49 protein-coding genes (2 of these 49 cut by a window edge) are annotated in these 57,671 nt (G+C 60.3%); 36 read left to right on the top strand and 13 right to left on the bottom strand.

Going from position 1 to position 57,671, the window contains the following annotated elements:
* A protein-coding gene (locus NA647_RS07840) for a phytoene/squalene synthase family protein (protein WP_256057171.1) crosses the window boundary here: on the top strand, positions 1–119 show its end. The gene continues 808 nt to the left of window position 1, outside the view; the window shows 119 of its 927 coding nt (coding positions 809–927); its start codon lies beyond the left edge, outside the window; its stop codon occupies positions 117–119.
* Here the strand turns inward: NA647_RS07840 and NA647_RS07835 are convergent.
* Both NA647_RS07835 and NA647_RS07830 read right to left on the bottom strand, forming a co-directional pair.
* A complete protein-coding gene (locus tag NA647_RS07835) occupies positions 79–600 on the bottom strand; it encodes a sterol desaturase family protein (RefSeq protein WP_256057170.1) in 522 nt (173 codons plus the stop codon). The two genes, NA647_RS07840 and NA647_RS07835, sit on opposite strands and share 41 nt — an antisense overlap.
* 88 nt (positions 601–688) lie before the next feature.
* Entirely contained in the window at positions 689–1,732 is a 1,044-nt protein-coding gene (locus tag NA647_RS07830; RefSeq protein ID WP_256057169.1) for an NAD(P)H-dependent flavin oxidoreductase, read from the bottom strand.
* A 142-nt stretch (positions 1,733–1,874) separates the two neighbouring features.
* On the opposite strand from NA647_RS07830, the gene NA647_RS07825 reads away from it, so the two are divergent.
* Positions 1,875–2,720, top strand: a complete 846-nt coding sequence (locus NA647_RS07825; RefSeq protein ID WP_256057168.1) for a 23S rRNA (adenine(2030)-N(6))-methyltransferase RlmJ — start codon at positions 1,875–1,877, stop codon at positions 2,718–2,720.
* A gap of 171 nt (positions 2,721–2,891) precedes the next feature.
* Here the strand turns inward: NA647_RS07825 and NA647_RS07820 are convergent, their stop codons facing one another.
* Both NA647_RS07820 and NA647_RS07815 read right to left on the bottom strand, forming a co-directional pair.
* Complete coding sequence (locus NA647_RS07820; protein WP_256057167.1) at positions 2,892–3,866, bottom strand: serine/threonine protein kinase; 975 nt, start codon at positions 3,864–3,866, stop codon at positions 2,892–2,894.
* A gap of 85 nt (positions 3,867–3,951) precedes the next feature.
* On the bottom strand, positions 3,952–4,659 hold the full coding sequence (locus NA647_RS07815) for a ComF family protein (RefSeq protein ID WP_256057166.1): 708 nt from the start codon (positions 4,657–4,659) through the stop codon (positions 3,952–3,954).
* Between the two features lie 93 nt (positions 4,660–4,752).
* Between NA647_RS07815 and bioB the strand changes: the two genes are divergently transcribed.
* The 9 genes from bioB (at position 4,753) to NA647_RS07770 (ending at position 15,298) form a co-directional block, all read left to right on the top strand.
* The gene (gene bioB / locus NA647_RS07810) at positions 4,753–5,808 is read left to right on the top strand and encodes a biotin synthase BioB (protein WP_256057165.1); all 1,056 of its coding nucleotides are present in this window, start codon (positions 4,753–4,755) and stop codon (positions 5,806–5,808) included.
* An 84-nt stretch (positions 5,809–5,892) separates the two neighbouring features.
* Positions 5,893–7,074: an 8-amino-7-oxononanoate synthase gene (bioF, locus tag NA647_RS07805; RefSeq protein ID WP_256057164.1), complete on the top strand. Its 1,182-nt coding sequence runs from the start codon at positions 5,893–5,895 to the stop codon at positions 7,072–7,074.
* Positions 7,067–7,789 (top strand): alpha/beta fold hydrolase, encoded by a 723-nt coding sequence (locus tag NA647_RS07800; protein WP_256057163.1) that lies wholly within the window; start codon positions 7,067–7,069, stop codon positions 7,787–7,789. Before bioF ends, NA647_RS07800 begins: the two co-directional genes overlap by 8 nt.
* Positions 7,786–8,607, top strand: a complete 822-nt coding sequence (gene bioC / locus NA647_RS07795; RefSeq protein ID WP_256057162.1) for a malonyl-ACP O-methyltransferase BioC — start codon at positions 7,786–7,788, stop codon at positions 8,605–8,607. Before NA647_RS07800 ends, bioC begins: the two co-directional genes overlap by 4 nt.
* Position 8,608: 1 nt before the next feature.
* Positions 8,609–9,298, top strand: coding sequence for a dethiobiotin synthase (gene bioD, locus NA647_RS07790; protein ID WP_256057161.1), 690 nt, complete (start codon positions 8,609–8,611; stop codon positions 9,296–9,298).
* Between the two features lie 90 nt (positions 9,299–9,388).
* Positions 9,389–9,643 carry a hypothetical protein gene (locus tag NA647_RS07785; protein WP_256057160.1) on the top strand — a complete coding sequence of 85 codons (255 nt, stop codon included), beginning with the start codon at positions 9,389–9,391 and terminating at the stop codon, positions 9,641–9,643.
* Positions 9,644–9,966: 323 nt separating this feature from the next.
* On the top strand, positions 9,967–11,772 hold the full coding sequence (locus tag NA647_RS07780; RefSeq protein ID WP_256057159.1) for a phenylacyl-CoA dehydrogenase: 1,806 nt from the start codon (positions 9,967–9,969) through the stop codon (positions 11,770–11,772).
* A gap of 285 nt (positions 11,773–12,057) precedes the next feature.
* Positions 12,058–13,362, top strand: a complete 1,305-nt coding sequence (locus tag NA647_RS07775) for a GGDEF domain-containing protein (RefSeq protein ID WP_256057158.1) — start codon at positions 12,058–12,060, stop codon at positions 13,360–13,362.
* A 157-nt stretch (positions 13,363–13,519) separates the two neighbouring features.
* Complete coding sequence (locus NA647_RS07770) at positions 13,520–15,298, top strand: acyl-CoA dehydrogenase C-terminal domain-containing protein (protein WP_256057156.1); 1,779 nt, start codon at positions 13,520–13,522, stop codon at positions 15,296–15,298.
* Between the two features lie 405 nt (positions 15,299–15,703).
* Here NA647_RS07770 and msrA read toward each other — a convergent pair whose 3' ends face one another.
* Complete coding sequence (msrA, locus tag NA647_RS07765) at positions 15,704–16,351, bottom strand: peptide-methionine (S)-S-oxide reductase MsrA (RefSeq protein ID WP_256057155.1); 648 nt, start codon at positions 16,349–16,351, stop codon at positions 15,704–15,706.
* Between the two features lie 96 nt (positions 16,352–16,447).
* On the bottom strand, positions 16,448–19,117 hold the full coding sequence (locus tag NA647_RS07760) for a putative bifunctional diguanylate cyclase/phosphodiesterase (protein ID WP_256057154.1): 2,670 nt from the start codon (positions 19,115–19,117) through the stop codon (positions 16,448–16,450).
* A 106-nt stretch (positions 19,118–19,223) separates the two neighbouring features.
* Between NA647_RS07760 and NA647_RS07755 the strand changes: the two genes are divergently transcribed.
* The gene (locus tag NA647_RS07755; protein WP_256057153.1) at positions 19,224–19,751 is read left to right on the top strand and encodes a hypothetical protein; all 528 of its coding nucleotides are present in this window, start codon (positions 19,224–19,226) and stop codon (positions 19,749–19,751) included.
* A gap of 131 nt (positions 19,752–19,882) precedes the next feature.
* On the opposite strand, the gene aceF is transcribed toward NA647_RS07755, so the two are convergent.
* Both aceF and aceE read right to left on the bottom strand, forming a co-directional pair.
* Entirely contained in the window at positions 19,883–21,880 is a 1,998-nt protein-coding gene (gene aceF / locus NA647_RS07750) for a dihydrolipoyllysine-residue acetyltransferase (RefSeq protein WP_256057151.1), read from the bottom strand.
* A gap of 27 nt (positions 21,881–21,907) precedes the next feature.
* Positions 21,908–24,553 (bottom strand): pyruvate dehydrogenase (acetyl-transferring), homodimeric type, encoded by a 2,646-nt coding sequence (gene aceE, locus NA647_RS07745; RefSeq protein ID WP_256057150.1) that lies wholly within the window; start codon positions 24,551–24,553, stop codon positions 21,908–21,910.
* A 276-nt stretch (positions 24,554–24,829) separates the two neighbouring features.
* On the opposite strand from aceE, the gene glnE reads away from it, so the two are divergent.
* The 21 genes from glnE to NA647_RS07640 all read left to right on the top strand — a co-directional run bounded on the left by glnE (position 24,830) and on the right by NA647_RS07640 (position 48,041).
* Complete coding sequence (glnE, locus tag NA647_RS07740; protein ID WP_256057149.1) at positions 24,830–27,775, top strand: bifunctional [glutamate--ammonia ligase]-adenylyl-L-tyrosine phosphorylase/[glutamate--ammonia-ligase] adenylyltransferase; 2,946 nt, start codon at positions 24,830–24,832, stop codon at positions 27,773–27,775.
* Between the two features lie 45 nt (positions 27,776–27,820).
* Entirely contained in the window at positions 27,821–28,744 is a 924-nt protein-coding gene (gene ilvE, locus NA647_RS07735; RefSeq protein ID WP_256057148.1) for a branched-chain-amino-acid transaminase, read from the top strand.
* Between the two features lie 81 nt (positions 28,745–28,825).
* Positions 28,826–29,860, top strand: coding sequence for a lipopolysaccharide heptosyltransferase II (waaF, locus tag NA647_RS07730; protein ID WP_256057147.1), 1,035 nt, complete (start codon positions 28,826–28,828; stop codon positions 29,858–29,860).
* Positions 29,861–30,862: a lipopolysaccharide heptosyltransferase I gene (gene waaC, locus NA647_RS07725; RefSeq protein WP_256057146.1), complete on the top strand. Its 1,002-nt coding sequence runs from the start codon at positions 29,861–29,863 to the stop codon at positions 30,860–30,862.
* On the top strand, positions 30,862–31,983 hold the full coding sequence (locus NA647_RS07720) for a glycosyltransferase family 4 protein (protein WP_256057145.1): 1,122 nt from the start codon (positions 30,862–30,864) through the stop codon (positions 31,981–31,983). Before waaC ends, NA647_RS07720 begins: the two co-directional genes overlap by 1 nt.
* Positions 31,980–32,792, top strand: coding sequence for a lipopolysaccharide core heptose(I) kinase RfaP (gene rfaP, locus NA647_RS07715; RefSeq protein ID WP_256057144.1), 813 nt, complete (start codon positions 31,980–31,982; stop codon positions 32,790–32,792). Before NA647_RS07720 ends, rfaP begins: the two co-directional genes overlap by 4 nt.
* On the top strand, positions 32,789–33,526 hold the full coding sequence (locus NA647_RS07710; RefSeq protein WP_256057143.1) for a lipopolysaccharide kinase InaA family protein: 738 nt from the start codon (positions 32,789–32,791) through the stop codon (positions 33,524–33,526). Before rfaP ends, NA647_RS07710 begins: the two co-directional genes overlap by 4 nt.
* Entirely contained in the window at positions 33,523–34,278 is a 756-nt protein-coding gene (locus tag NA647_RS07705) for a lipopolysaccharide kinase InaA family protein (RefSeq protein ID WP_256057142.1), read from the top strand. The genes NA647_RS07710 and NA647_RS07705 overlap by 4 nt, the downstream gene beginning before the upstream one ends.
* Entirely contained in the window at positions 34,275–35,714 is a 1,440-nt protein-coding gene (locus NA647_RS07700; RefSeq protein WP_256057141.1) for a lipopolysaccharide kinase InaA family protein, read from the top strand. Before NA647_RS07705 ends, NA647_RS07700 begins: the two co-directional genes overlap by 4 nt.
* A gap of 100 nt (positions 35,715–35,814) precedes the next feature.
* Complete coding sequence (locus NA647_RS07695; RefSeq protein ID WP_256057140.1) at positions 35,815–37,569, top strand: carbamoyltransferase family protein; 1,755 nt, start codon at positions 35,815–35,817, stop codon at positions 37,567–37,569.
* A 48-nt stretch (positions 37,570–37,617) separates the two neighbouring features.
* Positions 37,618–38,715 carry a hypothetical protein gene (locus NA647_RS07690; RefSeq protein ID WP_103456093.1) on the top strand — a complete coding sequence of 366 codons (1,098 nt, stop codon included), beginning with the start codon at positions 37,618–37,620 and terminating at the stop codon, positions 38,713–38,715.
* A 9-nt stretch (positions 38,716–38,724) separates the two neighbouring features.
* Positions 38,725–39,723, top strand: coding sequence for a UDP-N-acetylglucosamine 4,6-dehydratase (inverting) (gene pseB, locus NA647_RS07685; protein WP_256057298.1), 999 nt, complete (start codon positions 38,725–38,727; stop codon positions 39,721–39,723).
* 3 nt (positions 39,724–39,726) lie between these two features.
* Complete coding sequence (gene pseC, locus NA647_RS07680; RefSeq protein WP_256057139.1) at positions 39,727–40,887, top strand: UDP-4-amino-4,6-dideoxy-N-acetyl-beta-L-altrosamine transaminase; 1,161 nt, start codon at positions 39,727–39,729, stop codon at positions 40,885–40,887.
* Positions 40,884–41,582, top strand: a complete 699-nt coding sequence (gene pseF, locus NA647_RS07675; RefSeq protein WP_103456096.1) for a pseudaminic acid cytidylyltransferase — start codon at positions 40,884–40,886, stop codon at positions 41,580–41,582. The genes pseC and pseF overlap by 4 nt, the downstream gene beginning before the upstream one ends.
* A gap of 2 nt (positions 41,583–41,584) precedes the next feature.
* Entirely contained in the window at positions 41,585–42,700 is a 1,116-nt protein-coding gene (gene pseG, locus NA647_RS07670) for a UDP-2,4-diacetamido-2,4,6-trideoxy-beta-L-altropyranose hydrolase (protein WP_103456097.1), read from the top strand.
* Position 42,701: 1 nt separating this feature from the next.
* A complete protein-coding gene (pseH, locus tag NA647_RS07665) occupies positions 42,702–43,217 on the top strand; it encodes a UDP-4-amino-4,6-dideoxy-N-acetyl-beta-L-altrosamine N-acetyltransferase (RefSeq protein ID WP_336604946.1) in 516 nt (171 codons plus the stop codon).
* A gap of 11 nt (positions 43,218–43,228) precedes the next feature.
* Positions 43,229–44,302, top strand: a complete 1,074-nt coding sequence (gene pseI, locus NA647_RS07660; protein WP_256057138.1) for a pseudaminic acid synthase — start codon at positions 43,229–43,231, stop codon at positions 44,300–44,302.
* Positions 44,303–44,321: 19 nt separating this feature from the next.
* A complete protein-coding gene (locus NA647_RS07655) occupies positions 44,322–45,074 on the top strand; it encodes a hypothetical protein (protein WP_256057137.1) in 753 nt (250 codons plus the stop codon).
* 6 nt (positions 45,075–45,080) lie between these two features.
* Positions 45,081–46,052 (top strand): glycosyltransferase family protein, encoded by a 972-nt coding sequence (locus tag NA647_RS07650; RefSeq protein WP_256057136.1) that lies wholly within the window; start codon positions 45,081–45,083, stop codon positions 46,050–46,052.
* Position 46,053: 1 nt separating this feature from the next.
* The gene (locus tag NA647_RS07645) at positions 46,054–46,857 is read left to right on the top strand and encodes a polysaccharide pyruvyl transferase family protein (RefSeq protein ID WP_256057135.1); all 804 of its coding nucleotides are present in this window, start codon (positions 46,054–46,056) and stop codon (positions 46,855–46,857) included.
* A gap of 8 nt (positions 46,858–46,865) precedes the next feature.
* Entirely contained in the window at positions 46,866–48,041 is a 1,176-nt protein-coding gene (locus tag NA647_RS07640; protein WP_256057134.1) for a hypothetical protein, read from the top strand.
* On the opposite strand, the gene NA647_RS07635 is transcribed toward NA647_RS07640, so the two are convergent.
* A complete protein-coding gene (locus tag NA647_RS07635; RefSeq protein ID WP_256057133.1) occupies positions 48,017–48,625 on the bottom strand; it encodes a phosphotransferase in 609 nt (202 codons plus the stop codon). The two genes, NA647_RS07640 and NA647_RS07635, sit on opposite strands and share 25 nt — an antisense overlap.
* Positions 48,626–48,658: 33 nt before the next feature.
* Between NA647_RS07635 and msbA the strand changes: the two genes are divergently transcribed.
* Together msbA and hldE are read left to right on the top strand one after the other, a co-directional pair.
* Positions 48,659–50,464 carry a lipid A export permease/ATP-binding protein MsbA gene (msbA, locus tag NA647_RS07630; RefSeq protein WP_256057132.1) on the top strand — a complete coding sequence of 602 codons (1,806 nt, stop codon included), beginning with the start codon at positions 48,659–48,661 and terminating at the stop codon, positions 50,462–50,464.
* Between the two features lie 185 nt (positions 50,465–50,649).
* Positions 50,650–52,071, top strand: coding sequence for a bifunctional D-glycero-beta-D-manno-heptose-7-phosphate kinase/D-glycero-beta-D-manno-heptose 1-phosphate adenylyltransferase HldE (gene hldE / locus NA647_RS07625; protein WP_256057131.1), 1,422 nt, complete (start codon positions 50,650–50,652; stop codon positions 52,069–52,071).
* 172 nt (positions 52,072–52,243) lie between these two features.
* On the opposite strand, the gene NA647_RS07620 is transcribed toward hldE, so the two are convergent.
* From NA647_RS07620 to NA647_RS07610, 3 genes are read right to left on the bottom strand one after another with little or no spacing between them, the layout of a single operon-like run.
* The gene (locus NA647_RS07620) at positions 52,244–53,131 is read right to left on the bottom strand and encodes a metal ABC transporter ATPase (protein ID WP_256057130.1); all 888 of its coding nucleotides are present in this window, start codon (positions 53,129–53,131) and stop codon (positions 52,244–52,246) included.
* 37 nt (positions 53,132–53,168) lie between these two features.
* Positions 53,169–53,981: an aldo/keto reductase gene (locus tag NA647_RS07615; RefSeq protein ID WP_272889602.1), complete on the bottom strand. Its 813-nt coding sequence runs from the start codon at positions 53,979–53,981 to the stop codon at positions 53,169–53,171.
* A complete protein-coding gene (locus NA647_RS07610) occupies positions 53,981–55,153 on the bottom strand; it encodes an NAD(P)/FAD-dependent oxidoreductase (protein ID WP_256057129.1) in 1,173 nt (390 codons plus the stop codon). The genes NA647_RS07615 and NA647_RS07610 overlap by 1 nt, the downstream gene beginning before the upstream one ends.
* Positions 55,154–55,419: 266 nt before the next feature.
* Here NA647_RS07610 and waaA point away from each other — a divergent pair, with 266 nt between their 5' ends.
* Complete coding sequence (gene waaA / locus NA647_RS07605; RefSeq protein ID WP_256057128.1) at positions 55,420–56,685, top strand: lipid IV(A) 3-deoxy-D-manno-octulosonic acid transferase; 1,266 nt, start codon at positions 55,420–55,422, stop codon at positions 56,683–56,685.
* Positions 56,686–56,727: 42 nt separating this feature from the next.
* Here the strand turns inward: waaA and NA647_RS07600 are convergent, their stop codons facing one another.
* Positions 56,728–57,671, bottom strand: the 3' portion of a protein-coding gene (locus NA647_RS07600; protein ID WP_256057127.1) for a TolC family outer membrane protein. It continues 496 nt past the right edge of the window; 944 of the gene's 1,440 nt are visible here — the last part of the coding sequence; its start codon lies off the right edge, out of view; the stop codon is at positions 56,728–56,730.

The raw sequence follows: 57,671 nt of genomic DNA, 5'->3' as shown, positions 1-57,671 counted from the left end.
TCTCGACAAGCGGCGCGCAGAAGTTGCAGTTTCTGCTGGGCGGAGGCGTGCTGGCGCTGGCCTCACGGCGAATGCCGGTCAGGCCGCGTCCTGCTTTTCTGTGGACGCGTCCACGCTAGTCTTGCGCAACGGCCCATCGTGCAGCTCGCGCAATTGCTGTTTAAGAACGGCAAGCGGGGGCGCATAGAGAAAACCGAAGGATACGCAGCGCTCCTTGCCTTCTACCGCATGATGCAGACGATGAGCCTGATAAAGCCGCTTGAGATAACCATTACGCGGCACATAGCGTAACGGCCAGCGGTGGTGGACCAGACCGTCATGGGCGACGAAGTAGAGCAAGCCGTACGCCGTCATACCGGCGCCGACCCATTCCAGCGGGCCGTATCCGGCGGTGCCAAGAGCGATCAGCATGATCGCGACGCCGGCAAAGACCATCGCGTATAGGTCGTTTTTCTCAAACCATCCGTTGCGGGGCTCATGGTGCGATTTGTGCCAGCCCCAGCCCCACCCATGCATCACGTATTTATGCGCCCACCAGGCGAACAGCTCCATGCCGATAAGCGTGGCGAGAAATACCAAGGTGTTGATCAGCACGGTCATGTTCGATCCGATCGCTCTGAAGGTCGCACCAGTTTACGCGCTGCGCGGCGTCCATTGGTGAGGCGCCGACACCTGACATTGGTCTGCCTTAACTCCGCCAACCTACGCTCAAGGCTTCGGTCAGTTGCGCCGCCGGGACGGCGCGGCAACCGCTGACGTTCTGCCCGGCCCAGAGCGGTGAAAAATCATTGGCCCCCAGGCTTTCGGCTTTGGCCCGCAGCGCACTGATTGCATTACCCGCCAGCGGAAACGCCGGAACCTCATCGGGCCGAGGCCCCAGCTCGCGGATGACTCGATTGACCATGCCGCGTGCCGGTCGTCCGGTGAACAGCGTCGTCAGCACTGTGTGCTGCGCGGCGGGACTCTGCAATGCCTGACGGTGCAAGGGGCTGGCGCGGCTTTCGTTGCACAGTAGATAGGCGGTGCCGACCTGCACCCCCGCCGCGCCGAGTGTTTGCGCGGCCGCGACACCGCGCCTATCGGCGATCCCACCGGCGGCGATCACCGGTATGTCCAGTGCGCCCGCCAGCTGTGGCAACAGGGCGAAGGTGCCTATCTGGCCGTCGATATCTTCGCTGAGAAAGATGCCGCGATGACCGCCGGCTTCGACGCCCTGGGCGATCACCGCATCGACACCCTGCTCCTGCAGCCAGCGACCTTCTTCAAGGGTCGTGGCGCTGGACAGAATCTTCGCGCCGGTGGCCCGCACGCGCTGCAGTAACTCGGGAGCAGGCAGCCCGAAATGGAAGCTAACAACAGGCGGGCGGTGCCGCTCGATCACCTCGGCCATCGCTGCGTCGAACGGTTGGCGTGTGGCGCCGTTGGGAATGCTTGCCGGGTCGATTTGCAGCTCTTCGAGAAACGGTGCCAGATATTTCAGCCAAGCTTCGTTGCGTGCGGGATCGGCTGTCGGCGTCTGATGACAGAAGAAGTTAACGTTGTAGGGCTTTCGCGTGAGCGCGGCCATGGCTGTCAGCTCGGCATCCAGAGTCTCGGCGTTGAGCATGCCGGCAGGAATTGAGCCGAGCCCGCCGGCCTCGGACACCGCCTCGGCGAGCTGATGGTTCTGCGAACCGGCCATCGGCGCCTGGATGACTGGCAGCGTGATCTGGAAGAGGTCGCGTATGTCCATTGGAAGGTCCTATGCGCTGGCTGGCGGGGTAGTCACTGTAGCAGCCACCTGTCGCCGTTTTACATCTTCAGCCATGGCGTGCCGCGCCCCCTGCGAAACAAGTCGCTGCGCAGTTAGACTGTGCGCTCTTCAGGAGTGCCCGATGAACTACCGCCACGCTTTTCACGCCGGCAATCATGCCGACGTCTTCAAACACCTCGTATTGTCTCGATTGTTCGCCTTGCTGGCGCGCAAGGACGCGCCATTCGCCTATCTCGACAGCCACGCCGGCGTCGGTCTGTATGACCTGGCCGGCGACCAGGCCAGTCGTACCGGAGAATGGCTGCAGGGCATCGCGCGGCTGTGGCAGGCCGAGGATGTCCCGGCAATGGCGAAGCCTTATCTGGATGTGATTCGGGCGCTCAACCCAGACGGCACCTTGCGTTACTACCCCGGCTCGCCGGAACTGGCGCGACAGCTGACGCGCCCGCAGGATCGCCTGCAGCTCAACGAGAAACACCCCGAAGACGGCCGTCTGCTGAAAGACAACATGGCCGGCGACCGCCGCGTGGCGGTGCACCTGGGCGAAGGCTGGCATGTGCCTCGCGCGTTGATGCCGACCGCGGAAAAGCGCGTCGTGTTACTGGTCGATCCGCCATTCGAGAAGGCCGATGAGCTGAGTCGCTGTGTCCAAGCACTGTCCGAAGCGCTCGGGCGCATGCGTCAGACCATTGGTGTGATCTGGTATCCGATCAAGGATGAACGCCAGCTCAGGCGCTTCTATCAGGATATGTCGCGTAGCGGTGCGCCAAAGCTGCTTCGCGCCGAACTGTTCGTTCACCCCACCGATGAAGCGTTGCGGCTCAATGGCTCGGGCCTGGCCATCAGCAATCCGCCGTGGGGCCTGGAAGAAGAGTTGCGTGAACTGTTGCCCTGGTTGACCAAGCTGCTCGGACAAAGCGAGGGCGGCTGGCGGCTGGACTGGTTGATCGAAGAAAAGCAGCTATAAGCTTCAAGCCTGAAGCTGGAAGCTGGAAGCCGAGCATCCTGATTCGCTTACAGCTTGTAGGGCGGGTTGCAACCCGCCGAACGGAGCTAGCATCCCGCACGCCCGGCGGGTTTCACCCGCCCTACTAATCTTCCAGCTTCCAGCTTCCAGCTTCCAGCTTCCAGCTTCCAGCTAAAAAAGCTTCAGCGGCTCTTCCTGCAGCGCGGACATCTGCTCGCGCAGGATCAGCACCTGATCGCCCCAGTAACGCTCGGTGCCAAACCAGGGGAAGCTCATCGGAAAGGCGGGATCGTCCCAGCGGCGTGCCAGCCAGGCGCTGTAGTGCAGCAAGCGCAGAGCACGAAGGGCTTCGATCAGGGGGAGTTCGCGCGGGACGAAGCCGTGGAATTCGCTGTACCCATCGACCAATTCGGACAGTTGCCCGAGCCGCTCGTGACGCTCACCGGCAAGCATCATCCAGATATCCTGAACCGACGGACCCATGCGGCAATCGTCCAGATCGACCAGATGGAAAGCGTCGTCACGGGCGAGGATGTTGCCAGGATGGCAGTCGCCGTGCAGGCGGATCGGCTGGAATTCGGTGCGGTTGAAGACGTCATCGACGCGCTTCAACAGATCGCGTGCCACCGACTCGTAAGCCGGCAGCAGGCTTCTCGGTACGAAGCCACCATCGAGCAAGGTCGCCAGCGATTCGTGACCGAAGTGCTGGGCATTCAACGTTTCGCGGTGTTCGAAGGGCCGGCTGGCACTGACCGCGTGCATGCGGCCGAGTAATTGGCCCAGGCGATAGAGCTGGTCGAGATTGCCCGGCTCCGGTGCGCGTCCTCCGCGACGGGGAAAGAGCGCGAAGCGAAAACCGGCATGCTCGAACAGTGTTTCGCCGTTGCGCTCCAATGGCGCCACCACCGGAATCTCGCGGTCAGCCAGTTCAATGGAAAACTGATGCTCTTCGAGGATCGCCTCGTTGCTCCAGCGGCCCGGGCGGTAAAACTTCGCGACCACGGGCACCTCGTCTTCGATGCCCACCTGGTAGACCCGGTTTTCATAGCTGTTCAACGCCAACACGCGCGCATCGCTGATAAAGCCCGCACTTTCCACCGCATCGAGCACAAGGTCAGGCGTGAGTGTGTCGAAGGGATGGCTCATGGTCGGCTCCGCGAATGGGCCGGTCAGTGTATTGCACTGGGGGGTTTACACAACCGCGCGCAGCGGCTGATGAACGTCTCTAGATTCAATCGCCGGGTTTCGGTGTGCGTGCCAGACAATACACATCGACTCGTACAGCGCCGGCGCGTTTCAACAGACGAGCCAGTGCTTCGGCAGTGGCGCCGGTAGTCAGTACGTCGTCGACGATTGCGATGTGACGCCCGGCGAGTCTCTCTTGGTCAGCCAGGCGAAACGCTTGTCGCAAATTTCGGCGCCGGCTCGCAGCGTCGAGTTGTTGTTGCGATTGAGTGTCCTGAACCCGTTGCAGCAGTTGCATATCGACCGGGACCGCCAGTACCGGGCTCAGCCAGTCGGCGATCATTTTCGCCTGATTGAAACCTCGCTTTCGCAGCCGCTTGCGCGCCAGCGGGACCGGCAGAAGCACGTCGGGATGCGGCAGACCTTCGGCGTAGGCGTGTTGCAGATGGCGAGTCAGCTGCTCCGCCAGCAATCTCCCCAGCGGCCAGCGTGACTGGTGCTTGAAGCGGGTGATCAGGCTGTCTACGGGAAAGGCGAAGCGCCAGGGTACTGCGACGTGATCGAAGGTGGGCGGGCGTTTGAGGCAGTCGCCACAGATCAGGCCTGACGTCGGTAGCGGCAGCGCGCAGATCGAGCACTGCCCGTCGAGCCAAGGTAAATCGGCTTCGCAGGGTGCGCACAGCGATTGGTCGGCTTCGCAGCGTTCATCGCAAAGTTGGCAGTAGTGCTCAGATTTTAACCAGTCGTAAACCATGAATCCTTTCCAGGTTGACAGCCACATCGCCTTGGCTAACCATTTCGCATCCGTGCCAGGCCGCCGAGCCGCTATTAATTACAAGGAATGCCCATGAGCGCCACCGCCGCTTCCGTTACCCGTCACGACTGGAGCCTCGCCGAAGTCAAGGCGCTCTTTGAACAACCGTTCAACGACCTGATCTTCCAGGCTCAGGGCGTGCATCGCCAGCACTTCGATGCCAACCGCGTCCAGGTTTCGACATTGTTGTCGATCAAAACTGGCGCCTGCCCAGAAGACTGTAAGTACTGCCCGCAGTCGGGCCACTACAACACCGGCCTTGATAAAGAAAAACTGATGGAAGTGCAAAAGGTGCTGGATGCCGCGGCTGAGGCCAAAGCTATCGGTTCGACGCGCTTCTGCATGGGCGCGGCCTGGAAGCATCCATCCGCCAAGGACATGCCCTACGTATTGAAAATGGTCGAGGGCGTGAAAGCCCTGGGATTGGAAACTTGCATGACCCTCGGCAAGCTCGATCAGGAGCAGACCAAAGCACTGGCAGCGGCGGGCCTGGACTATTACAACCACAACCTCGACACCTCGCCTGAGTTCTACGGCAACATCATCACCACCCGCACCTACGCCGACCGTCTGGAGACGCTGAGCTACGTGCGCGAGTCGGGGATGAAGATTTGCTCGGGTGGCATCCTCGGCATGGGTGAATCGCTGGACGACCGCGCTGGCCTGCTGATCCAACTGGCCAACCTGCCGGAGCATCCTGAATCGGTACCGATCAACATGCTGGTCAAAGTGAAAGGCACGCCGCTAGCGGAGGAGCAGGACGTCGATCCCTTCGACTTCATCCGTATGCTCGCCGTGGCGCGGATCATGATGCCCATGTCCCATGTGCGCCTGTCGGCCGGTCGCGAGCAGATGAACGAGCAGATGCAGGCCCTGGCCTTCTTGGCCGGCGCTAACTCGATTTTCTACGGCGAAAAGCTGCTGACCACCGGCAACCCGCAGGCCGACAAGGACATGCTGCTGTTCAAGCGCCTGGGCATCCAGCCCGAAGCGCGTGAGGAGCACGATGACGAAGTGCATCAGGCCGCCATCGAGCAGGCGCTGGTCGAGCAGCGCGATTCGAAGCTGTTCTATAACGCGGTCGTATAAACACGGAGCTGGAAGCCTTAAGCCGGAAGCGTGAAGCGATTCGGCGCCGCTTCCAGCTTCAGGCCTCCAGCTTCGAGCTTATTCATGTCCTTTGACCTGCAATGCCGCCTCGCGGCCCGCCGTGCCGAGCATCTCTACCGCCAACGACCCTTGCTGGAAACACCGCAACAGCCAGAAGTGACGGTCGATGGTGAGCGGCTGCTGGCTTTCTGTTCCAACGACTATCTTGGGCTCGCGAGCCATCCCGAGGTGATCGCCGCGATGCAGCAGGGCGCGGCGAAATGGGGCGTCGGCGGTGGCGCCTCGCATCTGGTGATCGGTCACAGCACGCCGCATCACGAGTTGGAAGAGGCGCTGGCGGAATTCACCGGACGGCCGCGTGCGCTGCTGTTCTCCACCGGCTATATGGCCAACCTTGCGGCGGTCACGGCGCTGGTGGGGCAGGGCGATACGGTGCTGGAGGATCGCCTCAACCATGCTTCTCTACTCGATGCCGGCCTGCTCAGTGGTGCGCGTTTTTCCCGTTACTTGCACAACGACGGTGAGAGCCTGGGCAAGCGGCTGGAGAAAGCCAGCGGCAATACGCTGGTGGTCACCGATGGGGTGTTCAGCATGGACGGCGATCTGGCTGATCTGCCGGCGCTGTGCGCCGAAGCCAAGCACCACGACGCCTGGGTGTTGGTCGATGACGCCCACGGCTTCGGCCCGCTGGGTGATAGCGGCGGCGGCATTGTCGAGCATTTCGGATTAGGCATCGATGACGTGCAGGTGTTGGTAGGCACCCTGGGCAAGGCCTTTGGTACTGCCGGTGCCTTCGTCGCCGGTAGCGAGGCGCTGATCGAAACGCTGATCCAATTCGCTCGGCCCTACATCTATACGACTAGCCAGCCACCGGCCGTCGCCTGTGCAACGCTCAGGAGTCTCGAATTGCTGCGCCGTGAAGGCTGGCGCCGTGAGCACCTGAACCGGCTGATCGCCCGCTTCCGCCAGGGTGCTGCCGACATCGGGCTGACTCTGATGGACAGCCCGACGCCGATCCAGCCGATTCTGGTCGGCAGCAGCGAGCGGGCCCTGGCATTGTCCGCTGCGCTCAAGGCGAGCGGCATTCTGGTCGGCGCGATCAGGCCGCCCACGGTGCCGGTCGGCAGTGCGCGGCTGCGCGTGACCTTCAGTGCGTTGCACAGCGAGGCGCAGGTGGAACGACTGCTGAATATCCTGGCCGAATGCTGGAATCGATTGGCCGAGGAGCCTGAAGCGGATGCGTGATCAGCTGATTTTGCTGCCCGGATGGGCGTTCGGCCCGGCTGCGTTGCAGCCTTTGTACGAGGCACTGACCGAGCTCGCACCGGATCTCGAGGTGATCATCGAACCCTTGCCCGAGCTGGTTGACACCAATGCCTGGCTCGATGAGCTCGACCGGCGTGTGCCACACGACAGCTGGCTGGCCGGCTGGTCGCTGGGCGGCATGCTCGCCGCTCAGCTGGCGGCGCGACGCCTGGATACCTGCCACGGGTTGATCACCATCGCCAGTAACCCCTGCTTCCGCGCCCGCCCACAATGGCCGGAAGGTATGGAACCGGCGATCTTCGATGCCTTTCACGAAGCGTTCCGGCTCGATCCAGATGAAACCCTCAAACGCTTCCGTTCGCTGTGCAGCCGTGGTGGTTATGATCCGCGAACGCTGGCGCGCCAGCTGCTGGTCAGCCAGTCGGAGTCTGCGCCGGCCGTGCTGGACGCCGGCCTGCAGTTACTGGCGGAGCTGGACGGACGCGAGGCCCTGCATGGTTATTTTGGTCGTCAGCTACATCTGTTCGCCGATGGTGACGCACTGGTTCCAGCGGCCTCCTGCGATGCGCTACGGCGCTGGATGCCCGGAATAGAGACCAAAATGATTCCAGGCGCGAGCCATGCGCTGGCTCTGGAGCGGGCTGATGATGTCGCGGCGGAGATGGTGGCATTTATCAGAGGCAGCGCTGTATGAGTGAATGGGTTGCGGTGACGCCTGCCAATGCCGCATCCGGCCTGCCGGATAAACGCCAGGTCGCCGCATCGTTCTCCCGTGCCGCCGCCAGCTATGACGCCGTAGCCGAGCTGCAGCGCACCGTTGGCAGCGCGTTGATAGAACGGTTGCCGACTGATCTGCAACCCTCGCGCTGGCTCGATCTGGGCGCTGGCACCGGTTACTTTTCGAGGGTTCTGGCGAGCCGCTTTTCTACAAGCGAAGGTGTCGCTCTGGATATCGCCGAAGGCATGCTGCGCCATGCCAGGCCTCAAGGCGGCGCGGCTGCGTTCATTGCCGGCGATGCCGAATGCCTGCCGTTGCGGGACGCATCGGTCGATCTAGTCTTTTCCAGTCTGGCGCTGCAATGGTGTGAAGATTTTTCCGCCGTACTGAGCGAGGCGCAAAGGGTGCTGCGTCCGGGTGGCGTCCTGGCCTTTACCAGCCTGTGCAGTGGCACCTTGCGGGAACTGCGCGACAGCTGGCGGGTGGTGGACGGTTTTGCCCACGTCAATCGCTTTCGTTCCCTTGAGGTTTACCAGCGGCTCTGCGCCGCCGGTGGGTTGCGGCTGGAGCGGCTCGATGTGGAGCCCCAGGTGCTGCACTTCGCCGAGCTGCGTCAGCTGACCCATGAGCTCAAGGCGCTCGGTGCGCACAATCTGAACCCCGGTCGTCCCGGCGGCCTTACCGGCCGTGCGCGCGTTCGCGCACTGATCGATGCCTATGAGCAGTTCCGCACACCGAGCGGGCTGCCGGCGACCTATCAGGTGGTATACGGCGTGTTGCGCAAGGATTTCTGAGATGACCGCGGCTTTTTTCGTCACCGGTACCGATACCGAAGTCGGCAAGACCACCATCGCCGCCGCGCTGCTGCATGCGGCGCGGCTGGCGGGGCTCAGCACGGCTGCGGCGAAGCCGGTGGCGTCGGGGTGCGAAATGTCTGTTGATGGATTGCGCAACAGCGACGCGCTGGCATTGCTCGGCGAATGCACGCTGCCGCTGCGCTACGACGAGGTCAATCCGTTCGCCTTCGAGCCGGCCATTGCACCGCATCTGGCCGCGCGCGAAGCCGCTGTAGAATTAAGCGTGGCGGCGCTCGCGGAGCCGGTTCGGCAGATATTGGCGTTGCAGGCACAATTCTCGCTGGTGGAAGGCGCCGGCGGTTGGCGCGTGCCGCTGGCCGGTCGCGAAAGCCTTTCCGATCTCGCCGTGAGGCTGGAGCTGCCAGTAATTCTGGTAGTCGGGGTTCGCCTGGGCTGCATCAATCACGCTTTGCTCACGGCCGAGGCCATTGAGCGCGACGGGTTACGGTTGGCGGGCTGGGTTGCCAACATCGTCGATCCGGCAACGTCGCGGCTGAAGGAAAACCTCGGCACCCTGACCGAGCGGTTGTCGGCGCCTTGCCTCGGGCGGGTGCCGCACCTACCCAAGGCGTGTCCCGCCGAGGTTGCGCGCTACCTGGATATCGGTCCGCTCATCCTGACTTGTTGATGCTTCAGGTCCGCTTATAACGATGCGTTACTGGCGGCTGAGCTTCAGCTCTGCTTCAATGATGGCGAACTGACTACCTGGAAGTCGCACATGCAGATCTCCAATCTCCTCTCTTCCGGTCTGGCCGCTTTCCAGGCCGGCCAGCAGCGCGTCGATGATGCCGGCGCTGCGATCGCCGCCGATACGTTGCCGGTTGCCGAAAACTCTCAAGCGGTGGCCGATACCGTCGAGCTGACCGAGCAGCTGATCCAAATGAAGGTTGGCGAGCACGCAGCGAAAGCCGGCGCACGGATGTTGCAGAGCGCTGATGAAGTGCTTGGCACTTTAATCAATACCAAGGCCTGACTCCCTCCGGTCGGTCTGTCCGAAATCCTTCCTTCCTCGGTTGTTGCTGTTTCGCTGCGAGCCGCGTTGCTGTGCGCATGGCGTTTCTTGTCGCCTGTTCGAACTGCGTAAGCAGCGGCACAGCCCTACGGCCATCTCATTTCTAGACTCTTATTAGAGAGGCGCTCCCGACCAATGGCGTCCTGGCCCCTGCTTGACATCGCGCAGGGCGAAACGTATGTTTCAAACGCCTGTTTGACCTGCCGTGTAGGCGGTCACAATCCAAATCCAAGAGTGGCCGGTCGGTCACCTGAATCAAAGAACCCACCGCTGAGGTTTACGCTATGCCTGATTACAAGGCCCCCTTGCGCGATATCCGTTTCGTACGTGACGAACTGCTCGGCTACGAAGCGCACTATCAGAGCCTTCCGGGTTGTGAAGATGCCACCCCGGACATGGTCAACGCCATTCTCGACGAAGGCGCCAAGTTCTGTGAGCAGGTCATCGCCCCGCTGAATCGCGTCGGTGACCTGGAAGGCTGTACCTGGAGCGAGTCGGGCGTAAAAACGCCGACCGGCTTCAAGGAGGCCTACCAGCAGTTCGTAGAAGGCGGCTGGCCGAGCCTGGCCCATGATGTCGAGCATGGCGGTCAGGGTCTGCCGGAATCGCTGGGCCTTGCCATCAGCGAAATGATCGGTGAAGCCAACTGGTCCTGGGGCATGTACCCGGGCCTCTCCCATGGCGCGATGAATACGCTGCATGCACACGGCACGCCCGAGCAGCAGCAGGCTTACCTGACCAAGCTGGTATCTGGCGAGTGGACCGGCACCATGTGCCTGACCGAGCCGCATTGCGGCACTGACCTAGGCATGCTGCGCACCAAGGCTGAGCCTCAGGCCGATGGCAGCTATAAGGTTTCCGGTACCAAGATTTTCATCTCCGCCGGTGAACACGACATGGCGGATAACATCGTCCATATCGTTCTGGCTCGCCTACCCGATGCACCGGCCGGAACAAAAGGGATCTCCCTGTTCATCGTGCCGAAGTTCCTGCCGAACGCCGAAGGTGGCGTGGGTGAGCGCAATGGCGTTTCTTGCGGCTCCCTGGAACACAAGATGGGCATTCACGGTAACGCCACCTGTGTGATGAACTTCGACGGCGCCACTGGCTTCCTGATCGGCCCACCGAACAAGGGCCTGAACTGCATGTTCACCTTCATGAACACGGCGCGCCTGGGAACCGCACTGCAGGGTCTGGCACATGCCGAAATCGGCTTCCAGGGCGGAATCAAGTATGCGCGTGAGCGTCTGCAGATGCGTTCGCTGACCGGTCCGAAGGCACCCGAAAAGGCGGCTGACCCAATCATCGTGCACCCCGACGTGCGCCGCATGCTGCTGACCATGAAGGCGTTTGCCGAAGGCAACCGGGCGATGATGTATTTCGCCGCCAAGCAGGTCGACATCGTTCAGCGCAGCAAGGATGAAGCCGAGCGCAAAGCCGCCGACGCCATGCTCGCGTTCCTGACCCCGATCGCCAAAGCATTCATGACTGAAGTCGGTTTCGAAGCCGCCAACCATGGCGTGCAGATCTACGGCGGCCATGGCTTCATCGCTGAGTGGGGCATGGAGCAGAACGTTCGCGACAGCCGTATCTCGATGCTGTACGAAGGCACCACCGGCATCCAGGCACTCGACCTGCTGGGCCGCAAGGTGCTGATGACCCAGGGCGAAGCGCTGAAGGGTTTCACCAAGGTGGTGCACAAGTTCTGCCAGGCCAACGAAGGCAACGAGGCGGTCAAGCAATTCGTCGAGCCGCTGGCCAAGCTGAACAAGGAGTGGGGCGACCTGACCATGAAGGTCGGCATGGCTGCGATGAAGAACCGCGAAGAAGTAGGTGCCGCTTCGGTGGATTACCTGATGTACTGCGGTTACGCCTGCCTGGCCTACTTCTGGGCTGACATGGCGCGCCTGGCCTCCGAAAAGATCGCAGCCGGCGAAGACAGCGATGGTTTCTACACCGCCAAGGTGCAGACCGCACGCTTCTACTTCCAGCGTATCCTGCCGCGCACCCGCACCCACGTCGAAACCATGCTGTCCGGTGCTGACAACCTGATGGATATGGATGAGGCTCACTTCGAGCTGGCGTACTAAGGTTGTGCTGAGCTGAGATCCGTTGCCTTGGCAATGGACTCAGACTGATGACGAACCCCGCTGATCGCGGGGTTTCGTTTTTATAGGGCATTCGTTATAGGCTTGCTGTGGAACGATCGGAATAGACATCGATGTCCGCGTGCCCCGCTATTGTCGTTACTTGAAACCACTGCTTCGCCAGTGGCTTTTCATTCCAATCAAAAGGTGCTCACGCTCGATCTGGGTGATCGCCTGGTCGAGTAATGGCACAATGCCTGGTTCTCGCGACCATCTGCCGGAGCCGTCGTGCCTCGCCTGAATGCTGCACGCCTTCTTAGTCATCTATATGCACCGCTGGCCTTGCTATTTGGCTCGCTGATCGCTGCGCGGCAGACGAATCTCAACGAGTTCTTCACATCGCTGTTCAACGTACTGCCGACTGTTCTGCTATTGCTCGGTGGCGTGTTCTGTATCGCCTATGCCCGGGTTCGCGAGGGCTTTCTGTTGCTGGTGGTCTATCTCGTCTATTTTCTGTTGGACACCCAGGTCGATCATTACCGGCTCACAGGCGCGTTGTTGCCGGAAGCTGCAATGACGTTTCATCTCTGCAGCCTGCTGTCGCCTGCGCTTTACGGGCTCTACGCGCTTTGGCGCGAGCGTGCTCATCTGCTGCAAGATGACTTGGCGCGCCTCGCTGTGCTGTTTGCCGTGTCGGTGTTGGCCCTGGCTCTGGCGCGACGGTTTCCCGAGGCCACGCTCAACTGGCTGGTGGTGATTCGTTGGCCCTCCCTGCAGACGGACTGGCTGCAACTGATCCAACTGGCCTATCCGGTCTTTCTGGTGGCGCTGACTGGCTTACTGGTGCAATACCTGCGGCGTCCGCGCCCGGTGCATGCCGCTCAGTTCGTCGCCCTGTTTGGTTTGCTGCTGATGCTGCCGCAGGTGTTCAGTCGGCCGGGCACGCTCAATGTCATGAGTAGCCTGCTGATGTTGATGCTGGTAGTAGCGATCGCGCAGGAGGCCTACCAGATGGCGTTCCGTGATGAGCTGACCGGCCTTCCCGGACGCCGGGCTCTCAACGAACGGCTACAGCGGCTGGGGCGCAGTTACGTCATAGCCATGGCCGATGTGGACCGTTTCAAGGCGTTCAATGACACCCATGGCCACGATGTCGGCGATCAGGTGTTGCGACTGGTTGCGAGTCGGTTGCGCAAGGTGGGTGGCGGCGGGCGTGCCTATCGTTACGGGGGTGAAGAGTTCGCGCTGGTGTTTCCGGGCCGCGATCTGGAGCATTGTCTGGTGCATCTGGAGGCCGTCCGGCAGGCGGTCGAGGACTATCCATTGCAGCTACGGGACAAATCGAATCGCCCAAAGAACGCGGAGCGAGGGCGGCAGCGTCGTGGTAACAGCTCGGCGGCAGTGGCCTCGGTGACTATCAGCATTGGCGTGGCCGAACGGCTGATGACGCAGCGCAGTCCGGAGGAAGTCATCAAAAATGCTGATCAGGCGCTTTATAGCGCCAAGAGTGCGGGGCGCAACTGCATTCGCTCGCATGGTGAAAACCGGCGCGGTGCGGTGCGGACGGCAACGCGTTCGGCCGCTGATGCCTAGCGGTCGTGGCCTCGCCATCACGTCACCGTGACGGCGTCAGCATGAGAACCGATCAGTCACTTTAAGACGCTTCGGGCGCCGATTGGTCTTCAGTTAGACTCGCAAAACTCCTGCGGCCAACCGGCCCGGCGTCATGTTTTCTGCGAGGTCTCTCCCCATGGCTGATTACAAAGCACCGCTGCGCGATATGCGATTCGTCCTGAATGAAGTCTTCGATGCCCCGAAGCTCTGGCAGACGTTGCCAGCGCTGGCTGAGGTCGTGGACGCGGAAACCGCCGATGCCATTCTTGAGGAGGCGGGCAAGATTACCGCCAACACCATCGCCCCGCTCAACCGCAGCGGCGACGAGGAAGGCTGTCACTGGGCCGGTGGCGCGGTCAGCACGCCGGCCGGTTACCCCGAGGCCTATCGCTTGTATGCCGAAGGTGGCTGGGTCGGCGTGGGTGGTGATCCGGCCTACGGCGGTATGGGCATGCCGAAGGCGATCTCGGCTCAGGTCGAAGAAATGATGAACTCCGCTAGCTTGGCGTTCGGCCTCTATCCGATGCTGACCTCTGGCGCCTGTCTGTCGATCTACGCCCACGCCAGCGAAGAGCTAAAGCAGAAGTATCTGCCGAACATGTATGCCGGAACCTGGGCCGGCTCGATGTGCCTGACAGAGCCGCATGCCGGTACTGATCTGGGCATCATTCGCACCAAGGCCGAGCCGCAGGCTGATGGCAGCTACAAAGTCAGCGGGACCAAAATTTTCATTACCGGCGGCGAGCACGACCTGACCGAGAACATCATCCACCTGGTATTGGCCAAGCTGCCGGATGCGCCGGCCGGCTCGCGCGGTATCTCGCTGTTTCTCGTGCCCAAGGTCATGGTCAACGACGACGGCAGCCTGGGCGAGCGCAACAGCCTGAGCTGCGGCTCGATCGAGCACAAGATGGGCATCCAGGCTTCGGCGACCTGCGTGATGAACTTCGATGGTGCTGTCGGGTGGATGGTCGGCGAGCCGAACAAGGGCCTGGCGGCGATGTTCACCATGATGAACTACGAGCGCCTGGGTGTTGGTATCCAAGGACTGGCTACTGGCGAGCGGTCCTACCAGAGCGCCATCGAATATGCGCGCGAGCGTGTGCAGAGCCGCGCCCCGGCCGGCCCTGTCGCGCAGGACAAAGTGGCCGATCCGATCATCGTGCACCCGGACGTTCGGCGCATGCTGCTGACCATGAAGGCGCTGAACGAGGGTGGCCGCGCATTCTCCAGCTACGTCGCGTTGCAGCTGGATATTGCCAAGTTCAGCGAGCATGCCGAGGCACGTCAGCGCGCTGAAGCGCAGGTGGCGCTGCTGACGCCGGTGGCCAAGGCGTTCCTTACCGATATGGGCTTGGAAACCACGGTGCATGGCCAGCAAATCTTCGGCGGTCATGGCTTCATTCGCGAGTGGGGCCAGGAACAGCTGGTGCGCGACTGCCGTATTACCCAGATATACGAGGGCACCAACGGTATTCAGGCGCTGGATCTGGTGGGGCGCAAGGTTGTAGGCAGCGGCGGTGAGCTCTACAACGCTTTTGCAGAAGAAATTCGAAACTACTGCTCTACCACGAGTGCCGAGTTGGACGAATTTGTCGCGCCGCTCAAGGCAGCGCTGGAAAATCTTGATGAGCTTACTGCGTTCGTCCTTGATAGCGCCAAGCGCAACCCTAATGAAATAGGTGCCGCCTCGGTCGAATATCTGCATGTTTTCGGCTACACCGCCTACGCCTATATGTGGGCTCGCATGGCAGGCGCAGCATTGGGCAAGGAAGAGCAGGACGATTTCTATGCCAGCAAGCTTGGCACGGCACGTTTCTTCTTTGCGCGCCTGCTGCCCCGTATTCATTCGTTGAGCGCATCGGTCCGGGCGGGCAGCGACTCGCTCTATCTGCTCGAAGCAGCGCAATTCTGAAACGCTCAACCCGTAAAGGCACAATGAAATTAATTAGCCAGCTCTGGGAACAAGGCGCCACTACGCCAGTCATAGTTCCGCATCGTTTGTAGCCAATGGCTTACAAGCCGACTCAAGGATGAGTTTCTTGTAAGTAATGGCTTACAAATTGCGGTGCAGATGGCTACTACAGGTTTATTCAGCTGGACGGTAGTCTTTTGCGCTATGGACGCGGCGTAGGGAAGCGCACAAAAAATACGGAAGCGTAGCGGAACGACGCCAGGACGGCGCAAGTCACGGATGTCAGGATTCAGTCTGCAAAGGCCCCGCTTCGGCGGGGTTTTCTTTTTTTGGCAGAGGCCTTCCAAAAACTGGCAGGAAGCATTGCCCGAGCCGCTGTGTGGCCTCAGGCATTAATGCTTGATCTCAGAGTGGCATACAAACGCCAGTACTACCCAGCCCGCAATAACCGCCCGGATTCTTCGCAAGATATTGCTGGTGATAAGCCTCGGCGTAATAGAACGCGGGGGCCTTATCAATCTCCGTGGTGATGCCGCCAAGTCCATGCCTGGTCAACTCTGCCTGAAAACGCTCTTCGCTGGCGCGCGCTTCGTTCAATTGGGTTTCGTCGAGGCAGTAGATCGCTGAGCGATACTGAGTGCCGATGTCGTTGCCCTGCCGCATGCCTTGGGTCGGGTTGTGCGTCTCCCAGAATAGCTTGAGCAGTTCGCGGTAGCTGATTTGCTGTGGGTCGAAAACGACCAGCACGGCCTCGGTGTGCCCGGTGAGGCCGGAGCAGACTTCTTCATACGTGGGGTTTGGCGTGTGGCCTCCGGCATAGCCCACCGCGGTGGTCCAGACACCAAGCTGCTCCCAGAACCGCCGCTCCGCCCCCCAGAAGCAGCCCATGGCGAACAATGCCTGCTGCAAGTGGGCCGGGAAGGGGGGCTGTAGCGGGTTGCCGTTGACGAAATGAGCCTCGGGCACCGGAACCGCCGTGGCGCGTCCGGGTAGCGCCTGTCCGGCGTCGGGTAGAGCCTGTTTGTGAACGAGAATTTGTGAGCGCAGAGTCATGTTGATCCTCGAGCCTGGGTAGGAACTGCTGGAAGCCTAGGCTATCAAGCTGACAAAACCAAAACGCTGCCGCCAGCCTGTGTGCTGACGAAAGGCTCAGAGCCAGTGCTGATAACGGCTGAGCGAACCGATTAGCTGGGTACCGGGGATGGGCTTGTCGAACAGATAGCCCTGTCCGATATCGCAACGCTGGTGGCGAAGAAAGGTCAGCTGCTCGGTGGTCTCGATGCCTTCGGCGACGACTTTCAGGTTGAGGTTGCGGGCCATGGCGATCACCGCAGAAGTAATTTCGATATCGTCCTGGTTGCCCGGAATGTCCTTGATAAAGCTTCGATCGATCTTGATGACGTCGATGGGAAACTTCTTCAGATAGCTCAACGATGAGTAGCCGGTGCCGAAGTCATCCATCGCCAGCGTTACACCGAGCGCCTTCAGTCCAATCAGCTGCTGGCGTGTCTCCTCGGTGGCTTCGAGCAACAGGCTTTCGGTCAGCTCCAGCTCCAGGCAACCTGGGGGCAGCTGCTCTTCGGAAAGAATGGCGGCAATCGAGTCCACTAGGTCAGGGTCGGAGAACTGTTTCGGCGAAAGATTTATCGCCATCTGCGGCGCGCCGATGCCCAGCGCCGCAAGCTTTATCCCCATCCGGCACGCCTCGCGCGCGACCCACTTGCCAATCGGGATGATCAGCCCGGTTTCTTCGGCAACGCTGATGAACTGATCCGGTCGGATCATGCCCTTTTCGGGATGATTCCAGCGCAGTAGCGCTTCCAGCCCCTGCAGTCGTCCGGTCCGCAGGCAAAGCTTGGGTTGATAGAAAACCTCAAGCTCGTTCTGCGCCAGCGCGCGGCGCAAATTGTTTTCCACGAATAGCTTGTAGTTGGCTTCGGCATGCAGGGCTTCGGTGAATACCTGCACCTGATTCTTACCGTTGGCCTTGGCTTTGTGCAGGGCCTGGCCGGCGTGTTTCATCAAGGTTTCCGGATCGTGGCCGTGCAGCGGGGCACAGGCCAGACCCAGGGAGCCGCTGACACTGATCAGCTGCTTGTCGACGAACAGTGGTTTTTCCAGAATACGCAGCACCTGATTGGCCAGGTGCTGGCCTTCTTCAAGGTCCATGCCGTCGAGCAGGAGTGCGAATTCGTTACTGGCGAAGCGTGCCAGCACGCTATCGCGGCTCAGGCTATTACGTAGGCGTCGCGCGAGGCTGGCCAGCAGCTTGTCCCCGGTCTGATGACCAAGGCTGTCGTTGATGCGCTTGAAATTATCAATGTCCACCAGCAGTAGGCAAAGCTGCGGCGTCTTGTCATTGGCGAAGCGCTCTTCGATGCTGCGGATGAAGAAGGGGCGATTGCCGAGACTGGTCAGATTATCGGTATAGGCCAGGCGTTCGATGTGTTGCTGCGCCAACTTGCTATGGGTGACGTCTTCGTAGATGCCGATGTAGTGAGTCAGCTCGCCGTTTTCGCCATACACCTTGGAGATCGAAAGCTGGCCCCAGTACGGCTCGAGGTCCTTGCGTCGACTGCGAAACTCGCCTTGCCAGCTGTTGCTTTTCGCCAGATTAGAGGAAGTGTCGAAAAGCAATTCGCCGAGGTTTTCCAGTGCAGTCAGTTCTGTGAGGCGGCGCCCGCAGACTTCCTCTGCGGCAAATTGGGTGATGGCGGTGAAGCTCGGATTGACGTAATCGACCACGCCATTTTTGTCGACCAGAATGAAGGCGCTTGCGCTCTGCTCTACTGCTCGCTTGAACAAATGCAGTGTATGGGTGGCGCTAAGCCTTTGCTGGTTGGCCAGCACCTGCGCGTACTGATCGGCCAGCTCGCCGACAAAGGCCACCTCGTCGGCATGCCAGCTGCGCGTACCGCCCGAATGCTCCAGACAGAGCACGCCAATGACCTCACCGCCGACTCGAATGGTCGCATCCAGTACCGAAATGATGCTTCGCGGTCTGAAAGTGCTTGCGACGAGTTCCCGGGTGCGAGGATCTTCGTTAACGTTGACCACGTCGAGCGCTCGTCCGCTGTGCAGTGCCTCCAGGTAGCGGGGGCACGCAGCGATATCCAGCGTGGGTGGGTGCTCGTAGCTGTCGTTGTCGCGCCGATATATGGCGACGGCCTCGAGCTGGTCGCCGTTCAGGTGCCAAATCGCCGCTCGGGCGATCCCATAGGCTTCGCTGGCGGCCTGGGTGATCAGCTGTGCTGCTTCGAGCTGGGGGTTGGCCGAGTTGTAGCGGTGCCGTGCCAGGCGCACGATCAAGCTCTGTTGCGCGCGTGAGCGAATCAGATGCTCGAGATGCACATCGGAGGTTTTCTGATAAAGATCCGCAGAAAGCTTGAGCATGGAGTCTTGCAGCTGCGGAGTCGCTTCAGCTGAGCGGGGTTCGACGATCAGGTAGCCGCGCAGTAATTCCCGACCATACTGTTGGCACAGCTCGCCGATTTCCAGCAGTTCCAGCGAGCCGATCGCCGCATGCACACAATAACGAATGGAATAGTGGCCTTCGGCGCTTAGCTGTGCCTGAACGACATCGTGCATGTGCAGGCGTGTCGCCGGTTCCATCAGGCTGGCGTACGGTGAGTCGATCAACGAGCATAACTCGTGCGCCGGTTGGCCCAGGTGACGTTCGCAAGTGGGATCCAGATAGAGCAATGCCCAGCTGGACTCGTTCAAACGCTCGAAACGCAGCATCCCGAGCCTGGAAGGCACTGGCAACTGCGTCACAACCTCGGTCGCCAAACGGCTGGCGGCATCGGTATGTATTTTCATCGAGCGGTTTGCTTCCAGTATGCTGCGGGAGCCGCTTCGCTAGCCGTTGGCGGCATTTTGCGGTAGGCGATGGCTAAATAATATTAACTTACGGCAAGGGTGCATCATGCGACAGGGACTGACAAGTCGGCTTTCGAAGTTACTGCTGATCCCGCTTTTTCTGACTGCCAGCGTATCGCTGCAAGCTGATGAGTCACCCGCCTTGAGCTCGGATGAATCGGCCCATTACCTGGCCGAGCTGAAGGCGCTCTATCTTACCTCGGATGAGCGAAAAGCCCTGCTTGCGCATAGCAATGCCTTGCTGGAAACCCATGGGCTAAAGGCTGCGTATCAGGTTGGGCAGGCCAATCCACATGATCTGGCCTATCGCCTGAGCGCGGGCGCGCCCGGTGAATTGCGCATCCGCGAAGAGCGGCGAGATGCGTCCGGCAACATTGCCGTGCGCAACCGCAGTTTTTCGGTGTTCGGAATGGATCCTTATTTACGCTATCAATGCCCGCCACAGGGGATCGTGTGCGTCTTTACCAGCCCGGCCAATGGCGACCCCTGGTTGACCATATTGCGAGATTCCGCCGGAGCTGAAGAGCTGGCAAAAGCCTTGTCGTTCCTGGTCCGCAATCTGCAGAAAGGCTAGGAGCAGATAGCAAGCGGCAAGAGAAAAGCAAAAGCCCCAAGCTTTTGGGGCTTGAGGCTTGAGGCTTGAGGCTTGAGGCTTGAATTGAGGAACGGCCCTGCCGGGTGGCTGGGCCGTGCCGGTTCAAACGATCACAACAGCATCGTGCGGATGTCCGCCAGCAGCTCGGACAGGCGCTTGGTGAAGCGCGCCGCCGCAGCGCCATTGATGACGCGATGGTCGTAAGACAGCGACAGCGGCAACATCAGGCGGGGCTGGAAGGCCTTGCCATCCCAAACCGGCTGCATGGTCGCCTTGGAGACGCCCAGAATCGCCACTTCCGGCGCATTGACGATCGGCGTGAAACCGGTTCCGCCAATGTGGCCGAGGCTGGAAATGGTGAAGCAGGCGCCCTGCATGGCGTCCGGCGAAAGCTTCTTGGTGCGGGCCTTCTCGGCCAGTTCCGCGGCTTCGCCCGCCAGCTGCAGCAGGCTCTTCTGATCGACGTTCTTGATCACCGGTACCAACAAGCCGTCCGGGGTATCCACGGCGAAGCCGATATGGACGTACTTCTTACGAATCACTGCTTTGCCGCTCGGGGCGAGCGAGGCATTGAACTCTGGCAGCTCCTTGAGCAGATGCGCACAAGCCTTAAGGAGCAACGGAAGTACGGTCAGCTTGACGCCAGCCTTTTCGGCCACAGCCTTCTGCGATACGCGGAAGGCTTCCAGCTCGGTAATGTCGGACGACTCGAACTGGGTCACGTGTGGCACGTTGAGCCAGCTACGATGCAGGTTGGCGGCGCCCACCTGCATCAGGCGAGTCATCGGCACTTCTTCGATTTCGCCAAACTTGCTGAAGTCGACCTCAGGGATCGGTGGGATGCCCGAGCCACCCGCAGCGCCTGCGGCCGGTGCCTGCTTGGCCTTGCTCATCATGTTCTTGACGTAGGCCTGGACGTCTTCCTTGAGAATCCGCCCCTTCGGACCAGTACCCTGCACATCTGCCAGCTCGACGCCAAACTCGCGTGCGGTCATGCGCACCGCAGGACCGGCGTGCACCTTGGTGCCGGCCTTGCTTGGGCCGCTTACCGTTGGAGCAGGGGTCGCAGCAGCTTTTGCTTCCGGTACGCCCTGCTTGTTCGGAGCGACTGACTGCTGTTGCGATACGGCTTCCTCGCGCTTGGCCTCGGGCTTCTTCGCCGGGGCGGCGCCCTTCACCTTCAGGGTCAGGATCAGGTCGCCGGTCTTGGCTTCGTCGCCTACCTTAATCGACAGGGATTCCACCATGCCGGCCTTGGGTGCCGGAATCTCCATGCTGGCCTTGTCCGACTCCAGCGTGATCAGCGATTGGTCCGCCTCGACGCTGTCACCCGCTTTCACCATGACTTCGATGACGTTGGCGGCGCCGCTGGAGCCGATGTCCGGGATGCGGACCTCTTCCACGGATTCGCCGGCCGGCTCGGCCGTTGGCTCTTCGGACGCTTCCGATTGCTGCGCCTTGGGCTTTTCCGCCGATGCGCTGGCGGCGGTTGCAGGCTTGCTGGGCGCCGCGCCCTTGAGCACCAGGATCAAATCGCCGGTGCCGACTTCGTCGCCCACCTTCACCGAAATGCTCTCGACTACACCTGCGGCTGGGGACGGAATCTCCATGCTGGCTTTGTCGGACTCGAGCGTGATCAGCGCCTGATCGGCTGCGATGGTATCTCCGGCCTTGACCGAAATTTCGATCACGCTGGCTTTGTCAGATGAGCCAATGTCCGGAACTTTGATCTCCTGCGATTCGCCTTCCTCGGCCGAAGCCGAGGGATTCACATCGCCCGGCGGGGTCGGTTCTTCAGCTTCATCGGCCGGGCCGCCACTGCTCGCGCCGGCCGGCTCGGCGGCTTCGTCCGCCGGAGCTGCAGCTTCTTCACCGCCTTCGCTTTCCAGCTCCAGCAGCTCGTCGCCTTCCTTCAGACGATCACCCATCTTGACCTTCAGGCTCTTCACCACGCCGGCCTTGGGCGCGGGAATTTCCATGCTGGCCTTGTCGGACTCAAGCGTCAGGATGCTCTGGTCGGCTTCGATACGGTCGCCGACCTTGACGAACAATTCGATTACTTCACCCTCACCGCTGCCGATGTCGGGTACGCGTATGGTTTCACTCACAATAGGTTCTCCTGTGCGCACGCAGCATCAGCAATCCAGCGGATTGCGCTTGTCGGGGTCGATACCGAACTCGGTGATGGCCTCGGCCACGACCTTGCGTTCGATGGCGCCGCGATCGGCGAGTGCCTGCAATGCCGCGAGAGTGACCCAGCGACGATCCACTTCGAAGAAGTCCCGCAGCTTGGCACGCGAGTCGCTGCGACCAAAGCCGTCGGTGCCCAGCACCTGGTACTCGCGGGATGGAACCCACTGACGGATCTGGTCAGCGAACAGCTTCATGTAGTCGGTCGAGGCGATCACCGGACCTTCGCGCCCTTCCAGGCACTGCTCGACGTAGCTCTTGCGCGGCTCCTCCGTCGGGTGCAGGCGGTTCCAGCGATCCACGGCCAGGCCATCGCGGCGCAGCTCGTTGAAGCTGGTGACGCTCCAGACGTCGGCGCCCACGCCCATCTTCGCCAGCATGTCCACCGCGGCGCGCACTTCGCGCAGGATGGTGCCGGAGCCCAGCAGCTGCACGCGATGCTTGAAGTCGCCTTTGGCTTCCTCGAGCAGGTACATGCCCTTGATGATGCCGTCCTCGACACCCTGCGGCATGGCCGGCTGCTGGTAGTTCTCGTTCATCACGGTGATGTAGTAGTAGACGCTCTTCTGCTGCTCCATCATCTCGTGCATGCCGTGATGCATGATCACCGCCAGCTCGTAGCCATAGGTGGGGTCGTAGCTGCGGCAATTGGGGATGGTGCTGGCGAGGATATGGCTGTGGCCGTCCTCGTGTTGCAGGCCTTCGCCATTGAGCGTGGTGCGCCCGGCGGTACCGCCCAACAGGAAGCCGCGCGTCTGTGCATCGCCAGCTGCCCAGGCCAGGTCGCCGATACGCTGGAAGCCGAACATCGAGTAGAAGATGTAGACCGGCAGCATCGGCTGGTTGTAGTTGCTGTAGGCGGTGCCCGCCGCGATGAACGAGGAGAAGGCGCCGGCCTCGTTGAGGCCTTCCTGCAGGATCTGGCCGTCTTTCTCTTCGCGGTAGTACATCACCTGATCGCGGTCGACTGGTTCGTACAGTTGCCCTACAGGCGAGTAGATGCCTAGCTGGCGGAACATGCCCTCCATGCCGAAGGTGCGCGCCTCATCGGCGAGGATAGGCACGATGCGCTTGCCGAGGTCCTTGTCCTTAACCAGCTGCGAGAGAATCCGGCCAAAAGCCATGGTGGTGGAAATCTCGCGGTCGCCGGAACCGTCCAGCACGGCCTTGAGTGTTTCCAGCGGAGGTGTCGGGATACTGAAGCTCTTCGGTCGGCGCTGTGGCAGCGCACCGCCGAGCTTTTCACGGCATTTGCGCAGATACTTCATTTCCGCGCTGTCTTCGGCCGGACGGTAGAACGGCAGCTCTTCAAGCTGCGAATCGTTGACCGGGATATCGAAGCGGTCGCGGAACATCTTCAGGCTGTCGATATCGACTTTCTTGGTGTTGTGGGCGATGTTCTTCGCCTCACCGGCACCGGTGCCGTAACCCTTGATGGTCTTGGCCAGGATGACCGTCGGCTGGCCCTTGTGGTTGACCGCCTGGTGATAAGCCGCATAGACCTTGTAGGGGTCGTGGCCGCCACGGTTGAGCTTCCAGACTTCCTCGTCTGACATCTTCTCGACGCGCTTGAGCAGCTCCGGATCGGCGCCGAAGAAATGCTTACGCACGTAAGCGCCGTCTTTGGCCTTGTAGTTCTGGTATTCGCCGTCGATCGCCTCGTCCATGCGGCGCTGCATGCGGCCATCTTCGTCGGCGGCGAACAGCGGATCCCACAAGCGGCCCCAGACGACCTTGTTGACGTTCCAGTTGGCGCCTTTGAACACGCCTTCCAGTTCTTGAATGATCTTGCTGTTACCGCGAACCGGGCCGTCCAAGCGCTGCAGATTGCAGTTGATGACGAACACCAGGTTGTCGAGATTCTCGCGGCCGGCCAGGGAGATCGCTCCGAGGGTTTCCGGCTCGTCGCACTCACCGTCGCCGATAAAGCACCAGACGCGCTGCTTGCCTTTCGGGATGAAACCGCGGTTTTCCAGGTACTTCATGAAGCGCGCCTGGTAGATCGCGGTGATCGGGCCCAGGCCCATGGAAACGGTCGGGAACTGCCAGAAGTCCGGCATCAGGTGCGGGTGCGGGTAGCTCGACAGACCGTTGCCGTCCACTTCCTGACGGAAGTTCAGCATCTGATCTTCGGTCAGGCGGCCTTCGAGGAAGGCGCGAGCGTAGATGCCGGGAGAAGCGTGGCCCTGGTAGTAGATCAGGTCGCCGCCGTGCTCCTCGGTCGGGGCCTGGAAGAAATAGTTGAAGCCGATGTCATACAGGGTCGCGCTGGAGGCGAAGGTGGAGATGTGTCCACCCAAGTCGGGGTCCTTCAGGTTCGCGCGCATCACCATCGCCAGCGCGTTCCAGCGGACCAGGGAGCGAATGCGGCGCTCCATGAACAGGTCGCCGGGCATCTTCGCTTCGCGGGTGACGGGGATGGTGTTGCGGTAGGGCGTGGTGATGCCGTAGGGCAGGGGTGTGCCGCTACGGGTGGCCAGTTCACCCATCCGGGTCATCAGGTAGTGGGCGCGGTCTTCACCTTCGCGATCGAGTACTGACTCGAGGGCGTCCAGCCATTCCTGGGTTTCGACGGGATCGAGATCTTGCATGGCTTGCTCCAGGGCGGAAAGGCTTCCAGAATCGGTTGCCTGCTTCGCTGCCGGCTTCGTGAGCCGGTGCGTTTATGTTCTTGGATGTTTGCCGGGGGTAGAGCCGGGCTCTGTAGTTTTACTACAAAACTGCGACTGTTTCAGCCCCCCTATGACATTCTTTCGTAGTAAAACTACAACCGCGACGACTCGGTTTGACGGGCTGACTCGCGCTAAAAGGCTCTAGCCTGGCGCTTTCGCTGTCCTGCTGCCGACCGCGGCGTAAAGGAACCTTACATGAGTCTGCCACCGCTGGTTGCATTGCCGACGCCGTTACTGCCATTGGTCAACCGTGCCGAGGAGACGTTCCTCTCGGCGTTACGCGGCTCGTCGGAGCAGGCTGGCGAGCGCTTCGGCAAATGGCCGACGGAACGCCGCGAGGCATTCGGCAGAGTCTGTGCAGCCAGTGACTTCGTCACCGAGCAGGTTAGCCGAGATCACGAAATGCTGCTGGGGCTGGCCGAGTCGGGGCTACTGGAGCGCTCGCTGCGAGCCGGTGAAATGCGCGCGATGCTCGCCGAGGCGCTCGCTGGCTGCGAAGGCGAGGACAGCCTGGCGAGGCTGTTGCGGCGTTTTCGCAATCGTCAACAGGTACGAATCATCTGGCGTGACGTGACCCGTCAGGCGGATCTGGCTGAAACCTGTGGCGATCTGTCCGACATGGCCGACGCCTGCATCGACCTGGCTTACCAATGGTTGTATGCGCATCACAGCGAGCAGTTCGGGGTGCCGACCGGACGGCGCAGCGGACGGGCGCAGCAGATGGTCGTCCTTGGGATGGGCAAGCTGGGTGCGCACGAACTCAACCTTTCTTCCGATATCGATCTGATCTTCGGCTATCCCGAGGGTGGAGAAACCGTGGGCGCCAAGCGTTCGCTGGATAACCACGAGTTTTTTCTCCGCCTCGGCCAGCGTCTGATCAAAGCGCTGGATGCGCCGACCGTCGATGGCTTCGTCTTCCGGGTGGACATGCGCCTGCGGCCGTACGGCTCGTCCGGCGCGCTGGTGCTGAACTTCAATGCGCTCGAACAGTACTACCAGGACCAGGGCCGCGACTGGGAACGTTACGCCATGATCAAGGCGCGGGTCGTCGCGGGTGATCAGGTGGCGGGCAAGGAGCTGCTCGACATGCTGCGCCCGTTCGTTTATCGGCGTTACCTGGACTTCTCCGCCATCGACGCGTTGCGCAGCATGAAGCAGCTGATCCAACAGGAAGTGCGTCGCAAGGGCGTGGCGGCGAACATCAAGCTGGGTGCTGGCGGTATTCGCGAAGTGGAGTTCGTCGCCCAGGCGTTCCAGCTGATACATGGCGGACGTGATCTGAGCCTGCAGCAGCGCCCGTTACTGAAAGTGCTGGCAACCCTGGCCGGACAGGGCTATCTGCCACCTGCGGCTGTCGAGGAATTGCGCGAGGGGTATGAATTTCTGCGTTACACCGAGCATGCGCTGCAGGCCATCGACGATCGCCAGACGCAGATGCTGCCGGACAGCCAGACCGACCGCAGCCGCGTGGCGTTCATGCTCGGCTTCGACAGCTGGGAAGCCTTCCATGAGCGCCTGCTGCACTGGCGTGACCGGATCGACTGGCATTTCCGCCAGGTCATCGCTGATCCCGACGAAGATGAAGATACCGGCGGCGAGGCGTTGGTCGGCGGCGAGTGGCTACCTTTGTGGGAGCAGGACTGGGATGAGGAATTCGCTTGCCGCCAGCTGACCGAAGCCGGATTTCGCGACGGTCAGGTTGCCTGTCAGCGCCTCGCCGCGCTGCGTAGCGCACAACAGGTGCGAACCATGCAGCGCCTGGGTCGTGAACGTTTGGATGCATTCATTCCACGGCTGCTGGCGCAGGTGGTCGAGCAGGACGATCCGGACCTGGTTCTGGAGCGAGTGCTGCCGTTGGTCGAGGCGGTCGCGCGGCGCTCGGCCTATCTCGTACTCCTGACAGAAAACCCCGGTGCGTTGGAACGATTGCTGACGCTTTGCGCGGGCAGTCCCTGGATCGCCGAGCAGATCGCGCGTTTTCCGTTGCTGCTCGATGAGTTGCTCAATGCCGGGCGATTGTTTCGCCCGCCGCAGGCCCCGGAGCTGGCCGCCGAGCTGCATGAGCGTCTGGCGCGCATTCCAGAAGACGACCTGGAGCAGCAGATGGAGGCGCTGCGGCATTTCAAACTGGCGCATCGGCTGCGCGTGGCGGCTTCTGAGATTGCTGGCACTTTGCCCTTGATGAAGGTCAGCGACTATCTGACCTGGCTCGCCGAAGCGACCCTCGAACAAGTGCTGGCCCTGGCCTGGCGGCACACGGTGGCGCGTCACGGCCAGCCGCGGCGGGTTGACGGCACGTCCTGCGATCCATCGTTCGTCATCATCGGTTACGGCAAGGTTGGCGGCATCGAGCTCGGCCATAGCTCCGACCTGGATCTGGTGTTTATCCACGACGGTGATCCCAATGCCGAAACCGACGGTGTCAAGCCCATCGATGGTGCGCAATTCTTCACCCGTCTTGGCCAGCGCATCATTCATCTACTGACCACCCAGACCACCTCCGGGCAGCTCTATGAAGTCGACATGCGGCTGCGGCCATCCGGCGCGGCCGGATTATTGGTGAGTTCGCTGGGCGCGTTCGAGCGCTATCAGACTCAGGAAGCCTGGACCTGGGAGCACCAGGCTTTGGTGCGTGCTCGGGTGCTGGTCGGCTGCTCACAGCTGGCGCAGGACTTCGAGCGGGTGCGTGCCGCCGTGCTCGCGCGGCCGCGCGATCTCGAACAGCTGCGCCGTGAGGTTAGCGAGATGCGCGGCAAGATGCGCGACAACCTCGGCACTCGCACGACTCAGGCCGGCATGGCTGACAAGGCCTTCGAGGCAGAGGGCGTGTTCGATCTCAAGCACGACGCCGGTGGTATCGTGGATATCGAATTTATGGTGCAATACGCGGCTTTGGCGTGGTCGCACCAGCATCCGCAACTGCTGCGCTATACCGATAACATCCGCATGCTCGACGGGTTGGAGCAGGCCGGGTTGATGACCGGCGATGAGGTTCGGTTGCTGCAGGACGCCTACAAGGCCTACCGCGCGGTGGCTCACCGGCAATCACTGCAGAAGCTTCCCGGTGTGGTGAGTGGGGACCAATTTCATGACGAGCGTCGCGCGGTGATGCGCTTTTGGCGCGAGCTTGGGCTCAGCTGAACTCGTCTGCAAACAGAGCATTTATCGAATTCCGAGGTGGCAACAATGTCGATGGCCGATCGTGATGGCGTGATCTGGTATGACGGTGAGCTGGTGCAGTGGCGCGATGCGACCACCCATGTGCTGACTCACACCCTGCACTACGGCATGGGCGTTTTCGAGGGCGTGCGCGCCTACGATACTCCGGCCGGCACCGCGATCTTCCGCCTGCAGGCGCACACCGACCGTCTGTTCGATTCGGCGCACATCATGAACATGAAGATGCCGTACTCGAAGGAGGAGGTTAACGAGGCGACCCGCGCCGCGGTTCGGGAGAACAATTTAGAAAGCGCCTACATCCGTCCGATGGTGTTCTACGGAAGTGAAGGCATGGGTCTGCGCGCCAGCGGCCTGAAGGTGCACGTGATCGTCGCCGCTTGGCATTGGGGCGCCTACATGGGCGATGAAGCGCTGGAAACGGGCATCAAGGTGCGCACCAGTTCCTTCACCCGTCACCACGTCAACATCAGCATGACCCGCGCCAAGTCCAACGGTGCTTACATCAACTCCATGCTGGCTCTGCAGGAAGCCATCTCCGGTGGCGCCGACGAGGCGCTGATGCTCGATCCCGAAGGCTACGTCGCCGAAGGTTCGGGCGAGAATATCTTCATCATCAAGGACGGCGTGATCTACACCCCTGAAGTTACCGCCTGCCTCAATGGCATCACCCGTGGCACCGTGCTGACCTTGGCCGACGAGCTAGGCATCAAAGTGGTGGAAAAACGCATCACGCGCGACGAGGTCTACATCGCCGACGAAGCCTTCTTCACCGGCACCGCCGCCGAAGTCACGCCAATTCGCGAAGTCGATGGCCGCAACATCGGCATCGGCCGCCGTGGTCCGGTCACCGAGCGCATCCAGAAGGCTTACTTCGATCTGGTGTCCGGCAAGACCGATGCCCATGCCGAATGGCGGACGTTGGTCAAGTAAGCCGCGAGCTGGAAGCCAGAAGCTGGAAGTGAAGATCACTCCGGCGCTCGCTTCCAGCTTCAAGCTTATGGCTTCCAGCTTATGAATATTCTGATCGTAGGTCCCAGCTGGGTCGGCGACATGGTGATGGCGCAGACGCTGTTCATCTGCCTGAAACAGCGCCATCCGGATTGCCAGATCGACGTGCTGGCGCCGGAGTGGAGTCGTCCGATTCTCGAGCGCATGCCTGAGGTCCGCCAGGCCCTGAGCTTCCCGCTCGGCCACGGCGTGCTCGACATGGCGACCCGACGCAAGGTCGCGCAGAGCCTTCGTGGCCAGTATGAGCAGGCGATCCTGCTGCCCAACTCGCTGAAATCGGCACTGGTACCGTTTTTCGCCGGCATCCCCAAGCGTACCGGCTGGCGCGGCGAGATGCGCTTCGGGCTGCTCAATGATATCCGCAAGCTAGACAAGCAGCGCTATCCGTTGATGATCGAGCGTTTCATGGCGCTGGCCTTCGAGCCGGGCGTCGAGCTGCCCAAGCCCTATCCGAACCCGTCGCTACGCATCGATGCCCAAAGTCGTGATGCGGCGCTGGCGCGCTTTGGTCTGGGCCTGGATCGACCGGTATTGGCGCTGTGCCCGGGGGCCGAATTCGGTGAATCCAAGCGCTGGCCAGCCGAGCATTTCGCCAGGGTGGCCGAAGCGAAGATTCGCGAAGGCTGGCAGGTCTGGCTGTTCGGCTCGAAGAACGATCATGCGGTGGGTGAAGATATCCGTCAGCGACTGATTCCCGGATTACGCGAAGAGGCGTTGAACCTCGCGGGTGAAACCAGCTTGGCCGAGGCGATCGATCTGCTGTCCTGTGCCGAAGCCGTGGTTTCTAATGATTCGGGCCTGATGCATGTGGCCGCCGCGCTCGGCCGCCCGCTGGTGTCGGTCTATGGCTCCACCTCGCCCGCCTTCACGCCGCCATTGTCCGAGCAGGTCGAAGTCGTCCGTCTGGGCCTGGATTGCAGTCCCTGTTTCGAGCGCACCTGCCGCTTCGGCCACAATAACTGCATGCGCGAGCTCGAGCCGAATAGGGTGAACGAGGCGCTGGACCGCCTGATCCCCCAGCCGATCGAGGTGCGCTGAGTGAGGGTGTTGCTGATCAAGACCTCGTCGCTGGGCGACGTGGTGCATACGCTCCCGGCGGTGACCGATGCACAGCGCGCGGTTCCCGGCATCCAGTTCGATTGGGTGGTGGAAGAGGGCTTCGCCGAAATCCCCGCCTGGCATCCGGCGGTGGCGCAGGTCATCCCAGTGGCGATTCGCCGTTGGCGCAAGCAGCCTCTGCAGACCCTTCGTTCCGGTGAGTGGCGGCGGTTCAAGGCGCGCCTGCGCGAGACCCGCTACGATCTGGTCATCGATGCCCAAGGTTTGCTTAAAAGTGCCTGGCTGACACGTTACGTCAAGGCGCCGATTGCTGGTCTGGATCGTGACTCTGCACGCGAACCGCTGGCATCGCGCTTTTATGATCGCCGCTACGCTGTGCCGCGTGACCAGCACGCTCTGGAGCGGGTGCGGCAGTTGTTCGCTCAATCGCTCGGTTACCCCGCGCCCGAGACGGTCGCCGACTACGGCCTGGATCGTAACCAGCTGGCGACGCCGGGCGAGGCGCCCTATCTTTTGTTCCTGCACGGCACCACCTGGCCGAGCAAGCATTGGCCTGAACAGTACTGGCGTGAACTGGCCGAGCGGATGAGCGCATTCGGGTGGGCGATTCGACTGCCGTGGGGCAATGCAGACGAAAAAGCGCGTGCCGAGCGCATCGCTGATGGCTTGGCTGGCGTGTCGGTGCTGCCCCGGCTGAATCTCGGCGGAATTGCCAAGGTCGTTGCCGGTGCGCGGGCCTGTGTTGCGGTCGATACAGGCCTCGGTCACCTCGCAGCGGCGCTGGACGTGCCGAGCATCTCGCTTTACGGCCCGACGCTCCCTGGCCGTGTCGGTGCGTACGGGCGCTCGCAAGTACATCTGTGCGCCAGCGGCCCCAATGCCGGCAAAGGCGATCGTCATAAACCTTGCTTCGACAACCTCCCGCCCGAGCGCGTCGCTAGCGAACTCAAGGCCCTGTTGCGGTCATCGGGGATGCACTGATGCAATTGGCCTTCATTCTTTACAAGTATTTTCCGTTCGGCGGACTGCAGCGGGACTTCATGCGCATCGCGCTGGAGTGCCAGCGGCGCGGCCATAGCATCCGGGTCTATACGATGATCTGGGAAGGCGAGGTGCCGGACGGCTTCGAAGTGCTGATCGCGCCGGTCAAAGCCATCTTCAATCACACACGCAATGAGCGCTTCACGGCCTGGGTCGAGAAGGATTTGGCGAAGCGTCCGGTGAACCGCGTCATCGGTTTCAACAAGATGCCCGGTTTGGACGTCTACTACGCGGCCGACCCCTGTTTCGAAGACAAGGCGCAAACCCTGCGCAACCCGATCTATCGCCGCTGGGGGCGCTACAAGCATTTCGCCGAATACGAGCGCGCGGTATTTGCGCCGCAGTCGAAGACTGAGATTCTGATGATCTCCGAAGTGCAGCAGTCGCTGTTCGTCAAACATTACTCGACGCCGGGCGAGCGCTTTCATTTGTTGCCGCCGGGTATTGCCCAAGATCGCCGTGCGCCGGCCGATGCCGCTGAAATCCGCGCCGAGTTTCGTGAGGAGTTCGAGCTGCAGTACGACGAATTGTTGCTGGTGCAGATCGGTTCCGGCTTCAAGACCAAGGGCCTCGACCGCAGCCTCAAGGCGCTGGCTTCACTCCCTCGCGAATCGAAAAAACGCACTCGTCTGTTCGTCATCGGCCAGGATGACCCCAAGGCCTTCCAGCTGCAGGCCAAGACGTTGGGTATTTCTGCGCAGGTCGAATTTCTCAAGGGCCGCAGCGATATCCCGCGTTTTCTTCTGGGCGCCGACCTGCTGATCCATCCCGCTTACAACGAGAACACCGGTACCGTGCTGCTGGAGGCGCTGGTCGCCGGATTACCAGTACTGGTGACTGATGTCTGCGGTTACGCGCATTACATTGCCGAAGCCGACTGCGGGCAGGTGGTGCCCAGCCCGTTCGAGCAAGCGAATCTCGACCGTTTACTGGCCGACATGCTGGCTGACGACGAGCAGCGCAGGCGCTGGGCAAAAAATGCGTTGGCTTATGCCGATACCGCGGACCTCTACTCGATGCCGCAGAAGGCAGCCGACATAATCCTGGCTGAACGTCCATGAAACTGATTCTTGCCGAGCCCTTCATGACGCTCTGGGCGGGGCGCGACCCGTTCGAGGCTGTTGAACATTTGCAGGGCCAGGTCTACCGCGAGCTGGAAGCCCGCCGCACCTTGCGTACCGAAGTTGATGGGCGTGGCTATTTCGTTAAAATCCACCGCGGAATCGGCTGGGGTGAGATTTTCAAGAACCTGAGCACTGCCAAGGCGCCGGTGCTGGGGGCCGGGCAGGAGTGGCGGGCTATTCAGCGCCTGCATCAAGCGGGCGTGCCGACCATGACCGCGGTGGCTTATGGCGAGCGTGGTGGAAATCCTGCAGCGCAGCATTCCTTCATCATCACCGAGGAGCTGGCGCCCACGATCAGTCTTGAGGATTACAGCGCCGATTGGCTGCAGAATCCGCCTGAGCCGCCGCTCAAGCGTGCGCTGATCGCGGAAGTCGCGCACATGGCCGGCACCATGCACCGTGCCGGGGTCAATCATCGGGACTTCTATATCTGTCACTTCCTGCTGCACACCGACAAGCCAGTAAGGGCCCAGGATTTCCGTCTATCGCTGATCGATCTGCACCGCGCCCAGACCCGTACACAGACGCCGCGTCGCTGGCGCAACAAGGATCTGGCCGGGCTGTATTTTTCGGCATTGGGCATTGGCCTGACCCGTCGCGACAAACTGCGTTTTCTGCAGACCTATTTCCAGCGTCCTCTGCGCGAGGCGCTGCGTGACGAGGCCCCGTTGCTGCGTTGGCTGGAAAGCAAGGCGGACAGGCTTCAAAGCCGTTATGAGCGCAAATACGCGCCGGGTGCCCAGTGAGTAGTTGGCGGGTCGTCGGCGATATAACGGCCGGAGCGGCGCACGCATTCGCCAGCCTGGAGGCGGTTTTCGCGCTTGAAGGCGAGCCGATCGCCCGCGACCCGCTGTCCGAGGTGATCCGCGTCGAGTACGAAGGCCTGCGTTATTACGTCAAACGTTACTGGGCGGCGGGCAAGAATCTACGCCGTTACCTGGGACGCCCGCGGGTCAAGGCTGAATGGCAAAACCTCAAACATTTCGAGCGATGGGGCATTCCCGTGGCGCCGCTGGTGGCCTGGGGTATGGAGCGTCGCGCTGGCGCATTCGCTCGCGGCGCGCTGATCACCCTGGAGGTGCCGGATACCATGGACATGGCGGCGATTGCCAAGGGCAACGACCCACGCCTGGGCGACCGGGACTGGGTCGGGCGCATCAGCCGACAGGTGGCATCTGTGACCCGCGCCCTGCACGATCATCGCTTCGCCCACAACGACCTGAAGTGGCGCAATTTGCTGGTCAACGGTGCCGGCAAGCTGTTCTTGATCGATTGTCCATCCGGCGACTTCTGGTGGGGCCCGTTCCTGCGCCGACGCATCGTCAAGGATCTGGCCTGCCTGGACAAAGTCGCCAAGTATCACCTGAGCCGCACTCAGCGGCTGCGCTTCTACCTGCAGTACCAGCAACGCCCGCGTCTGGTACCGGCTGATCGCGAGCTGATCGACCAAGTGCTCAAGTATTTCGAGGGTCGGGAATGAGCGAATATTTTTCAGAGCGTGACAGAGCGATTCTGCAGGCGCATGGGCTAGACAGTTTCGACGCGCTGTGGGCATTACAGCTCGATTCGGTGGACGCGCCTAATACCGGGCGCGGCGGCTGGAGCAGTGTATTTCGCCTGGAGTTGGACGGGGCGGCCTACTACCTGAAGCGGCAAAGCAACTACCTGACTCACACGTTGCGTCGTCCGTTCGGCGAGCCCACCTTCGCTCGCGAGTTCCGTAGCATCCAGCATTACCTGCGCCTAGGGATCCCGGCGCTGCAGGCGGCCTATTTCGGTGAGCGTCGTATCGCTGGGGAGCGTCGCGCCATCTTGGTTACCCGGGCGCTGGATGGTTGGCAGGATCTTGATAGCTGGCTGAGCGGCTGGCACGAACGAGATCCGGCGGTGCGCACGGCTTTGCTACAGGCTTGTGCAAAACTCGCGCGTACGTTGCATCGGGCCGGCCAGCGCCATGGCTGTTTTTATCCCAAACACATCTTTTTGCGCCCGGTTGGCGAGCGCTTCGAGGCCTGTCTAATCGATCTGGAAAAGACCCGGCCGTTGTTGCCTGGCTTGACCGACCGCATCGTCGATGTGGAAGCGCTGATTCGTCGCGCGGACATCTGGAGCGAAAGCGAAGTACGACAGCTGACGGAGGCCTATCTCAAGAAGGATTCCAGTGCTCCGGTCATCGATTACTGGTTGGAACGTATTGCCAGTCGCCGGCAAAGCAAGGTGGCGCGCGCATGAATCTAGTGGCGCTTGCGCAGTCCGGACGCTCGCCTGCATTGCCATTGACGCTGATGCTGCCTCCCGGCGAGTTGACGTTGCAGCAGTGGTTGCGCGTGCTGCCGGGACAGCGCTATGTCGCCAAGGCGCAATGGCAGGGCCGCGACGTGCTGGCCAAACTGCTGGTCGGTGGCAAGGCCGAGCGCCATTTCGAGCGTGAGCGGCATGGCGCGCAGTTGCTGGCTGAGCAGGGGATGACCACTCCCGCCCTGCTCGTCGAGGGGGTCGCGGCAGAGCAGGGCGGCTGGCTGTTGTTCGACTACTTGGCTGGCGCGCAAAGTCTGGAACAGGCGTGGCGCGAGGTGGAGCGGCAACCCACGTTGTCTGATGCGCAGCAGGGCGTGCTGGGCGAAGCGCTCGGCGCCATTGCGCAGCTTCATGCCAGAGGCTTGTGGCAGAGCGACCTGCACCTGGACAATCTCTTGCGCCATGAGGGGCAGCTGTACCTCATCGATGGCGGCGGCGTGCAGGCGCAGACACCCGGGCAACCGCTCGATCGTGACAAAGTGCTGGCGAACCTTGGCGTTTTTTTCGCGCAGCTACCTGGCAGCCTCGAACCGCATATCGAAGAACTACTCGTGCATTACCTGCTGGTCAATGGCGAGCATGCGCTTCCCATGGAGGCTTTGCTACGGGAGATCGCCAGCGTGCGGCGTTGGCGGCTGCGCGACTACCTTGGCAAGCTTGGGCGTGATTGCTCCTTGTTCAGCGTAGACCGTGGTTTTGGTCAGCTGCGTGTCGTGCGTCGCGAGGATGAGCCCGTGCTGCATGAGCTGCTGGCTGCGCCGGATGTGGCTGTCGAAGCGGGACGCGCGCTGAAGCTGGGCGGTAGTTCGACTGTGGCCCTGGCCGAGCAGTCTGGGCGGCAACTGGTCATCAAGCGCTACAACATCAAGAACCTTCTTCACTGGCTCAAGCGCTGCTGGCGCCCGAGCCGCGCTTGGCACAGCTGGATAGAAGGCAATCGCCTGGCATTTCTCGGCATCGCCACGCCCCGGCCGCTGGCGGTGCTGGAGTTGCGTTGGCTAGGCCTGCGCCGCCGCAGTTACCTGGTTACCGAATACAGCGCGGGCGAGGATATAATCGCCCGCTTTCAGCCGTATCTCTCCAGTTCACCGCCCGAGTCCGAACTGGTGGCGCTGGATCAGCTGTTCGAAGCCATGCTGCGCGAGCGCATCAGCCATGGCGATATGAAAGGCACTAATCTGTTTTGGGAGCAGGGCCGCTGGGCGCTGATCGACTTGGACGCGGCGCAACAACATAGTAGTGATACCAGCTTCGCTCGCGCCTATGCCAAGGACCGTGCGCGGTTTCTGCGCAACTGGCCGGCCGACTCGGCGTTATGTCGGTTACTGGATGCACGTTTACCGAAGGACAGCTTGAAGCCAGAAGCTTGAAGCTGGAAGAAAAGCCCTGCGGGGTTGAACTAGACATATTCGCTGTTGCTTCGAGCTTCCGGCTTCAAGCTTCGAGCTGCTTTTAAGAGGCTTTACAACCGTGGCATTGACGATTCTCGGCCTTTCCGGCGCCCTCAGTCATGATCCTTCCGCCGCCCTTTATATCGACGGCAAACTGATCGCCGCCGTCGAAGAAGAGCGCTTCGTGCGCGACAAGCATGCCAAGAACCGCATGCCCTACGAGTCGGCCAAGTTCTGCCTGGAGCAGGCCGGTATCAAGCCGAGCGACGTCGATGTGGTGGCGATTCCCTTCGCCCCCATCAGCATCTTCGATAAGGCCCGCTGGCACTATGCCAAGCGCTACTGGTACGCGCCGGACCGCGCGCTGGACGCCATTCTCATGGGCAACCGTCGCTACCACCGCTACAAGAAGCGCATCGAGTGGTGCCTGCAGCAGCTCGGCTTCGATCTGAAAAAGGTCAAGCTGCAGCCGGTCGAGCATCACCTGGCACACGCCTCCAGTGCCTACCATTGCTCGGGCTTCACCGAGAAGACCGCGATTCTCGGCATCGACGGCAAGGGCGAGTACGCCACTACCTTCTTCGGCTGGGGCGAGAACGGCAAGATCCACAAGATCAAGGAGTTCTACGATCCGGATTCCTTGGGCGGGCTGTACGGCGCGATCACCGAATACCTCGGTTTCGAGATGCTCGACGGTGAATTCAAGGTGATGGGCATGGCGCCCTATGGCGATGCCGCCAAGTATGACTTTTCCCGCCTGGCCAAGTTCGAGAACGGCGAGCTGATCATCAACACCGATTACGCCAACGTCATCGGCTTCCGTCGCTACAAAGAGAAGGGTAAGGGCTACTACTTCTCGCCCAAGTTGATCGAGTGGCTGGGCCCCAAGCGTGAAGGCGATATCGCCGACGATCCCTACATCCATTACGCGGCCGCCATGCAGGCGCTATTCGAAAAGCTCGCGCTGCAGATGATGGACTACTACCTGGGCGACATCATTCGCGAGACAGGCAAGATCGCGTTTGCCGGAGGTTGCGCGCTCAACGTCAAGCTGAACCAGAAGATCATCGCCCGCGACGAGGTGAAAGAGCTGTTCGTCCAGCCCGCCTCCGGTGATGCCGGCACTGCCGTCGGCGCCGCCGCCTACGTCTCGCATCAGCGCGGCGTACCGGTAGAAAAGATGGAACACGTCTATCTCGGCCCGTCTTACTCCAACGAAGACGTCATCGCTGCCTGCGCACGCCACCCGAGCAAGCCGGTTTGGCAGAAGATTGAAAACGTCCCCGAGCGCATTGCGAAAATCATGGTTGACGGCAATCCGGTCGCCTGGTTCCAGGGACGTATGGAATTCGGTCCGCGCGCCCTCGGCGGCCGCTCTATCATCGGCTGTCCCAGCATTCCGGGGGTGGCCGACCGCATCAATGAACAGATCAAATTCCGTGAGCGTTGGAGGCCTTTCTGTCCGTCAATGCTCGACACAGTGGCTGAGCAGATGCTCAAGGTCGACCATCCCAGCCCGTTTATGACTTTCACTTTCGAAGTCAATGACGAGTGGAAGGAGCGCGTCAGCGAAGTCGTCCACGAAGACGGCACCTCCCGCGCCCAGGTCCTAGAGCGACGCCACAACCCGCGCTGGTACGACCTGATGCTGGAGCTGGAAAAGCTCACCGGCAACGGCGTCTCGCTCAATACTTCACTCAACCGCCGCGGCGAACCCATGATTTGCTCGCCGACCGATGCGTTGAATATGTTCTATGGCTCGGATCTGCAGTATCTGATCATGGAGGATATTCTCGTGCTCAAGGGTGACAAGGAGTGGTATGACCAGCTCTGAGGCACGCTGGTGTTCGCTGCCCCTGCTTGTGAGCGAAGGTAAGGACGCGTGAACCATATTGTCTATTTCTCTAAGATGTTCCAGGCCGTTCCTCATCTAGCGCAGGTGGCCACATTGTTGCCTGGCACATTTATTTCCAATCGTCGCACTACGTTGGCGGCCACGCGCAAGCTTTACCCGCAGCTTGAGCAGGCTCGTTATTCGAGGTGGCTGGGGCGATTGGCAGCGGGTAACCGAATGATGAGCGAGGCCGATGTAATCGTTACCGGGTCGCCGTATCGCAGTTTCCTGAAGCCCTACGCGTCGAAGAAATGTACCGTTTTTCATGGCACCTACATGTTGCTGAGCAAGGATGCCTTTCTGAGCAATGCGCACTTCGACCTGCTATGTGTGATTGGGCCGCGTATGCAGCAAATGATTAACCGGTTTGCCGATCAGGTAGAGGTCAATACCGCTGCTACAGGATTTCTTCCGTTTTGCGAGTTCCCAGAGAAGTCTCCAGAGCAGCGCGAATCCGTGCTGCTTGACTTGGGCTTGGCGCCTGACCGGCAAACCATACTTTTTACGCCGAGTCGTCGTGGCGTTGGGTCATGGGATTTGCTGGCAGAGAGCTTGGTGCAGAACACTCCCGCGCAGTTCAATCTCATCTTGCGGCCTCATCCCAGCCAGGCATTGACTTCACGTGCCAAGGACCGCGATAGCTTCCGCCGAGTGGCGGCCCTGGCTAAGAGGCGCCCGCATACATTGCTGGATCTGACGTCCTATCCGCTTTCCACGCTCCTGTCGGTGGCTGATCTGATGGTGTCGGATGCCAACTCCCCTGCCGAGGAGTCTCTGTTCTACGATGTGCCGCAGCTGTTAATCGAGACCCCCCAGTTTTCGCGAGAAGTATTGGCCCAAATGGGGCGTGACGAGGGGATGCACCCTGGCGACATGGATCAGTTGTTGACGCTTTACGACTGCGGACCCTCGGTATTTATAAATGAAGAAGGGGTGGATCTTTCCTCTTCTATCGAAAGAGCTTTTGTGGAGCGAGACGATCGCGCACGGCGGCGTCAGGGTTATTTCTCGTGGGTATTTGGCAAGCGAGATCGTTTGGCCAACCAGCGGGTCGCCGAAGCTATATCCGCCAGCTTTCTTAATTAGGTGAACAGTATGTTGAGAGATAAGGTCATCCTTGTTACCGGTGGCACCGGCTCGTTCGGCAACACCTTCGTGCCGATGACCCTCGCCAAGTACAACCCCAAAAAAATCATCATCTTTTCTCGTGACGAGATGAAGCAGTGGGACATGGCCAAGAAGTTTGAGGGCGACAAGCGTGTGCGCTTCTTCATCGGCGACGTGCGTGACAAGGACCGTCTCTACCGTGCGCTGGATGGCGTCGACTACGTGGTGCATGCGGCAGCAACCAAGATCGTGCCGACCGCTGAATACAACCCCTTCGAGTGCGTCAAGACCAATGTTGACGGCGCCATGAACCTGATCGACGCCTGCATCGATAAAGGCGTCAAGGGGGTGGTCGCCCTCTCCACTGACAAAGCCAGCAGTCCAATCAACCTATACGGCGCTACCAAGCTGGCCTCCGACAAGCTGTTTGTCGCCGGTAACTCTTATTCCGGGGAGCATGGCACCCGCTTTTCTGTAGTGCGCTATGGCAACGTCATGGGATCGCGCGGTTCGGTCATTCCTTTCTTCATGTCCATCAAAGACAAGGGCGTGCTGCCGATCACCGACGAGCGCATGACGCGTTTTATGATCTCGCTTGAGCAGGGCGTCGAGCTGGTTTGGCATGCGTTCGAGGACATGGAAGGCGGCGAGATCTACGTGAAGAAGATTCCGTCAATGAAAGTGACGGATCTGGCCCGCGTTGTGGCTCCCGAGGCACAGCATGAGATCATCGGTATTCGCCCGGGCGAGAAACTGCATGAGCAGATGATCAGCGCGGAGGATGCCTACTACACGTACGAGTATCCCGAGCACTTTAAAATTCTGCCGACCATTCACAGTTGGGCCACCTGCCCGAAGCGTATCAAGGATGGCAAGAAGGTCCCCGAAGGCTTCGTCTATGCCAGTGACAACAACAGCGAGTGGATGAGCGACGCCGATTTGCAGGCCTGGATCGACGCCCATTGCGAAAAAATCGGGAGCATCTGAGCGATGATTCCCTACGGCCGTCAAGACATCACCCAGGCCGATATCGACGCGGTGGTGACTGTGCTGCAATCAGACTTCCTCACTCAGGGACCGATGGTGCCGCGCTTCGAGCAAGCCGTGGCGGAGTATGTAGGTGCTCGCCATGCGCTGGCTGTGAACAGTGCTACCTCGGCGTTGCACATTGCCTGCCTGGCTCTGGGGCTTGGTCCCGATGACTGCCTGTGGACAACGCCGATCACTTTCGTTGCCTCGGCCAACTGCGGCCTTTACTGTGGCGCTCAGGTCGACTTCGTCGATATTGATCCGCGCACCTATAACCTCTGCCCCAAAGCCTTGGCTCATAAGCTGGAGCAGGCCGAGCGCGACGGCAAGCTGCCCAAAGTGGTGGTCGCCGTGCATCTGTGTGGGCAACCCTGCGATATGCAGGCAATCCACGAACTAGCCCATCGCTACGGGTGCAAGGTCATCGAGGATGCTTCGCACGCCATCGGAGGCAAATACCGCGGCGAATTCATCGGCAACTGCAGCTATAGCGACATCACGGTGTTCAGCTTCCACCCGGTAAAGATCATCACCACCGCGGAGGGCGGGATGGCGCTGACCAACGATGCGGAATTGGCCGGCAAGATGGCTCTGCTGCGCAGTCATGGCATCACTCGCGATCCGGCACTGATGACCCACGATGCCGATGGGCCCTGGTATTACCAGCAGATCGACCTCGGCTTCAACTACCGCATGACGGAGCTGCAGGCTGCGCTGGGCGTAACCCAGATGGAGCGCCTGGACCACTATGTTGCGCGCCGCCATCAGTTGGCCCGGCGTTATGACGAACTGCTGGCCGGTTTGCCGATCACCACGCCCTGGCAGCATCCGGACAGCTACTCTGGCCTGCACCTCTACGTCATTCGCCTGCAGCAGGAAAAGATCGACAAGACTCATAGGCAGGTATTCGAGTTGCTGCGCGAGCTGGGCATTGGCGTCAACCTGCACTACATCCCGGTACATACTCAGCCGTACTACCAGCGCATGGGCTTCCAGGTCGGGAATTTCCCTGAGGCCGAATGCTATTACGCCGAGGCCATCAGCCTGCCAATGTTCCAGACCATGAGCGAGGATCAGCAGGACGAGGTGGTTGCCGCGGTACGCCAGGTGATCGCCTCGTGAGAGTGGCGATGATACCCGCCCGCGGCGGCAGCAAGCGTATCCCGCGTAAGAACGTCAAGTCGTTCTGCGGCAAGCCGATGATTGCCCGCTCGATCGAAGCTGCGCTGGAAAGCGGCTGCTTTGACCGGGTCATCGTCTCGACCGACGATGCTGAAATCGCTGAAATCTCCTGCAACCATGGCGCTGAAGTACCTTTCATGCGTCCGCCTGAACTTTCCGATGACCATACTGGGACCGTCCCGGTCATTCGTCATGCAATCGAGTGGCTGCTCGCCAACGGTGAGTGCCCGCAGCAGGTGTGCTGTATCTATGCCACCGCGCCCTTCATAAGTGGTGAAGATATCCGCCGAGGGTTACAGGTGCTGGGTGAAAGCCATTGTGATTACGCCTTCTCGGTCACCAGCTATGCTTTTCCGGTCCAGCGCGCGATACGCATTACTCATGAAGGTCGTGTGAGCATGCTCCAGCCTGAGCATTGCAATACTCGCTCTCAGGATTTAGAAGAGGCCTACCATGACGCGGGACAGTTCTATTGGGGGCGTGTCAGCGCGTGGCTGGAAGGTAAGCCTGTTTTCGGCTCGCATTCAGCGCCGGTCCTGCTGCCACGCCATCGTGTTCAGGATATCGATACCCCCGAAGACTGGGTGCGCGCCGAGTGGCTGTTCAAGGCAATGCAAGGGCAGACGGAGCAGTGACCATGAAGGTTGCTTTTCGTGTTGATGCTTCGTTGCAAATGGGTAGCGGCCATGTGATGCGTTGTCTGACCCTGGCCGATGCGCTTGCTGCCCGCGGTGCGGCATGCGTGTTCATCTGCCGCGCGCACCCAGGCAACCTGCTTGACTTAGTTCGCAGCAAGGGGCATGCCGCCCAAGCCCTGCCGGTAACGTCGGCATCTGCAGGAGCGAGCTCGCTTGAGTTCACTGCCATTGGCGATGAACCGGTCCCCGTCCACAGTCATTGGCTCGGGGCCACCCAGGACGAAGATGCCGAGGCCTGCGCGCCCATTCTTGCCGAGCTGCAGCCGGACTGGTTAATCGTCGATCACTACGCATTGGATGCCCGCTGGGAGCTGCTCCTCAGAGCACATTGCCGACGGCTGATGGTTATCGACGACTTGGCTGACAGGGCTCACGCGTGCGACCTGCTGCTCGACCAGACCTTTGGCCGTGATGCCAAGGACTACCAAGCATGGGTGCCCAGCAATTGCCAAATGCTATGCGGTTCGCAATATGCACTGTTGCGTCCTGAATTCGCCGCTCTGCGCGCCTACAGCCTGCAGCGGCGCGCCAGGCCGCAGCTGCGTCAATTGCTGATCACCATGGGCGGTGTCGACAAGGACAATGCCACCGGGCAAGTGCTGATGGCTCTACGCGTCTGTCCGCTCCCCGCGGACTGCCGAGTCACCGTGGTCATGGGCGCTACCGCACCCTGGCTGTCCGAGGTGAAGCAGCTAGCCCGGGAAATGCCCTGGCCAACTCGGGTTCTGGTCGGCGTGAACGATATGGCGCAACTGATGGCCGATAGCGATCTGGCGGTCGGCGCAGCAGGCGCTACCTCATGGGAGCGTTGCTGCCTGGGCCTTCCGACGATCATGATAGTGCTGGCCAACAATCAGTGGCAGGTCGCTCAAGGCCTCGAAAAGGCTGGAGCGGCGTCGGTCATTGAACGACGTCAGGACATTGCCGAGCTCCTGCCTATCCATCTTTCTGCCTTGACCGAACCTATCATATCCCTCCAGACCATGAGTCAGCTCGCTATGCCTATAGTCGAGGGGCGGGGCGCTTACCTTATCGCTCGGCTATTGGAGGCTTGACGTGACCCTAGTGCCTCAACAGCGGGTACGACCGATGACCGCAGCCGATCTTGAAAAGGTATTGGCTTGGCGCAATCATCCGGACATCCGGCGCTATATGTATACCCAGCACGAGATCTCGCTGGAAGAGCATGCTCGCTGGTTCGAAAAAGCCTCGCGGGACGCCGGGCTCCATCTGCTGGTGTTCGAAAGCGGCGCCATGCCGTTCGGTTTCGTCAAAATCCAACAGATCGCCCCCGGAGGGGTAGGCGAATGGGGCTTCTATGCCGCTCCTGATGCACCCAAGGGCACCGGGCGGCAGCTGGGCCTGGCCGCGTTGCGCTATGCCTTCACGAAGGCGGCGATGCACAAACTCTGCGGTCAGGCGATGATCTACAACGAGCGCTCCATCCGCTTTCATCAAACTCTAGGCTTCCAAAAGGAAGGGCTCCTGCGCCAGCACCATTTCGATGGGCTGAGCTACCACGACGTTGTGTGTTTTGGCCTGCTTGCGAACGAGTGGCAGGCAAACCTCTGAGAAAAATGACCATGTCGAACATTCCCAATATCAGCATTGCCGGCCGCCGCATTGCCAGCGATACGCCGCCTTATATCATCGCCGAGCTGTCTGCTAACCATAACGGCAGGCTGGATACCGCGTTGCGGATCATCGAGGCGGCAAAAAAGGCCGGTGCCGATGCAATCAAATTACAGACTTACACTGCCGACACCATTACGCTGAACTGCGATTCCGAAGAGTTTCAAATTCATGGCGGTCTGTGGGACGGAAAGAGCCTGTACCAGCTCTATCAAGAGGCTCACATGCCCTGGGAGTGGCATCAGCCGCTATTCGAGCATGCACTCAAACTTGGTATAACAATCTTCAGTTCGCCCTTTGACAGTACTGCCGTCGATCTGCTGGAAGACCTCAATTCGCCGGCCTACAAGATTGCTTCCTTCGAGGCGGTCGACCTGCCGCTGATCAAATACGCCGCCAGCACCGGCAAGCCGATGATCATCTCTACCGGTATGGCCGATGCGGAAGAAATTCAGGAGGCTATTGATGCGGCCCGCGAAGGCGGCTGCAAGGAGCTGGCCATCCTACACTGTGTCAGTGGCTACCCGGCTCCGGCTGAAGACTACAACCTGCGTACTATTCCCGACATGATGCAGCGTTTTGGACTAGTTACGGGCCTGTCGGACCATACGCTGGACAACACAACTGCAATAGCCAGCGTAGTCCTCGGCGCCTCTATTATAGAAAAGCATTTCACTCTCGACCGCACCGGCGGCGGTCCCGACGACAGTTTTTCGTTGGAGCCGACAGATCTTGCGGCATTGTGTCGGGACAGCGCAACTGCCTGGGCTGCGCTGGGTGGCATCGACTATGGACGAAAATCGAGTGAGCAAAGCAATGCTCAGTTTCGGCGTTCTTTATATTTCGTTAAGCCGTTAAAGGTCGGGGAAGTTATTACTGCCGATGCGGTCCGCAGTGTAAGACCCGGTTTTGGAGCCCCCCCAAAATGTCTTGAGCAAGTACTTGGCAGTCGCGTAAAGAGAGATGTTTCAGCCAATACGCCTGTAAATTTGGAAGTATTAGATTTATCAGCGTTTGCTGAATAGAATTTCAAAGGGGTTGAGGATGTCGGGTTCTCTGCGCGATTTGTACAATAATTTTCGATACGAGTATTCTGTAATAGTTCACGCGGGATTTGAAAGGCAGGCGAGTTACCTTGCGGGGGGCAAAGCTCAGCAGTTTATCTATTTCAATCCACAAAAGGTTAGGCGGTGCTTAAATAAAGTCTCGGTGCGCTCTCCCCAGTTCTGTATTGACAGAGGTTGGGCTGACAGTGACGTGGTAGATATTGCTCTGGCTCGTAGTGCGATTGTTGAAACAGTTCGTCTTATGTTTTTGGAAGGAAAAAATTACAAGGATACGCCTCAGTATGAGGTTATGCTAAAGGCAGTTCTTTCTGGCCCTGCTACGGCTAAGCAGCTTGGAGGTTACTGGTGCCGAACTATCAAAGATATCGACGTCTATTTTCAATCTCTTGAGCAAGCCTATCGACGAATATCAACTGAGGGTTACAAAACCCAAGCGCAACTGGCTGGCGAAGGATCTGCGCTTGGAATGAAAAAAGATGATGAAATAAAGCTTTATGTGGATCGATCTGGAGAGCTGATTTTAGGTGGGGGCGGAACTCACAGACTATGTATAGCCAAAAGTCTAGAGCTTTCTAGCATCCCTGGGATAGTGAGAGGGGTCGATTTGCGATGGGCTCGGAGCGTTTATAAAGCGAATGGTATTCGACGGCTGGATGACTCGCTGTCAGCATCCTTGCAAAGTGATAGCTGGGCTCAATGTGAGCGGCTAGCTCGAGTGCAAGGGGAGTGAGCCGGTTTGAAAATATTGATGCTTGTAATGGATGAGCAGCGCATCATTCTCGAACGCCTCTATGAGTCCGTTCGCATAAATAGTGATGAGTGCAAGATTGTACGCTTGAGCAAATCGGAGCAGAAGCGTCTAGGCAATGTGTTGCGCAAGCACAATAGTCCCGCCTATGACCGTGTTGTGATCTTTTCCCGGCTCAAAAGGCTGCGGTGCCAAGTTGATGTCTTACGATGCGTTCCTGGGTTGGTGTTTATTGAGCATGACGCTTGCCAGAATTACATGCCTACTAGTAAATATCATGGTCTCTATTCGCGCTTTTACCAAAGGTTACCTTGGGCGCGGGTGGTCAGTTCGGGGGCTGGCGTGGCCAGGCGCTTGCGCAGCGAAGGGGTCGATGCCCGTTTCGTTTCTAAGGGCTATGACGAAAAGCTGATTATGGATCTGGGGCGTAAGCGCGATATTGATGCTGCTTTTCTTGGTAGCGTGAACGGTCACTCTTATCAAGAGCGAAGGAGAATGCTGGAGTCAATAGCGACGCAAACCGATTTGCTGGTCACTCGCACCGACTCCGGGTTGCAGTATGTAGAGTCGCTCAATCGTATACGTATCTTCGTTAGTGCCGACGTCGGTATGGGCGAGTACATGGTTAAGAATTTTGAAGCCATGGCCTGTGGTTGCGCGCTGTTGGCGTGGAGCCAAGGTTCGAAAGAAGATTCTGCTATGGGCTTTGAAGATGGTAAGAACGTTATGCTCTATCGTTCAGCCGATGAGGCAGTAGCGAAACTTCGACAGCTCAAAGCCGATCCAGATCTTGTTGCGCGTATCGCCCTGGCAGGCCAGGCGTTTGCTGTTGAACGCTATTCTTTTGCTCGTGTTGGGCGAGACTTGGCGCGTACGATTGCCGAGCCCATGCGCCCTTGGCCTGGGTTGAGCTGCTGGCGGCGGGCATGGGTGCGCTTACGATATGGATTGAAAACCTAACATGACGACAATCAAGCTCTACTGGTGCCGTGGAAAAGGGCGTAGCGACCCTAGTCAGCGTAATTTCGGTGACTATCTGTCGCCGCTGTTGGTGGAGATGCTGGCGGGCAAGCAAGTGGAGTATACGCCGATCAGCCGAGCCGAAATGATGGCTATAGGCTCGATCTTGCCGAGGGAGCGTAAAGCCAGGCGTTTCTTTTTGCCGCGTCGCTTGCATGTATGGGGAGCGGGTACGGATGCGCCGGGTCTGAGTTTCTCGTCGCGGCACTACTACCATGCATTACGGGGCGTTAAAAGCTGCGAACAGGTAGCTGGCTTGCGTGATAGCCCTGCGCTAGGTGATCCGGGTTTGTTGGCCGGTCACTGGTGGGGTGACCGTGTTAAGCCTGCGAAGACCCACCGAGTCGGTATCATTCCGCATTATGTTGATCGTGAGCATCCCGCCATAATTGATGCGTCGAAGTTGCCAGGTGTGTTGTTAATAGATGTTTTCTGGCCGGTCGAAGAGGTGTTGCGAGCGATTCAGTCCTGCAGTTTTGTGCTGTCTTCTAGCATGCATGGTCTAATCGTGGCGGATGCCTTCGAGGTGCCCAATCGGCGCCTCCGCCTGTCTAACGGATTGATTTCCGACTTTAAATTCGTTGATTACTATTCCGCTTTTTCGCTGAACGAGCCCGAGCCTCTAAACGCTTCAGCCCTCCGGTGCATTGAACGAGAGGATGTGGCTGAGTTGATTGGCGAGTATGAACGGCCAGGTTTGTTCAACTTGCAGGCCGGTCTGCTGCGTTCGTTCCCAAATCTCTGAGGTATCTAATGACGTGGGCTGGCAAAGAGTGGCTGCGTTACGGCCCTTGTTTGTACGCAGCGCTGTTTGGATTGTTCTGTCTGGCGTTTTATCTGCCGCTGTCTTCCAAGGCGACCAATAATATTTTCTATGCAGGCTTGGCCTTACCCTGTCTCGGGTGGTTGCTATTGCGACCAGCATCCTTGAGCTTGCTGATCCGCCCTTTTGGCTGGCTGGTGGTTCTGTTGGTGGCATTGGTAGCACTGGATGCGGGCGATGCGGCCGGCCTGAAGAATGCGCTGTACCTATTGCTTTTTTTCTCCAGTTGTTTGCTGTTGGAAGGCCGTCGCTGGGATGTGAATGCGGTTTACGGCGTATGTGCTTGGGTCAGTTTGGGCATTCTGGTGTTTGTGTTCCTCGATTGGCTATGGATCTGGCAGCAGAGCGGAAAATGGGTGCGCTACGGCCGCTTTCTTGGCGAACCGATCAATCCGGTACATTTTTCACTTCTCATTAGTCATGCTCTGATCTTCCTCTGGCTATTCCGGCTGGCAGAAGACCTTGAGCGGCGGTCGTCATTGGCTCTGTCCGTAGGGCTGCTATTGCTGGGCGGCGCCGTTCTACTGTGTGCGACGGTCTTTCAATCCCGCTCGACGCTGGTAGGTTTCGCTCTGTTTTTTATCGGTTATTTGCTCTATCAGCGCATGGTCTTGCTGGGATTGGTGGTGATGCTGCTTCTAGGGGGGCTGCTGCTCGTCGTGGGCGGTGATGAGCTGTTGCTGCGGCGTGGTTTCAGCTATCGCTTGGAAATTTGGCAGGATGCCTGGTCGCGCCTGGTGAATCATTGCAGCATCTTTTTCGGCTGCGGGGTTGATGAATATCGCTTTTTGGGTCGATTCGAGCATGCACATAGCGGCTACTTTGCCATTCTCTATCGTAATGGTCTGTTAGGTGGCGCGTTGTTCTGCCTATTCGCATTGTTGTGGCTAGGCGTTGCGTTGCGTACTCGCTCACGCTGGCTCGTATTGGCGCTGCTTGGCTGGGGTAGTCTACTAACAACCAGCAATGGGGTACTGACGTCGCCGCAGCCGCTATGGATCTATTTCTGGTTGCCTGTTTTCATGGCCGTGTTGGATGGCCAGCAAAATGCGGTAAGTGAATACCTTTTATTACGCCGTGCTCAACCCCGCTCGCAGCTCCGATAATGTGCAATTAGGCGGTCGATTGGAAAATTCGTCAGTTTGTGCCGGCTCAGGTAATCCCTCAAATGCTTAATGTTGCGTTGCACCAGCCAGGGACTAAGTGGGCGTCGCTTGCACTGCAAATCCAAGACATCGATCAGGCCGTGGCCGCCGTCGGGGAGAAATAGAATATTTCCCAAGTGCAGAGAGCGGAAGTAGATACCTTGCCGATGCAGTTGATATATAAAGCTGGCTAAAGAAGGTAGTAGCTGTTCTACCTGCAGCGGGGCTTGTCGGTACAGTTGTTCGATGGATTGTCCGGGAAGTGGGCGATAGATGCAGGCACTGAGCCCTGCTTGGCGGTCGAGCCAGAGCAGCTCCACCACCTCGGGAGCTGGTACGCCAGCTTGGCGTAGGTGCCTTGCGTTATAGGCGAAACGCTTGGCGGCGGGCCGTAATCGCGCCAGCCAGGGTTGGCGACGAGTATGGAATATTTTCAAGAACAAGCCGTTGGCTAAGACGACAACCTTAGGGCCCCTGGAATCCTTCTCCAGCACCTTGCCGCTGGCCAGCCAGCTTTCCAATTCCTGCGCTGATACAATCCGCATCTTTTCCTCTAGCTGTCTGACAGGGCTCGCTGAATGGCCAATTCTACCCAGCAATCCAGCGTAAAGGTGTATCTGCGGTTGCTGCGCTACGTGCTCCCCTATTGGGGGCTATTCGCAATCAGCCTTCTCGGCTTCCTCCTTTTCGCCTCCACCCAGCCAATGCTGGGCTACATCCTCAAGTTTTTCGTTGATGGGCTGAATAACCCGGATACCAGCTTTTTCGCCCAGGTGCCCCATCTGAAAAAGCTGGGGTGGCTGGCCGAGTTGAAACTGCTGCAAGCCGTGCCGTTGTTGATCGTGCTAATTGCGTTGATGCAGGGTATCGGCTCGTTTCTCGGTAACTATTTTCTAGCCAAGGTCTCCCTCGGCCTGGTTCATGACTTGCGCGTCGCGCTGTTCAACAACCTGCTGACGCTGCCCAATCGCTACTTCGACAGCCACAACTCCGGCCATCTAATTTCGCGTATCACCTATAACGTGACGATGGTTACCGGGGCGGCGACCGATGCGATCAAGGTGGTGGTGCGAGAGGGCATGACCGTCATTTTCCTGTTCGGCACGCTGCTCTGGATGAACTGGAAGCTGACCATGGTGATGGTGGCGATTCTTCCCGTCATTGGTGTCATGGTTTCCAGCGCCAGCAAGAAATTCCGCAAGCAGAGCAAGAAGATCCAGGTCGCGATGGGTGATGTTACCCATGTCGCGTCCGAAACCATTCAGGGCTACCGGGTAGTACGTAGTTTCGGCGGCGAGACTTACGAGCAGCATCGCTTTTTCGGCGCCAGCACGGATAACACCGCCAAGCAGTTGCGCATGGTCAAGACCAACGCGGTTTACACGCCAACTCTGCAGTTGGTGATCTACAGTGCGATGGCGCTCCTGATGTTCTTGGTTCTGTTGCTGCGCGGGGATGCGTCGGCGGGCGATCTGGTGGCCTACATCACGCTGGCGGGCCTGTTGCCAAAACCGATCCGGCAGCTTTCGGAAGTCAGTTCGACGATTCAGAAGGGTGTGGCTGGTGCAGAGAGCATTTTCGAACAGTTGGACGAGGCCCAGGAAATCGATAGCGGTACGCTTGAGCGTGATCGGGTCAAGGGGCGTCTCGACGTCAGTAACCTGAGTTTCGTCTATCCAGGCACTGACAAACAGGTGTTGCACGATATCAGCTTCACGGTCGAGCCAGGGCAGATGGTGGCGCTGGTTGGCCGTTCGGGCAGCGGCAAGTCGACGCTGGCAAACCTGATTCCTAGGTTTTACCAGCATGATCGAGGGAAGATCTTGCTGGATGGCGTTGAGATCGCAGATTACAGGCTACGCAACCTGCGTCGGCACATCGCCCTGGTCACACAGCAGGTCACGCTGTTTAACGACACGGTTGCCAATAACATCGCGTATGGCGATCTGGCCGGCGCACCGCTGGAAGATATCCAGCGTGCGGCCCGCGACGCCTACGCCGATGAATTTATTGAGCAGATGCCTGAGGGTTACCAGACCCAGGTCGGAGAAAATGGCGTGCTGCTTTCCGGCGGTCAACGACAGCGTCTGGCCATCGCCCGTGCGCTGTTGAAGAACGCGCCGGTATTGATTCTGGACGAGGCGACCTCTGCGCTGGACACCGAATCCGAGCGTCACATCCAGGGCGCGCTGGATCATGCGATGACGGGGCGCACCACGCTGGTGATCGCGCACCGCCTGAGTACTATCGAAAAGGCTGATCTCATTTTGGTGATGGAGCAGGGGCGTATCGTCGAGCGTGGTACGCACGCTGAATTGCTTGTGGCCAATGGTGCCTATGCCAGGTTGCACGCAACACAGTTCAAGGATGAGGGTGAGGCCTAGGCCGAGCGGCGAACGGCGAAAACGCAGAATGATGAACGCACGGCCTGTCAGGTTCGGTCGGTTTCACAGCGCCGCAGGTCCGTAACTCTCTGCGATCGCCATGCTCTCCCTGTGTTTACGGCAAGAATTCGCCAGTCCCATGCTGCTATGCTTTGCAGCGTTTTTTCTTCCGCCCCGGAGCCCTCATGAAGCTGTCCATGCCCCGTTTCGACCAAGCCCCCGTTCTGGTAGTGGGCGATGTCATGCTCGACCGTTACTGGCATGGTGGCACGTCGCGGATTTCGCCGGAGGCGCCGGTGCCGGTGGTCAAGGTCGAGCAGATCGAGGATCGTCCCGGTGGTGCGGCAAACGTCGCGCTGAACATCGCGGCGCTGGGCGCTCCGGCTGCGTTGGTGGGGGTGACCGGTGAGGATGAAGCGTGCCAAAGCCTGGCCGACAGTCTGGCCGCAGCCGGTGTGCAAGCGCATTTCCAGCGCATCGGGCATCAGCCGACTATCGTCAAGCTGCGGGTGATGAGTCGCCACCAACAACTGCTGCGCATGGACTTCGAGGAAGCCTTCGAAACCGATGCTGAGGCGTTGCTCGAGGACGTCGAAGGATTGCTGGTTGGCGTCAAAGTGCTGGTGCTGTCCGATTACGGCAAGGGCGCGCTGAAGAATCATCAGGCGCTGATTGAGGCTGCACGCCGCCGTGGCATTCCGGTACTGGCTGATCCCAAGGGCAAGGATTTCGAGATCTATCGTGGCGCCTCGCTGATTACGCCGAATCTCGGCGAGTTCGAGGCCATCGTCGGGCGATGCGCTGATGAAGCCGAACTGGTGGCCAAGGGCGCTGAACTCATGCAGCAGCTGGAGCTTGATGCTTTGCTCGTCACCCGCGGCGAACATGGCATGACGCTGTTGCGTCCGGAGCACTCCCCGTTGCATTTGCCGGCGCGTGCACGTGAGGTGTTCGACGTCACTGGCGCTGGCGATACCGTCATTTCGACCCTGGCGGCCGCCATCGCGGCAGGGGAGGAACTGCCACAGGCCGTGGCATTGGCTAATCTGGCCGCGGGCATCGTGGTTGGCAAGCTGGGCACCGCCTGCATCAGTGCGCCTGAACTGCGCCGTGCCGTGCAGCGCGAGGAGGGATCCGAGCGCGGGGTGATGACGCTCGAGCAACTGCTCACCGCAATAGAAGATGCCCGCGCCGAAGGTGAAAAGATCGTCTTTACCAACGGCTGCTTCGACATTTTGCACGCTGGCCATGTGACCTACCTGGAACAGGCCCGCGCGCAGGGCGATCGGCTGGTGGTCGCGGTCAATGACGACGGCTCGGTGAGTCGCCTGAAGGGGCCGGGCCGGCCGATCAATTCGGTCGACCGGCGCATGGCTGTGCTGGCAGGCCTCGGTGCTGTCGACTGGGTCGTTTGCTTCGCCGAAGACACGCCGGAAAATCTGCTCGCTGAGGTCAGGCCGGACGTGTTGGTAAAGGGCGGCGACTACGGCGTCGATCAGGTGGTCGGGGCGGATCTGGTCAAGGCTTATGGCGGTGTGGTGAAGGTGCTGGGGCTGGTCGAGAACAGCTCGACCACGGCGATCGTCGAGAGGATTCGCAAGGCCTAGAGGGGTTGTAAACGGCCGAGCGTAGCTACGCACAAAGCGCTACGGTCGTGCTCCGGTTCGAACGGTAGAGTGAGCTCGTACTGTTCCTGCGTTGACATGCCCACGAAGAGTTCCGCGTCGGATGTGGCGTTTGTTCGCAGGCATGGCCTGCTCCTTCAAATTGGCGGGTCTCTCAGCGCGTCACGGCCGCGGGCCTCGCCGCCCACCATTGCCTCCAGCGGATGCGCTCGTCGCGAACCACCCAGCCCTCCTGCTGCGCGAAACTCTCCGCTAGCCACAGCCCACGCATGCTTAGGGTGCTGATCTGGCCATTGCGCAGCTGCAGGAGCTGATCCTGTGGCTGGCCCTCATGCAACGGGATCAGATAGAGGTCAGGCCGACTACGATCCAGTTGAGCGACCAGCTCTTCGCCCTCGAGCCGCTCGTCGACATGAAACAGGCTGAGCTCGCGGGTTTCCTTCGGCAGATCGAGGCGCATGTCGTAGATCAGTTGCAGGGAAGCGGTTGGCAGATGGACGTAGGCCCGCGGGCGTTCCATCAAGGTCATCTGGCCGCATTGCACCGGCTTGGCCGATCCGGACAACGACGCCAGATTGAAATGCACCGCCTCACGATAACGCAGGCTGCTTTGGTAGGGGGTTGGCAGCCAGGTATCGCCAAAGCGCCCGGCGAGCCAGCCTTCGGGTGTTTCCAGCAGACATTCTTCGGCGACTTCGTGGATCGCGGTCAGCAGCGGTAGGCTGAGTTCGTGGGCTGGTACGTAACCGGAAATCAATTTGAGCACGACGTCGCCACGGTCCTGACGTTGCTGGCGCACCAGCACCCAATACTCCCGTCCCTGCCAGCATAGCGTCAGGCGGACCGACACACCGAGGTTTGCCAGTTCGAGTTTGAAGCGGGTCGGATCATCGACAACCACCGGGCGGCGGCGCTCAAGCATCTCGCTGAAACTGAGTGGCCGCCCAAGGCTCTGGTAGCGCAGGCATTCGGGGCTGGCCTCGACGAGCAGTGGTAGAGTCTTGAAGGCGCTCGGGTTCTTGCGGATCAGCACACGCGGCATTCGGCACCTCCTGGGCTAGGCGGCCGTTGGGCCGTAATTATTGTTGTTGTGATAAAACGGATGCGGCGGTAAGCACGTTATCTGACAAGTGTTGCGGGTTTATGGTGCCGATGATGGCGGCGCCAACGCCTGGATGCGCGAAAAGCAGCTCGAAGCTCGCACGCACCGGATCTTCGCCTGCTTTCAGGCAGACGTGACCGCTGGCCAGCGCTTTTTTTACCAGGACGCCCTTGGCGTGTGACTGAGCGTAGTCCAGTACAGGCCGCTCGTTCTGCTCGTTGAGGTTGTAGGTCACCATCGCGCAGTCGCCCTGTTCGAGCGCGAACAGACCGCCTTCGACGGTTTTGCCGGAAAGGCCGTAACCGAGAATCTTGCCCTCGCGCTTGAGGTCGGCGAGGGTCTCGTAGACGCCGCTGTGCTGGAGAATTTCCAGGTCGCGCCCGTCCGAATGCACCAGGACCAGATCGATGCGGTCGGTCCGCAGCCGCTGAAGGCTGCGCTCGACTGAATGTCGGGTATGGCCCGGCGAGAAATCGAAGTGCGATTGGCCATCGACGAACTCCTCGCCGACTTTGCTGACCACAACCCAATGGTCTCGTTGGCCCTGCAATAAAGGCCCCAGACGCTGTTCGCTAAGCCCGTAGGCGGGCGCGGTGTCGATCAAGTTGATGCCCAGATCGCGAGCCAGCGCGATCAGTTGGCGCGCCTGCTCATCATCCGGAATGCGAAAGCCGTTGGGGTATTTGACGCCCTGGTCGCGACCCAGCTTGACCGTGCCCAGGCCCAGCGGCGACACGCTGAGTCCAGTGCTGCCAAGAGGACGATGCAGCTCGTGCAATGTTGTCGCCATCAGAGCAAACCCTCCCAGAAGGGCGCAGTAACTGCGGGGCGTGGCAGTTCGGGTAGCGGCGGATGCGATTGAGGATGGATGCCGTCGCGGGTCAAGGCAGCTTCGACGCGGTCAGCGAAATCGGGAGATAGCGCCAATTTCGTCGGCCAGCCAACCAGCAGCCGGCCCTGTTCGGCGAGGAAGGCGTTGTCCGGTCTGGCCAGCGCTGATTGAGCCGGCTCGGCCCGGTCGATACGCAGCGTCGTCCACTTCGCCGCGGACAGGTCGATCCAGGGCACTAATTCCGCCAGCTCCTTTTTTGCCGCAGCAACTTGCGCCGCCTCGTCACGCGCGACGCCATTGGCCTCGGCCAGATCGCCGCCCAGATACCAGATCCATTCGCCGTCGGCAGCCGGATGGCTGGTCACGGTGATGCGCGGTTTGGAGCCGCCTCCCAGGCAGTGCGCATAGAGCGGCTTGAGCGTCGCCGCCTTGACGATGACCATATGCAACGGGCGCTTTTGCATCGCCGGTTGCGCAAGACCCAACGCCTCCAGCAGCTCGGCGTTGCCCGCGCCGGCAGTCAGGACGATGCGCTGCGCGGTGATGGCGCGACCATCGGCGATCAGGCCGGTCAGTTCACCGTTCTCCCGTAGCGGCTCGAGCCGGTCGGCCTTCAACAGGCCGGGGCCGGCGAGCTCCGCCAGACGCTGGATCAGGCTCGGCACGTCCAGCACCAGTTCGCTGAGCCGATAAACCTTGCCCTTGAAACCGGGGTCCTGCAGTGCTGGCGGCAGCTCGCTGCCCTTGACTTGGCCGACCCGCGAGCGCACCGCCTTGCTGGCGAAGAAGCTGGTGAGATTGCCGGTCAGAGTGCCCGGCGACCAAAGATAGTGCGCATCGGAGAGCACGCGCACGCTGGAAAGATCCAGCTCGCCGCCGCCTTGGAGTGCTTCACGCCAGCGCCGGGGCATGTCGGCGATGGCTTCCGACGCACCGGTCAGCGCGCCACTCAGCGCATACTTGGTGCCACCGTGGATGATCCCCTGGGATTTGACGCTCTGCCCGCCGCCAAGCACGCCTTTGTCCACCAGCAGCGTCGAATAGCCTTGTTGGCGCAGGCGCGCGTTCAGCCAAAGACCGGCAACGCCACCGCCTACGATCAGGACATCGGTGCTCAAGGAGTCGGGCATCTGTAAACCTCGCCTGTAAAGCTGCAATTACGGGCCGGCAGTATAACCGTCGACGTAGTCGTAGCAGCCATGGTTGGAAAGCTGGAGCGGGGCAAGACGCTGTGGGCTGGCTGCTGGTGGGCTGAAGCCCACCCTACTAACTGACGCGGAACGCTGCCCGACGCACGTCTACCAACGAATCTTGAATTCAACTAGTAGGGTGGGCCGGGTCGCTCCGCTTCAGCCCACCAGCTTCAGCTTGCAGCTTTCGAGTAAACTTCGCGGCCATGAACCGAACCCTCTATACCCTGCTGTTCCATCTTGCCTTGCCGTTGGTGGTGGTTCGCCTGTTTTGGCGTGCCCGCAAAGCACCGGCCTACTCGAAACGTATCGGCGAACGCTTTGCTATTGGGCTACCCGAATTCCAGCCGCATGGCATCTGGGTGCACGCTGTCTCGGTCGGCGAAACCATTGCCGCCGCACCGATGATCCGTGCATTGAAAGATCGTCATCCGTACTTGCCGATCACCGTCACCTGCATGACCCCGACCGGCTCCGAGCGGATCAAGGCGCTATTTGGCGATACGGTGCAGCATTGCTACTTGCCTTACGATCTGCCTTGGGCGGCTTCACGGTTCTTGCAACGACTGCAGCCGAAACTGGCTGTGGTGATGGAAACCGAGCTGTGGGCCAACCATATCCACCAGTGCGCGCGTCGCGGTATTCCTGTGGCGCTGGCCAATGCGCGGTTGTCCGAGCGCTCGGCACGCGGCTATGCGCGTCTCGCCCGGCTGACCGCGCCGATGCTGGCCGAGTTGAGTCTGATCGCCGTGCAGACCGAAGCCGAGGCGGAGCGTTTTCGTCAGCTCGGCGCGCACGATGCCTGCGTAGACGTAACCGGCTCGATCAAGTTCGACCTCAGCGTCGACCCGGCGCTGCCCGAGCAGGCCGCGCAGCTCCGCCAGCAATGGGGTGCCACGATGCGGCCGATCTGGATCGGCGCCAGCACTCACACGGGCGAAGACGAAATTCTGCTGGCGGCGCATCGGCAGTTGTTGATCACCTATCCTGACGCGCTGTTGATTCTGGTGCCGCGTCATCCAGAGCGTTTTGGCTCGGTGTACGAGCTATGCCGTAAACAGGATTTCGCCACCGTCCGACGCTCCCTCGGCGAGCCGCCCCAGGCCCAGACGCAAGTGCTGCTTGGCGACACCATGGGCGAGTTGCTGTTTCTCTTTGCGCTGGCCGATGTGGCCTTCGTTGGCGGCAGTCTGGTGCCTACCGGCGGGCACAATTTGCTTGAGCCCGCCGCGTTGGGAAAACCCGTACTGACCGGCCCGCATCTGTTTAATTTCCTCGATATCGCCGCGCAGCTGCGTGATGCCGACGCGTTGAAGGAAGTGGACAGCGCCCCCGCGCTGGCGGCGGCAATCGAGACGTTATGGACGAATCCGGCAAGTGTCGAACAGGCTCGGGCCGCTGGCAGCCGTGTGCTGAGAAATAATCAGGGCGCGCTGGAGCGGCTGCTGGCAGGGCTAGGACGGCTGCTTTAGCCAATAGGGCGGCTGAACCGCCTATAGCTGTGGTGGTGCTCGTCAGTCCACGCGTACCGGCTGGCCGAAGTTCTCAGACAGATCCGGCGGCAGGAAGTCGCTGTCCGGATCGTAGTCCGCCTTAAGATGGCGCTGCAGATCCTCCAGATCACCCGGGTTGAGTGTGCCGGCGGCCTGTTTCAGGCGCAGGCTGTCGAGGATGTAGTCATAGCGGGCGTTGTTGTAATCGCGCACGGCAGCGAACAGGCGGCGCTGAGCGTCGAGCACGTCGACGATATTGCGTGTACCTACCTGATAGCCGATGTCGGTCGCTTCCAAAGCACTCTGGCTGGAAATGATTGACTGTCGGCGCGCCTGCACCTGCTCTACATCGGTATTCACCGCGCGATGCAGGTTCCGGGTGGACTCGACCACCTGACGGCGCAGGCTCTCGCGCTGCTGCTCGGTCTGGGTCAATTGATGAAAGGCCTCGCGCCGCTGGGAACTGGTCAGCCCGCCGCTGTACAGCGGAATGTTCAGCTGCAAACCAATGCTGCGCTGTTCGACGTCACCGGTGTAGCCCGGAATATCCATGGAGCCGGTATTGGAGAAGCCCAGGCTGTCGTTGTCACCCCTGCTGTAGCGCGCCACGGCGTCGACTGTCGGTGCATGGCCGGCCCGGCGCTGGCGCAGGGTTTCTTCGGCCGCGTTTACCGCCTGGTTGATCGCCAGCAGATCCAGGTTCTGCTGAGTGGCGGTGTTGACCCAGGCGCTGGCGTCGTTCGGGGTGGGCGGCAGCACTGGTAGGCTGTGCTCGACACCTTCCAGTGCGAGGTATTCGCGGTTGGTCAGCGTGAACAGTGCCTGAAAGGCATCGTCGACCTGCCGTTGGGCAATCATCCTGTTGGCCCGCGCGGTATCGAAGCCGGCCTGGGCTTCGAGCACGTCGGTGCGATCGGAAAGGCCCACTTCGAAGCGTTCGTCGGCCTGGTCAAGCTGCCGCTTGA

The sequence above is a fragment of the Stutzerimonas stutzeri genome (assembly GCF_024448985.1).
In the GTDB taxonomy this organism is placed as follows: domain Bacteria; phylum Pseudomonadota; class Gammaproteobacteria; order Pseudomonadales; family Pseudomonadaceae; genus Stutzerimonas; species Stutzerimonas stutzeri_AP.
This window is presented reverse-complemented; position numbering and strand designations above follow the sequence as displayed.

What these genes read in the sequence shown, in the direction of transcription:
- NA647_RS07835 (WP_256057170.1), bottom strand. Translation starts at nt 600, where the DNA reads ATGACCGTGCTGATCAACACCTTGGTATTTCTCGCCACGCTTATCGGC.
- NA647_RS07830 (WP_256057169.1), bottom strand. Translation starts at nt 1,732, where the DNA reads ATGGACATACGCGACCTCTTCCAGATCACGCTGCCAGTCATCCAGGCG.
- NA647_RS07825 (WP_256057168.1), top strand. Translation starts at nt 1,875, where the DNA reads ATGAACTACCGCCACGCTTTTCACGCCGGCAATCATGCCGACGTCTTC.
- NA647_RS07820 (WP_256057167.1), bottom strand. Translation starts at nt 3,866, where the DNA reads ATGAGCCATCCCTTCGACACACTCACGCCTGACCTTGTGCTCGATGCG.
- NA647_RS07815 (WP_256057166.1), bottom strand. Translation starts at nt 4,659, where the DNA reads ATGGTTTACGACTGGTTAAAATCTGAGCACTACTGCCAACTTTGCGAT.
- bioB (WP_256057165.1), top strand. Translation starts at nt 4,753, where the DNA reads ATGAGCGCCACCGCCGCTTCCGTTACCCGTCACGACTGGAGCCTCGCC.
- bioF (WP_256057164.1), top strand. Translation starts at nt 5,893, where the DNA reads ATGTCCTTTGACCTGCAATGCCGCCTCGCGGCCCGCCGTGCCGAGCAT.
- NA647_RS07800 (WP_256057163.1), top strand. Translation starts at nt 7,067, where the DNA reads ATGCGTGATCAGCTGATTTTGCTGCCCGGATGGGCGTTCGGCCCGGCT.
- bioC (WP_256057162.1), top strand. Translation starts at nt 7,786, where the DNA reads ATGAGTGAATGGGTTGCGGTGACGCCTGCCAATGCCGCATCCGGCCTG.
- bioD (WP_256057161.1), top strand. Translation starts at nt 8,609, where the DNA reads ATGACCGCGGCTTTTTTCGTCACCGGTACCGATACCGAAGTCGGCAAG.
- NA647_RS07785 (WP_256057160.1), top strand. Translation starts at nt 9,389, where the DNA reads ATGCAGATCTCCAATCTCCTCTCTTCCGGTCTGGCCGCTTTCCAGGCC.
- NA647_RS07780 (WP_256057159.1), top strand. Translation starts at nt 9,967, where the DNA reads ATGCCTGATTACAAGGCCCCCTTGCGCGATATCCGTTTCGTACGTGAC.
- NA647_RS07770 (WP_256057156.1), top strand. Translation starts at nt 13,520, where the DNA reads ATGGCTGATTACAAAGCACCGCTGCGCGATATGCGATTCGTCCTGAAT.
- msrA (WP_256057155.1), bottom strand. Translation starts at nt 16,351, where the DNA reads ATGACTCTGCGCTCACAAATTCTCGTTCACAAACAGGCTCTACCCGAC.
- NA647_RS07760 (WP_256057154.1), bottom strand. Translation starts at nt 19,117, where the DNA reads ATGAAAATACATACCGATGCCGCCAGCCGTTTGGCGACCGAGGTTGTG.
- NA647_RS07755 (WP_256057153.1), top strand. Translation starts at nt 19,224, where the DNA reads ATGCGACAGGGACTGACAAGTCGGCTTTCGAAGTTACTGCTGATCCCG.
- aceE (WP_256057150.1), bottom strand. Translation starts at nt 24,553, where the DNA reads ATGCAAGATCTCGATCCCGTCGAAACCCAGGAATGGCTGGACGCCCTC.
- glnE (WP_256057149.1), top strand. Translation starts at nt 24,830, where the DNA reads ATGAGTCTGCCACCGCTGGTTGCATTGCCGACGCCGTTACTGCCATTG.
- ilvE (WP_256057148.1), top strand. Translation starts at nt 27,821, where the DNA reads ATGTCGATGGCCGATCGTGATGGCGTGATCTGGTATGACGGTGAGCTG.
- waaF (WP_256057147.1), top strand. Translation starts at nt 28,826, where the DNA reads ATGAATATTCTGATCGTAGGTCCCAGCTGGGTCGGCGACATGGTGATG.
- NA647_RS07720 (WP_256057145.1), top strand. Translation starts at nt 30,862, where the DNA reads ATGCAATTGGCCTTCATTCTTTACAAGTATTTTCCGTTCGGCGGACTG.
- rfaP (WP_256057144.1), top strand. Translation starts at nt 31,980, where the DNA reads ATGAAACTGATTCTTGCCGAGCCCTTCATGACGCTCTGGGCGGGGCGC.
- NA647_RS07705 (WP_256057142.1), top strand. Translation starts at nt 33,523, where the DNA reads ATGAGCGAATATTTTTCAGAGCGTGACAGAGCGATTCTGCAGGCGCAT.
- NA647_RS07700 (WP_256057141.1), top strand. Translation starts at nt 34,275, where the DNA reads ATGAATCTAGTGGCGCTTGCGCAGTCCGGACGCTCGCCTGCATTGCCA.
- pseB (WP_256057298.1), top strand. Translation starts at nt 38,725, where the DNA reads ATGTTGAGAGATAAGGTCATCCTTGTTACCGGTGGCACCGGCTCGTTC.
- pseC (WP_256057139.1), top strand. Translation starts at nt 39,727, where the DNA reads ATGATTCCCTACGGCCGTCAAGACATCACCCAGGCCGATATCGACGCG.
- pseG (WP_103456097.1), top strand. Translation starts at nt 41,585, where the DNA reads ATGAAGGTTGCTTTTCGTGTTGATGCTTCGTTGCAAATGGGTAGCGGC.
- pseI (WP_256057138.1), top strand. Translation starts at nt 43,229, where the DNA reads ATGTCGAACATTCCCAATATCAGCATTGCCGGCCGCCGCATTGCCAGC.
- NA647_RS07655 (WP_256057137.1), top strand. Translation starts at nt 44,322, where the DNA reads ATGTCGGGTTCTCTGCGCGATTTGTACAATAATTTTCGATACGAGTAT.
- NA647_RS07645 (WP_256057135.1), top strand. Translation starts at nt 46,054, where the DNA reads ATGACGACAATCAAGCTCTACTGGTGCCGTGGAAAAGGGCGTAGCGAC.
- NA647_RS07640 (WP_256057134.1), top strand. Translation starts at nt 46,866, where the DNA reads ATGACGTGGGCTGGCAAAGAGTGGCTGCGTTACGGCCCTTGTTTGTAC.
- NA647_RS07635 (WP_256057133.1), bottom strand. Translation starts at nt 48,625, where the DNA reads ATGCGGATTGTATCAGCGCAGGAATTGGAAAGCTGGCTGGCCAGCGGC.
- msbA (WP_256057132.1), top strand. Translation starts at nt 48,659, where the DNA reads ATGGCCAATTCTACCCAGCAATCCAGCGTAAAGGTGTATCTGCGGTTG.
- hldE (WP_256057131.1), top strand. Translation starts at nt 50,650, where the DNA reads ATGAAGCTGTCCATGCCCCGTTTCGACCAAGCCCCCGTTCTGGTAGTG.
- NA647_RS07620 (WP_256057130.1), bottom strand. Translation starts at nt 53,131, where the DNA reads ATGCCGCGTGTGCTGATCCGCAAGAACCCGAGCGCCTTCAAGACTCTA.
- NA647_RS07615 (WP_272889602.1), bottom strand. Translation starts at nt 53,981, where the DNA reads ATGGCGACAACATTGCACGAGCTGCATCGTCCTCTTGGCAGCACTGGA.
- NA647_RS07610 (WP_256057129.1), bottom strand. Translation starts at nt 55,153, where the DNA reads ATGCCCGACTCCTTGAGCACCGATGTCCTGATCGTAGGCGGTGGCGTT.
- waaA (WP_256057128.1), top strand. Translation starts at nt 55,420, where the DNA reads ATGAACCGAACCCTCTATACCCTGCTGTTCCATCTTGCCTTGCCGTTG.